The organism is Salsipaludibacter albus (genome assembly GCF_019798055.1).
GTDB classification, from domain to species: Bacteria; Actinomycetota; Nitriliruptoria; order Nitriliruptorales; family Nitriliruptoraceae; genus Salsipaludibacter; species Salsipaludibacter albus.
This window is the reverse complement of the sequence record NZ_JAHOPH010000023.1, coordinates 1-57,671: the sequence shown is the minus strand read 5'-3', so window position 1 is coordinate 57,671 and position 57,671 is coordinate 1. Positions and strand designations below refer to the sequence as shown.

The following is a 57,671-nucleotide window of genomic DNA, read 5'->3' as shown; positions in this document are numbered from 1 at the left end:
ACGCGCGCGTCATGGGCAAGGTCACGGCGGTCCTGCGTTCCGTGCGCTGATCGACCGTTGGCGCCAGCTGTCCAGCGGTGTCCGGCACGACCGGCGCACCGTGACCCGGGGACAGGCCGTGTTGCGCTCGGTCCGCTGAGGACGGGCGGGCCGGGGACTCAGCCGGCGGTGGCGGGTTCCTCCCATGGTTCCACCTCGTCGACGAACGGATCCTCGTCGAGGTAGTCACGCAGGGTGCGGGCATCGGCGACGTCCACCGTCGCGACCAGCCGGGTCCCGTCCGCGTCGTGCTCCTCGTCGTGGACGTCGCCTCGCTCGTGGACCAGTGACACCAGGTCACCACGCTCCCACGGCACGTGGGCGACCACGTCCATGCGGGTGCCGGGCAACCGCTCGGCGATCGCCTCGACCAGCTCGTCGACACCGTCACCGGTGCGCGCCGACACGACCACCGGGTCGTGGCCGACCTGGCCGGACAGGTGGCGGGCCAGCGACGCGACCTCGACCGGGTCCGCCACGTCGGCCTTGTTGAGCACGACCTGGGCCGGGACCTGGTCGGCGCCGATCTCCTCGAGCACCTCGTGGACCGCCTCGAGGTGCGTGAGCGCCTCCGGATGCGCGGCGTCGACCACCAGCAGCAACAGGTCGGCGTCGGCCGACTCCTCCAACGTCGAGGTGAACGCCTCGACGAGGTTGTGCGGCAGCTTGCGGACGAAGCCCACGGTGTCGGTCACCACGACCTCGCGCCCGTCCTCCATGTCGAGGCTGCGCACGGTCGGGTCCAGGGTCGCGAACAGCTGGTCGCGGACGGTGACACTCGACCCGGTCAAGGCATTCAGCAACGACGACTTGCCGGCGTTGGTGTAGCCCACCAGCGCGACGGTGTGGACCCGACGGTTGTCGCGGCTGCGGGACTTGGTGCTGCGGATCCGGTCGTAGTCGGCGAGGTCGCGGCGCAGCTTGGAGATGCGTCGGTTGATCCGCCGACGGTCGACCTCCAACTGGGTCTCACCGGGACCACGACCACCGATGCCGCCACCACCGGCGACCCGTCCACCGGCCTGGCGGGACAGGGCCTCACCCCAGCCACGCAGGCGCGGCAGCATGTAGTTGAGCTGGGCCATCTCGACCTGGGCCTTGCCCTCGCGCGAGGTCGCGTGCTGGGCGAAGATGTCGAGGATCACGATCGTGCGGTCGAGCACCTTCTGGCGGATGATCTCCTCCAGGTTGCGCTGCTGGGCCGGTGCGAGGTCGTCGTCGAACACGACCGCGTCGGCATCGACGGTCCGGACCAGGCTGGCGAGCTCCTCGGCCTTGCCACGACCGATCCAGGTGGCCGCCGACGGGGCGTCGCGCCGCTGCACGACCCGGTCGACGACCGTGGCGCCGGCCGTGTCCAGCAGGGCGGTGAGCTCGTCCAGGGACGCGCGGACGGCAGCGTCACTGGTCCCCGGACGTTGCAGCGCGACCACCACCGCCCGCTCGACGGGACGGATGATGTCGACGCCCTCGCGGGGTGCGCCCTCCTCGATGACCTCGCGGCGGGCACGCCGACCCTCGGCACGGGACATGTCGTCGGCGCCGGCCGGGTCGACCTCGGCGTCCGGCGAGTCGTGGGCGGCGTCGTCGAGGACGTCGCCCGGGATCTTGGCGGACCGGTCAGGGGTGTCGTCGGGGACGCGGTCGTCGCGGACTGCGTCGTCGGGCGCGGCCATGGGCCTCCAGGCACGGGCGTGGGTGCTGCGGACGCCCCATCGTAGCGCCGGGGGGTGTCGCGTCGACCCCCCGTGCAGGGTCGCTGCGGGTCAGCGAGCGAGTCGGTCGAGCAGTCCGAACAGGTGCGCCGGCGGGTGGGACTGCTCACTCCACGCATCGACCATCGGGCAGTGGTTGAGCTCGAGGCGGACCTCGCCAACCATGATCCGGTTGGCCCCGTCGAGCAGCGCCGTCACGGCGGCGTCACCCAACCGCGCACCCAGGACGCGGTCACGCATCGACGGCGACCCGCCACGCTGCATGTGCCCGAGGCTGGTCACCCGGTGGTCGAGGTCGACCTCGCTGTCCTCCGGGAAGATCTGGCTCGCGACGCCCCGGGCGCCACCCGGCTCGCCCTCGGCCACCACGACGAGGCAGAACCGCTTGCCCATGTCGAAGGAGTCCCGGACGCGCTCCCGCAGCGCGTCGATGTCGGTCTCCTGCTCCGGCACCAGCGACGCGGTGGCGCCGCCCGCGATCCCGGCGTAGGTCGCGATCCAGCCGGCGTGGCGTCCCATCACCTCGATGAAGAACAGCCGGTGGTGGCTCGAGGCCGTGTCGCGGATCCGGTCGATCGCCTCCAGGGCGGTGTTGACGGCGGTGTCGAAGCCGATCGTGAAGTCGGTGCCGGCGAGGTCGTTGTCGATCGTGCCCGGCACGCCCACGACCGGGATGTCACCCTCCTCGGCGAGCAGGTCGGCGCCCTGCAGCGAGCCGTCCCCCCCGACCACGACCAGCCCGTCGACCCCGGCCTCGTGCATCATCTTGACGGCGTCCTCACGCCCCTCGACCGACCGGAACGTCCGCGACCTCGCGGTGCCCAGGATCGTCCCGCCGATGTGGAGGATCCCCGAGACCGCGCGGGCGTCGATCGGCTCCATCCACCCGCGGTGCAGGCCCCGGTAGCCGTCCCGCACGCCGACCACCTCCAGTCCAGCCGCGTCGGCGGCCCGGACGACCCCGCGCAGCACGGCGTTCATCCCGGGGGCGTCGCCCCCGCTGGTGAGCACGGCGAGTCGCTGCATGCTGGGATCTCCATGGTCGGTCGGGTGCCAGGCTCGGCGCCGACGAGTGTGGCCGAAGGGCCCGACGGTTGCGCGCGCGGCCGCCGCGGGCCGGACGCGACCGGCTCAGTGTCCTGCCTGCGCACACCGGGGTGCGCCCACGCGACGTCGGCCCGCACGAGGGTCCTGGCGTGACGGACCGGCCGACGGACGGGCACCATGGGCCGTCCTCGCCGATCGGCCGCCCGTGGTCCCCGTCACCGTCTTCCTGGTGGTGCTCCTGCTCGTGGCGCTCCTGTCGCGCCGCCTGGTGGACGGTCCCCTGACGCCACCGACCATCATGGCCCTGGTCGGCCTGGCCCTGGCCGCGACCGGCTCGATCGACGTGCAGGTCGACACCGCCGGCTTCCGACTGGGCACCGAGGTGACCCTGTCGCTGGTCCTGTTCGCCGACGCGACCCGCATCCCCCTGCGTGCCCTGCGCAGCGTCGAGCGCCTGCCGGCCCGCCTGCTGGGGATCGGGCTCCCCCTGTCGATCGCCCTGCTCACCGCAACCGCCATGCTGGTGCTCGACCTGCAGCTGGGACCTGCCCTGCTCGTCGGCGGCGCACTGGCCGCGACCGACGCCGCCCTGGCCCGGGTCATCGTCACGTCCGAGGCCCTGCCGACGCGCATCCGCGAGACCGTCAACGTCGAATCGGGCCTCAACGACGGGCTGGCGACGCCCGTGGTGACCTTCGCCATCGCGTTGACCGCCGAGGAGGCGACGGGGTCGGCCAGCGCCGTGAACGAGGCACTGGTCGCGCTCGGGGTCGCAGTGGTGGTGGGCGTGGTCGTGGGACTGCTGGGTGGCTGGGCGCTGCGCTGGGCCGCGGGCCACCACCGCGTCGACACCGTGTTCGCGCAGCTGTTCGGGCTGGCTCTTGTGGGGCTCGTCATCGTCGTGTGCACGTCACTCGGCGCGATCACGTTCGTGGCAGCCTTCCTCGCCGGCTCGGCGTTCGGCCAGGCCTACGGCGACGACACCGCCCACGTCATGGAGTTCTCGGAGGACCTCGCCCGACTGTTCACCCTGGCCGCGTTCTTCGCCTTCGGCCTGGCGCTGCTGCCGGATGCGCTGGCCGCGGTCACCCTCGCCGAGGTGATCGTGGTGGTCGTCGCCCTGACCGTCGCGCGGATGCTGCCGGTCGGGATCGCCCTGGCGGGGTCGGGCCTGCGGCCGGCGTCGACCGCCCTGGTCGGATGGTTCGGCCCGCGCGGTCTCGCGACGGTGCTGTTCGCCCTGATCGCGCTGGAGGACCTGGACGGCGAACTGCCGGAGCGCGCGGTGAACGTCATGGTCCTGACCGTGCTCGCGAGCCTGGTGCTGCACGGCGCCAGCGCCCGCCCGCTGACCCGTCGCTACGCCCGCTGGCTGAGGGACGCCGGACCCGGCGCGGAGACGCCCGAGGACGAGGTCACGATGTCGCGCACGCGCTGGTGACGTCATGGATCGGACGGGGTGGCGCGTTCGCGGGCGGTGTCACGACAGGTGCGTGGCGACCCAGGCGGCGTCGAGGTCGACCGTGCCGACGACCTCCGCCGGGCCGGTCATGAGCAGGTGCCCACCGTCGTCGACCACGATCGACAGGTCGCCCCCGCCCACGCTGACCACCACGGGCCGGTCGTCGGCCAGGACCCCACCGGCGGTGGCGAGGGCGGCGACGGTGGCGCACGCCCCCGTGCCGCAGGCCATGGTCTCGCCGACCCCGCGTTCCCAGACCCGCAGGGCGACGTGGTGGTCGTCGAGGACCTGCACGACGTTGAGGTTGACGTCGTCGCGGAACGCCGCATGGCGCTCGACCCGTGGGCCGATGTCGGCCAGCGCGACGGCGGCCACGTCGTCGACCCGGGCGATCGCGTGCGGGTTGCCCATCGACCGGCCGGCGAAGACCAGGTCGGGGACGTCGGGGAGGCGGAACGTCTCGACGTCCCCTTCGATCGCGTCGAGGTCCAGGCCGATCGTGACCGGGTCGTTCGACGGCGGACCCATGTCGACGGTGACCCGCTCCACGGGGCCGTCGGGCTGGCTGCCGCGGTGCACGCGGACGTGGCGCAGCCCGTCCCGGGTGGCGACGGCCAGCGTGTCGCTGGCGGCGTCGACCATCCCGGTGTCGACGGCGAGCTTGGCGACCACCCGGACCCCGTTGCCGCACATCTCCACGACCCCGCCGTCGGCGTTGCGGTAGTCCATGGTGACGTCCGCACCCGCGACGTCGACGTCGCCGAGGTGGCCCGGGGGCGGCGGTCCTCCCAGCCGGATCACGCCATCGCCGCCGACCCCCGTGTGGCGGTCGCACAGCGCGGCCACGGCGGACGCGGGCAGGTCGACCAGGTCGTCGTCGGGGTCGAGCAGCACGACGAAGTCGTTGCCGGTCCCGTGCGCACGCAGAACCCGACCGGGACGCAGCAGCGCGTCGACCAGGTCGGGGTGCAGGGCAGTCATCGGGATGCCTCGGCTGGGTGGTCGGTCGGTGGCGGGACGGCCTCGGTCGCGGCAACGCCGGGACCGGTCAGGGGTGTTCCAGCACCCCGTGGACGGCCAGCAGCTCGGCACCGGAGGGGTGCCGGCTGGCGCGACACCGGGGGTCCTTGCGGAACCACGAGCGCTGCCGGCGAGCGTAGTTCCAGGTCCGCCGGCTGATCGCGTCGCCCAGCTCGTCGACGGCGAGTTCACCGTCGAGCACGGCGAGCGCCTCGGCCACGCCGATCCCCTGGACGGCGGTGGTCGACAGGCCATGGCGGTCGAGCGCCGCGACCTCGTCGACCAGGCCGGTCGCCACCATGCGCTCGGACCGGGTGGCGATCCGCTCGCGCAGCACCTCGGCGCTCGGCTCGAGGTAGTCCACCACCAGGTCGTAGCGACTGTCGTGGTCGTCCCAGGCGGTCCGGAACGACGAGCACGGCCGGTCGGTCAGCGCCATGACCTCCAGCGCGCGGACGCTGCGGCGGAGGTTGTCGGGCTCGATCCGCTCCGCGGCGTCCGGGTCGACCGCCGCCACGGCGTCGTGTGCCCCGCGCGGGTCGTCGGCCCAGCGTTCCTCCAGGCCGGCGCGGACGTCCGGGTCGGTCGGGGGGAACTCGAGGTCGTCCACGACGGCCCGGAAGTACAGGCCGGAGCCCCCGACCAGCACGGGGACCCGGTCACGGTCGTGGACCTCGGCGATCGCCCGGCGGGCCCATCCCTGGAACCGTGCCACCGACACCTCCTCGGACACGTCGAGGACGTCGACGAGGTGGTGCGGCACGGCGTCGCGGTCCGCGGTCGACGGCTTGGCCGAGGCGATGTCCAACCCGCGGTAGATCGTGAACGCGTCGACCGCCACGATCTCGACGTCACGTCCGCCGGTCACCACCAGGCCGTCGGCGTGTGCGGCAGCAGCCATCGCGGCCGCCGACTTCCCCGAGGCCGTCGGCCCCACGATCGCCCACACCCGCCTCCCCGGACGTCGAGTGTGCTCCTTGCGGCCACCGGTGGCCTCGAGCCGCACACTCGATGGGGGTTGCGCGGTCACGAGGTCGGGGCGGCCAGGGCGTTGGCCAGCAGGTTGGTCATCTCGGGCAGGGTGGTCAGGAGGGCAGGACGGGCAGGGCGATCCGGCCCCGGCGCTCGGCGGGCACCGACGGGTCGGCGTTGCGACCGGTCGGGAAGGCGTCGCCGATCGGCGGGGTCAGCACGGCGTCGGCACCCAGCTGCCAGCCGTCGCCACGCGCCAGCGCACGCCGGGTCGCGTCGCCGGCCGGGGTGGTCCGCACCGCCGTCGGCGTGCTGCCGATCGCGTAGTTGGTGGCTGCCTCGACGATCGTCACGTCGACCAGGTCGCCGGGCGCCACCTCGGCCTCGCCGGCCTGGTCGGACGAGCCGGCCACGTCGCGGGGAAAGTGGACGAGGTGGTTGCCACGGGTGCGCCCGGACAGGCGCGTGTCGTCGGTCTTGGAGGGGGACTCGACCAGCAGTTCCTGGGTGGTGCCGACCAGGCGGGCGTGGGCCTCGTGGGACAGGCGCCGGGTCAAGGCCTCGAGCCGCTGGTAGCGATCGGCGACGACCTCGGGGGCGACGAAGTCGTCGACCATCTCGGCCGCGGGGGTGCCCGGGCGTGGCGAGTACTGGAAGGTGAAGGACTGGTCGAAGCCGGACGCCTCGACGACCCGGAGGGTCTCGGCGAAGTCCTCCTCGGTCTCGCCCGGGAAGCCCACGATCAGGTCGGTGGTCAGCGCCGCGTCGGGCAGCAGCTCGCGGGTCCGGGCGACGAGGTCGAGGAAGCGCTCGGACCGGTAGGAACGACGCATGGCCCGCAGGACCCGGTCGGAGCCGGACTGCAACGGCAGGTGGAGGTGCTCGCAGACGTTGGGGGTCTCGGCCATGGCATGGAGGACGTCGGTCGTGAAGTCCCGGGGATGGGGCGAGGTGAACCGGACGCGTTCGAGGCCGTCGACCTCCCCCATCGCGCGCAGCAGGTCGGCGAACATCGGGCGGCTGTCGAGGTCACGTCCGTAGGAGTTGACGTTCTGGCCGAGCAGGGTGACCTCGACGACGCCGTCAGCGACCAGGGCCTGCACCTCGGCGAGGATGTCGCCCGCGGGCCGGGAGTTCTCCGGGCCCCGCAGCGACGGGACGATGCAGAACGTGCATGCGTTGTTGCAGCCGACCGAGATCGACACCCAGGCATGGTGGCGGACCTCGCGCTTGGCGGGCAGGGCGGACGGGAACGTCTCGAGTGCCTCGACCAGCTCGAGGACCGGCAGCTCGGACGAGTCCGCCTCGGCCAGCAGCGACGGCAGGTTGGCGAGGTTGTGCGTGCCGTACACCACGTCGACCCACGGGGCCCGCTCGGTGATGGTGCCGCCGTCCTTCTGGGCCAGGCACCCACCGACCACGATCGTGGTGCCGCGCTCGTCCTTGAGCGGCTTGAGGTGACCGAGGGTGCCGTACAGCTTGTTGTCGGCGTTCTCCCGGACGGCGCAGGTGTTGAGCAGCACCAGGTCGGCGTCGTCGACCTCGGGGGTGCGCCGGTAGCCCATCGTCTCGAGGATGCCCGCGGCACGTTCGGAGTCGTGCACGTTCATCTGGCACCCGAAGGTGCGGATGGCGTAGGTGCGCGGCATGGCGGGACCAACGAACGAGGACGGGCGGCGGCACCAGTGTGCCGGACGTGGCCTCTGCCCGCGCTCCGCCGTCCCCGGGCGGTCAGTCGGTGACGTGGGTGAAGCGGTCCCGGGTCTGGTGGTGCTCGGGACGGTCGGCCTCGTCAGGCGAGCCCTGCGAGGTGGCGACCAGCGCGACCGCGACCATGCCGATGATCCCGGCCGAGATCGCGCCGCCGTCGACCGCGAGGAACACACCGACGATCGCGGCCAGCAGGATGTAGCCGGCGTAGGCACGGACCCGGGAGTGCCCGACGAACAGGGCGGCCACGATCACGAGCCCGGGCACGCCCACCAGCAACCACGCCTGCAGCACGTCCATCGGTCGTCCTCACGTTGCATCTGGGCGGGTGGGAGTGCCGCCGATCCTAGCGCCGGTGGTGCGTCAGGCATCGGGCTCGAGCAGGATCGGCAGCTGGACCTCGAACCGGTCGAACAGGTCGAGGGCCGAGCTGACCATGCCCTGCGGACGGGCGTCCTGTGCCAGTCCTGCACCCCACGTCGCGGCGGCCTCACGCTGGTTGGGGGTGCCGTGGTGGCCCGAGTTGGTGAACGAGCAGTCCCCGACGTCGTAGGCCCCGACGATCGCCTCGGTGATGCGCTTGGTCTGGAAGGTGGCGCCGCGGGCGTGGGCGAGGTTGTAGGCCGCGAACGCGTCGGCCATCAACTCGGTGCGGCGCGTGGCCTCGGGGGCTGGCAGCGGGCTGTCGAACGCGCCGATCTCGAACTGGACGTGGTGGGCGAACTCGTGGGCGTGGACGAAGTCCGGGCCGTTGTCGCCGATGCCCAGCTCGTCGAGTGCGGTCAGCACGCCGTCGCCCATCACGATCTTGTCCGGGATGACGAGACCGGGCAGGATCTCGCCGCCCTCGATCGCGAAGGCGTTGAGGGTGAAGTAGGGGTGGTCGTAGCCGATGGTGGGCTCGGCCTCGATCTGGGCCTGGACGAAGTCGACGACTGCCTGGGCCGTGCCGGCGCCGACGCCGAACAGGGCCTGCACCGTCGGGACCATCTTGGCATCGTCGGCGATGTCGGCGCCGTGCATCCCGTGGAGCCGGACGTCGTCGGTCGGGACGTCCCAGAAGCGCTGGGCGTCCTTGTGGCGGGTGCGCTGCTCGCGGGTCTGCGAGCCGTCCACGCCGACGGTGTCGTCGGACGGATCGTCGTCGAACAGGGCGGTGTAGTAGGTCGGCCACGCCGACACCGCGTACTGCTCGATGGTGTTGAGCACGGCGAGGTTCGTGCGTGCCAGGAGGTCGTCGATCCAGTCGTAGAACTCGGTCGCCTCGCACTCGTAGTCGGCCGGGTCGATCGCGCGTTGCAGGGCATCACGCCAGGGCGTGTCGATGCCCAACGCCGCGTCCACCGCGGCGACCCGTTCGGCTGCGTCGGCCGGCACGTCGGGTCCGACGGTGTCGGACGGTGCGGCAGATGCGGCGCTGATGGATGTTGCGACCAGCAGGACGCTGGCCAGCATGGCGACGATGGTGCGCTTCATGGTCGATGTCTCCTCGCGGGCGACTCGTGGGCGCCCGACCCGGTGCCCCACGCGGACGTGACCGACCCTAGGACGTGATGCCGCTCGGCGCACGGGTCCCGCGACGGATCAGTGGCCGGCGACGCGGTCGTCCTCGCGGTCGTCGAACACGACCTGGCGCGCGACCTTGCGGGCCACGTGCTCGTTGTGGCCGCGGCGCGCCAGGTAGGCGACCAGGCGACGGAAGGCCTTCTCGGCGTCGAGGTCGCGGTAGGACCGGGCCTTGCGCTGGGCCACGTCGAAGGCGACGGCTTCCGGGTCACGGTCGCGCACCTCGCCCAGGGCCGTCTCGATCACGTCCTCGGGCAGTTCACGCGTGCGCAGGTCGGCCCGCAGCCGGCGCGGCGCATGCCCCTTCTCGCGACCCTCGGCAACCAGTGCGGCGGCATAGGCCCGGTCGTCGACCAGGCCCTGCTCGGCCGCGTCCTGCAGTGCGAGGGGGATCGCGGCGGCAGGCACGTCACGATCCCGCAGCTTGCGCTCCAGGCGGCCGGTCGATGCCGGCGTGCGCGCGGTGGATCGCTGGATGAACGCGACGGCACGGCTGACCTCGTCCATCAGCGGACCGGGTTCGCGCGGTTCCGCGGCGTCGGACTCCAGGTCCGTGTCCGTGCCGTCCGCACCCGGGACCTCGGACGCGGGGTCGTGGCCGTGGCCCGGGATGGTCGCCGGCGCCTCGGTGGCGAGCTGGGCAGCCTCGCGGGCGCTGGGTGGCGGACGGTCTGCGGGAGCGGGCGGGCCGTCGGAGGCATCGTCGCCGGAGCCGGGGTCGACCCGGATCGGCTGGGGCTCGATCCCGCGCTCGGCGAGCCACTGCTCGGCCGAGCGGAACGGGGTGGCCTCGTCGGCGACGTCGGCGTCGCTGCGGGACGTGAGGTCGTCGTGGCCCTGGCCGGTCACTCGTCATCACCCTCGTCGGAGTCGTCGGCGACGTCGTCCTCGGGGTCGTCGGACGGGATGATGCCGAGCTTCTGCTTGACGAGGCGCTCGATCTCCTCGGCGATGTCGACGTGCTCCTTGAGGAAGGAGCGGGCGTTCTCGCGTCCCTGGCCGAGCTGCTCGCCGTCGTAGGTGTACCAGGCACCCGCCTTGCGGATGAGGCCCTCCTCGACGCCGATGTCGATCAGCGAGCCCTCCTTGGAGATGCCCTCGCCGTACATGATGTCGAACTCCGCCTTGCGGAACGGCGGGGCGACCTTGTTCTTGACGACCTTGACCCGGACCTTGTTCCCGACGATGTCGGTGCCGTCCTTGAGCGACTCGATCCGACGCACGTCCAGGCGCACCGACGAGTAGAACTTCAGCGCCCGGCCACCCGGCGTGGTCTCCGGCGAGCCGAACATGACCCCGATCTTCTCGCGGATCTGGTTGATGAACACCGCGCAGGTCTGGGACTTGTTCAACGACCCGGCCAGCTTGCGCAGGGCCTGGGACATCAGGCGGGCCTGCAGGCCGACGTGGGTGTCACCCATCTCGCCCTCGATCTCGGCCCGAGGGGTCAGGGCCGCGACCGAGTCGATGACGAGGATGTCGACCGCGCTGGAGCGGATCAGCATGTCCGCGATCTCGAGCGCCTGCTCCCCGGTGTCGGGCTGGGAGACCAGCAGCTCGTCGATGTCGACGCCCAGCGCCCGGGCGTAGGACGGATCCAGGGCGTGCTCGGCGTCGATGAAGGCGGCGATGCCCCCGGCCTTCTGGGCCTCGGCGATCACGTGCAGGGCCACGGTGGTCTTGCCGGAGCTCTCCGGTCCGTAGATCTCGCACACCCGGCCGCGGGGCAACCCGCCGACCCCCAGGGCGACGTCCAGCGACAGTGCGCCGGTGGGGATCGCGGGGATCAGCGGACGGTCGTCGTCGCCCAACTTCATCACCGAGCCCTTGCCGAACTGCTTCTCGATCGAGGCCAGGGCGGCCTGGAGGGACTTCTGGCGGTCCATGTGGCTTCCTTGCGTGCGGGGCGACGGTGTTCAGGACGGGAGCGGGCGGGTGGGTCGAGCTCGTCGGTCAGCACCGTACGGTCTGGCTGCGACAGGCCGGTGGAGGCATTGCCGGCTTGGGGAAACGGAGCGGGCGGACGCTGGTGGCGAACGCCTGTTCGAGAAGCGTAGTCGAACAGGCGTTCGTCCCGCAACCACGTCGTCGTCCACAGGCCGAGCACGAACCGGCGATCCCCACGGATGGCTGGATAGCCTCGCCACGAACTCCACCGTCGGATGCCGCAATGCCACGATTCGTCTTCATCGACACCGAGGCCACTGGCCTGGACCATCGGCGTCACGAACTGACCGAGGTCGCCTGGATCGTGCGCTTCGAGGACGGGGTCGAGGAGACCCGCCAGTTCTTCCCCGAGCACACCCTGGACGGTGCCGAGCCCGCCGCGCTCGAGCTGACCCACTACCACGACCGGATCGGTCCGCGCCCCCGCACGCCGGCGACCGTGTGGCTGCGCCAGCTGCTGGCGGACGCGGCCGGTGGCCACCTGGTCGGCGCCGTGCCGGACTTCGACGCCCACCACCTCGAGCTGATGTGCCACAAGCTCGGGCTGGTGCCCAGCTGGGACCACCACCTCATCGACGTCGGCACGCTGGCCCTGCCGCTGATCGCGGACCAGCCGGAGGGACCACGCTCGCTGGCAAAGACCTGTCGTGCCCTGGGCGTGCCGCACGACGACAACCTCGCCCACGGCGCCCTCTACGACGCCCAGCAGGCCATGCGGGCGTTCGACGCGGTCTGGGACCGACTGGCCAAGCTCCGCGCCGACGGTGCGCCGCTGCCCGACGCCGTCCCGCGCACCGGGGGCAACGGGAACGGACCCCGGGTCGACCTCGTCGAGGTGACCGACCGCAACTGGCGGGACGTGGCCGACGTGGCGCCACGGTCCCACCAGCAGCAGTTCGTGTTCCCCAGTGCAGCGCGCTACCTGCTGCTTGCCGACCGCAGCGAGTGGCACTCGCTGGGGATCGTGTTCGAGGGCCACGTCGTCGGCCACGTGATGTACGCCACCGAGGCCATGGACGACCCCGCGGACGACGTCGACTGGATCGGCGGACTGGTCATCGACCGGCGACACCAGGGACGGGGGTTCGGGTCCGCCGCGGCCCGGGCGCTGCTGGACCGCCTGGTCGATCGCGAGGTCCGGCTCACGGTGCACCCGGACAACCACACCGCCCAGCGGATGTGGCGGTCGCTCGACTTCCACCCGACCGACGAACGCGACGACGAGGAGGTCGTGTGGGTCCGACCCGCACCCGGGCCCGACGACGGTGACGGGGCGGCCTGAGCCGGCCGGTCACACGCGCAGCGCCCAGCCGTCTCGCTGGACGTAGTGGGCCGGTCCGTCGCCGGTGTGGGAGGCGTACAGCCCCACCGTGTCGGGCCGCCACCCGACCGGGTCGTCCGGCGCGTCGTCCCAGGCGGCGCGGACGGCCCGGTGGAGACCTTGCGGCCCCGTGCCCCGGCGTGCCCGCGCCACGGTGAGGTGGGGACGCCACGGCCGCGCGAGCGCGTCCCGGGCACGCTCGGACAGGCGCTCGTCGAGGGCTGCCAGTCGTTCGGCCAGCGTTGTCTGCAGGGTGTCCAGCAGTGGCGGAACCTCGACCCGGAGCGCGACGGCCCGTCCCAGCCGGACCGGTGGCCCCAGCACGGCGTCGCCGACGCCGGCCGGTCCCGCGACCGGGCCGTGGAGGCCACCGACGACCACGTCGGCGACGGTCCGGCCGATGATCCCGGCGACCCGCCGGACCAGCTCGCGGTCGAGCCGGTCGAGCCAGGCCAGGGTGACGTGCCAGCCGTCCGGACGCGTCCACGTCGCGTCCACCCGGACGGGCAGGTCGCCGAGTCGCGCTCGCACCTCGGCGACGGTCGGACCGGGCACGTCGAGGGCGACGAACATCGTGTGCTGCTCGTCTGCCCCGGTGGTCACGACGACGCCAGGCGCCGCCGGATCGCGTCGATCGCGGCGCTGGCCAGCCGGTCGCGGACCGCGGACCGGTCCCCCGGCAGGTGGCGCGACCAGACCGCGCTGCCGTGTTCGTCGGCGACGGCCCACACGGCCGTTCCGACGGCCACCCCGTCCTGTTCGTCGGGGCCGGCCACGGCCGTGGTCGCCACGCCCAGGTCCGCCCCGAAGCGCGCGCGGACCGCGACGGCCAGCGCCTCGGTCACGGGCTCGGACACGGCGGGGTGTGCGTCCAGCAGCGCCGGATCGATCCCGGCCACCGTGGCCTTGGTCTCGGTCGCGTAGACCACTGCCCCGCCCCGCAGCACCGCCGACACGCCCGGGACGTCGGTCAGGCGGGTCAGCACCAGTCCCCCGGTCGCCGATTCCGCCACGGCGACCGTCCGCCCGGCAGCCTCGAGGGCCCGGACCACCGCGACCTCCAGCCCGTCGTGGTCCAACCCGACCACGGCCGTGCCGAGCACGCCGACCGCGGCATCGACCGCGGCGCCGGCCCGTGCGGCGACGTCGTCGCGATCGTGCCCGGCGGCGGTGAACCGGACCCGGATCCCACCCCTGGTCGCCAGGTAGGCCACCTCGACGTGGTCGGCCACGGCAGCGGCCTCGACGTCGGCCAGGGCCTCGGCCACGTCGGACTCGCCCAGGCCCGCGACGTGCACGACCCGGGTCAGCTCGCGCCGCCCACCGGACCGGGCGGCCACCGGGTCGGCCACGTGGCGATCGAACAGGGCGCGCAGCTCCCACGGCACGCCGGGCAGGACGTGCAGGTCGACCTCGTCGATCGACAAGGAGAAGCCCGGGGCCGTGCCGACCGGGGGCATCGCCACCGCGCCCTCGGGCAGGTCGGCCTGCACCCGGTTGCTGGGTGGCATGCGTCGGTCGAAGGACGCGAACCGGTCCTCGATCGCCTCGACCAGCTCCGGGCGGCGGGACAACGCGCGGCCGGTGACCTGCGCCACGGCCTCCCGGGTGCGGTCGTCGGACGTCGGGCCCAGTCCGCCACCGACCACGACCACGTCGGCCCGCGCCAGTGCGAGCTCGAGGCCGTCGACCAGTTCGTCGAGATCGTCGGACACGGCCACGGTCAGGCGGGGACGCACGCCCAGGCTCCGCAGGCGGCGGGCCAGCCAGGCGGCGTTCGTGTCGACCTGGTCGCCGCCCACGATCTCGGTGCCGACCGACACGATCGCGGCCCGTGGGGACGGGCCGGCCTCGGCCCGGCCGGGATCGGCAGGGCTCATGCCGGTGCATTCCCCGTGCGCAGCAACCGGTTGACGTGGCGGGCGTAGTCCAGGCCCGACACGATCGTGGCCACCACCGCGATCCACAGGCTGGCGGTGCGCACGCCCGGCGGGATCCCCGGCATCAGGAACAGCAGGACGGCCACGACCTGCAGCACGGTCTTGGTCTTGCCCCAGATCGAGGCGGGCAGCACCAGGTGGCGGCGGCGGACCAGCCCGACCCGCAGCGCGGTGACCGCGACCTCGCGGGCCACGATCACCCACACCGCCCACCAGGGCAGCTCGCCGACCGAGGCCAGCGACGCCAGCGACCCGATGATCAGCAGCTTGTCGGCGATCGGGTCGGCCAGCTGGCCCCAGGCCGTGACCCCGTGCCAGCGCCGCGCCACCCAGCCGTCGATCGAGTCGGTCAGCGCAGCGAACAGGAAGATGGCGAAGGCCCACCAGCGTGACTGCTCGTCGCCCAGCGCGAGCAGCCACAGGATCACCGGGACGAGCAGCACCCGCAGGAAGGTCACCGCGTTCGGCACGTTGATGATCGTCTGCGGTTCGCTCCGCAGTTCGTCGGCATCGAGCGGGTCGGGGGGCGGGACGACCTCGTCGAGGGCGTCGAGCGGGCCGTCGACACCATGGCGCTCGCCACGTCGCCGGGCGGCGCGGGGACGGGCGTCGTCGTCACGCCCCGGGGTCATCCGGTCGTCCCGGGGGTCGCGACGAGGTCCACCCCGACGCTGTCGACCACGCGTGCCGCGACCCGGTCGCCCACGGTGACGTCGGCCGGGGCGCCGGTCGTGTCCACCAGGACCACCTCGCCGTCCGCCTCGGGTGCCTCGCGGTGGCTGCGCCCGACGACCTCGCCGTCGTCGACCCGCTCCACGATCACGTCGACGTCGTCACCGATGCGGGCACGCGCCCGCCGGTCCGACGCCCGCTCGACCACGTCGGCGATCCGGTCGCGCCGCGACTGGGCGACCTCGCCCGGGACGTGGCGGTCCAGCTCGACCGCACCGGTGCCGTCCTCGTCGGAGTAGGTGAACAGGCCGACGAAGTCGAGCTCGTGACGATCCAGGAAGCCGGCCAGCTGGTCGACGTGTCCGTCGTCCTCCCCCGGGAAGCCGAGGATGAAGTTGCTGCGGATCGCGGCGTCCGGCGCGAGGTCGCGGATCCGCTCGACCAGGGCGCCGAACCGGTCCGGACTGCCCGAGCGGGCCATGCGGGTGAGCACGTCGGACGCGACGTGCTGCAGGGACAGGTCGAAGTAGTTGGCCACCTCGGGGATGCCCACGATCGCCTCGAGCAGGTCGGGGCGCAGCTCGGCGGGCTGGAGGTAGACGAGGCGGACCCGGTCGATGCCGTCGACGTCGGCCAACGACTGCAGCAGGTGGGGCGCCAGACTCCGGCCACCCGGATGTCCACGCCACTGGCCGAGGTCCTTGCCCCACGAGGTGGTGTTCTCCGACACCAGCACCAGTTCGCGGGTGCCCTGGTCGGCCAGCCACGACGCCTCGGCGACCAGCTCACCGATGCCGCGCGAGCGGAACCGGCCACGGAAGGACGGGATGGCGCAGAACGTGCACAGGCGGTCGCAGCCCGACGCGATCTTGAGGTAGGCCCAGGGGCCGTCCTGGCGACGCCGTGGGGGGAACAGCGGTCCTGACGCCGGGGCCTGGTCGGCGGTGGCCAGTCCGACGGTGGCCGCGGGAGGCACGGCCAGCGGGTCGATGACGCTGGCGCCGTCGGCCGGACCGGCGGCCTCGGGCACGGCCGCGAGCCAACTGGCGTCGCCGGCGGCGGCGTCGGCATCGGCCGTCCCGTCGTCGGGGGCCTCCACGGCCGTCGCGGCAGGTTCCGCCGCGTCGACGGACACCATCGGCAGGGACCGGCCGGGCAGGACCGAGGGGGCGGTCGACGGCTCGACACCCACGACCCGCTCGTGGTCACGGCCCTCCAGGATGTCGGCCACCAGCCCGGGCAGGGCGGGGTAGCCCGCGAAGCCGACGATCGCGTCGGCCTCGGGGAGCGACTCGGACAGCTCCTCGGGGTAGCGCTGGGCCATGCAGCCGATGACGACGACGCCGCGGGCGGGATCGTGGCCGGGCTCGACGGTGTCGGGGTCCTTCAGGTCGGCCGCCGCGAGGATCGTGTCGACGGACTCCTGCTTGGCCGGCTCGATGAAGGTGCAGGTGTTGACCAGCACGACGTCGGCGTCGGTCGCGTCGGAGGTGACGTCGTAGTCGGTGCCCAGCAGGCCGGCCAACTGGTCGCTGTCGACCTCGTTGCGGCCACAGCCCAGCGTGACGATCGCCACGCGGCGGCGGTCGTCGACCACCCGGGAGGCAGTGCGGTCGGGGGCGACGGGCGTCATGTGGACGACTCGGCACCGTCGGGCGTGTAGGTGACCTCGACGACCTGGCCGCTGGAGCCCGGGTTGCCCAGCCGGTCGCCGTTGAACTCGACGTCCACGCCACCGGCGTTGCCGTAGCGGGCGACGACCTCGTCGTCGGCCTCGATGTCGATCGTCTCGCCCGCCGTGATGACCGTGTCGGACCGGGGATGCGGCGCCCCGTCGACCTCCAGGGAGATCCAGCAGTCGGCCTCGAAGGCCAGGAACAGCACGACGCCGTCGGGCGTGGGCGACGGGGTCGGCGAGGGCGTGGGCGACGGGGTGGGCGACGGGGTCGGCGACGGCTCGGGCGCAGGCGCGGTGGCGGCCGCCGACGGCGCGGGCGTGGCACCCTCCGTGGCCGAGATCCCCGGTGTGGGCGTGGCGAGGTCGTCGGGGTTGATCGCGACCGGGGGCGTGCTGTCGCCGAGCGTGCCGATGAACGCGATGACCGCCAGCAGCAGGATGATCACCCCCGACACCACGATCCAGCGGGGCAGCGGCTCACGCGGCGACGCCGTCGAGCGCATCGTCGTCTCGGCGACCTCGTGGATGCCGGTGGCGTGCTGCTCACCGCTGAACTGGTTGTCGTAGGCCGCCACGATCCGGTCGGCGTCCAGGCCCACGTAGCGTGCGTAGTTGCGCAGGTGCCCGCGGGCGTACGGGGTCGCGCCCAGCGCCCCGAAGTTCTCCGACTCCATCGCGACCACGTGCGACCGGCGGATCTTGAGGGCCTCGGCCACCTGCACGAGATCCTCGCCCCTGGCCAGGCGGGCCGCCTGCAGGGTGTCACCAATGCCAATGGCCACGTCGTTGCCAACCGTTGCGAAGTTGCGCGCGGACACGCACGCGAGGACCGTCCTCGGGCCGCCAGCCTATGCCCACCGTGACGGGGCCGCAGCGCGCCCGACGTGCACCGGCAGGGGCGTGACCGCTAGCATCCACGACCATGAAGACCCCACTCTCGCCGTCCCGCCGCCGCACGTCACGAGTCGTGTCGGCGCTGCTCGCACTGGTCGCCGCGTGCTCGTTCGCGCTGGCCACCCCGGCCCTGGCCACCGAGGCCTCGGAGGGCGGCGAGCCACTCGACATCGCGACCGAGGTGCCCAACGAGGCCGGTGCGCCCGAGGGTGCCGTCGAGGCGGGGATCGAGTCCAGCAAGGTCACGATCTCCGACAACCCCCACGACCAGTTCGGACTGGTCCTGTTCGGGCTGATGGGGCTGGCCGCGCTGGCCATGGTCGCCAACGCCGTCAAGCAGCTCCGGGGGCAGCGCCCCGCCGCCGACGGCAAGATCCGCTGGCGCTGACCGGCGCGTCTCCGTCTGGATGACGTCGCCGGCGAGCGCTGCCCCCAGGGTCAGGCGCGGTTCCACGGCAGTCGGGCGCGACGCCGCCAGACGTAGTGCGCGACCACCGCGACGACGAACAGGGCGATGGCCCAGTTGAACCAGTTGGAGTACGTGCCGGCGTTCTCCCAGTTGCGCCCGATGGCCATGCCGATGCCCAGCCAGATCGCGTTCCAGATGCCGCTGCCCAGTGCCGTCAGCACGCCGAAGCGCAGCCTGCCCATCCCCTGGGTGCCGGCCGGCAGCGACACGAGGCTGCGGACCAGGGGGACGAACCGTCCCGTGAAGACGGCCGTGTTGCCGTGGCGGTCGAACCAGCTCGTGGCCCGGTCCAGGTCGTTCTCGTCGGTCAACGGCACGCGCAGCAGGACGTCGTGGGCCCGCTCGGGGCCCAGTCGTCGGCCGAGCTCGTAGTACACGTAGGCGCTCGCGGTGGACCCGATCGTGGCAGCGACCAGGGTGAGGACGAACGACAGCTCGCCGTTGGCGGCCAGGTAGCCGGCGAACGGGAGCACGACCTCGCTCGGCACGATCGGCACCACGTTGTCCAGCGCCAGCAGCAGGGCCACGCCGATCGGGCCCGACGCGGCCACCACGTCGACCACCCACCCGGTGAGACCCGTGAACTCGGCGGTCTGCGCCGCGGTGGCGATCATCGGTCCGGCAGTCGCGCGGACACCCAGCGCCACAGGCCGAACCCGACCAGCGCACCGACCACCACCAGCGCCAGGACGATCCACAGGGCCGCCTCGAGCAGCGTGCCCAGGATGCCGGCGGCCGCCGCCAGCACGATGACGAGGACGAGCAGGAGGAACGTGGACATGGGGCGCCGATTGTCGCGGGTACCACCGTCGACCAGGACGTCGACGCGGGGGTGCGTCCGAGGCTACGAGGGCCCCGGCTGGGCAGCCCGCCACCGACCGGGCCGTTCGGTGGGGTCGTCACCACGCTGAGCCACAGGCCGCCACGGCTGCGACACCGACGGCGTTCGACCCCGGCAGAGCCGGTGACGAACGCCACGGCCGCGCTCGTCACGACACGCGACACCCGGTTCGTCGTGCGCGTCGCTCGGTCGGCGGGACCGGCTTTCCCCTGGCTTACACCCTCCGTGCACGATCCGAAGCGGTCCGACACCAAGGATCGGGCCGACCCCTCGACTGGAGGCCCCCCGATGAGACCGATGAGAACGATCGACGCTCCCATCACTCCACAGCGATCACGCCGACCGATCGCCTTCGTTGCGCTGGTGCTCGCCACGCTGGCGGCGACCGTCACCACACCGTGGTCGGGTCCTGCGCCCGCGGCCGCCGCCGCCGGCGACCCGGTCATCGACTGGAACCGCCACGCCACCGACGCCCTGTTGACACGGGCCGGGCAACGACCCCCGGTCGCCGTCATCCACCTCGCCATGGTGCACGGGGCCGTGCACGACGCCGTGGTGGCGATCCGGGGTGGGTACGAGCCCTACCTGCTGGACCGGTCGGCGGGCGGCCCCGGCGACTCGGTGGACGCCGCCGTCGCCACGGCGGCCCACGACGTGCTCGTCTCCGTCGTGCCCGACCAGGCGTCGATCCTCGACCAGCTCGAGTCCGACGCCCTGGCGGCCCTGCCTGCCGGCCCGTCCCGTGACCGTGGCGTGGCGGTCGGTGCCGCCGCCGCGGCCGCGATGGTCGCCGACCGCAGCGACGACGGCCGCTACGGCCCGTTCCGGTTCCCGACGTCGACCGCGATCGGTGGGTGGCGTCCGGTCGAGCCCTCGTTCGGCAACGACCCCAACGCGTGGGTCGCCAGGGTCCGGCCGTTCCTCGTCGACAGCGCCGAGCAGTTCCGCTCCGGACCACCGCCGGCGCTGCACACCCCGACCTGGGCACGTGACTACGAGGAGGTCCGCCTGGTCGGTGGCACCGACAGCGACGTCAGGACCGCCGACCAGACCGAGGCGGCGCGCTACTGGGCCGAGAACCCGCCGGCGATCTGGAGTCGGGTCCTGCGCCAGGTCGCGACCGACCACGACCTGGAGGTGGGTGACGACGCGCTGCTGTTCGCCCGTGCCTACCTGTCTGCCGCGGACGCGATGATCACCGTGTGGGACTCCAAGGCGCACTGGCTGTTCTGGCGCCCGATCACCGCGATCGAGGAGGCGGGCGACGACGGCAACCGGTGGACCAGCCCGGAGCCGGGGTGGACCCCGCTGCTGCCGACACCGCCCTATCCCGAGCACCCGTCCGGTCACCTCGGACTGAGCGGCTCGATGATCGCCACCATGCGGGACTTCTTCCACACCGACGCGATCGGGTGGACGGACACCAACGGGTCCGGACGGACCCGCTCCTTCACCAGCCTGTCGTCGGCGCTCGACGAGGTGGTCAGCGCCCGCATCTGGTCCGGCATCCACTTCCGCACGGCCGACGAGGACTCCGCCCGCATCGGCAAGCAGGTGGTGCGCTGGGGTGCGAGCCACCACCTCCGGCCGCGCCCGAACGACCGGGGCTGATCACCCGGCCACCGGGGTCCGTGTCCGCGTGGCGCGGACCCCGCCACCGTGGTGGAGGTGGACTCAGCCGAGGTCGTCGGGGAACAGGCCCTTGGCGAGTGCCTCGTCGTAGGTCTCGGGATCCCACAGGACCTCGCGGGCCTTGGAGCCCTCGTTGGGACCGACGACGCCGAGCTCCTCGAGCTCGTCCATCAGCCGTCCGGCACGGGCGAAGCCGATCCGCAGCTTGCGCTGGAGCATCGACGTCGAGCCCAGCCCGGAGTTGACGACCTGCTCGGCGGCCTTGACGAGCAGGGCCTCGTCGGAGTCGTCGTCGGCGCCGTAGGACACGTCTGCCTTGGCCGCCTCCTTGCCCTCCTTGACGACGCCGTCGACGTAGTCGACCGACCGCTGCTGCTTGCAGAACTCGACGATCGGCTCGATCTCGCGCTCGGTCAGGAAGCAGCCCTGCAGTCGTGACGCCTTGCCCTGGCTGGCCGGTGCGAACAGCATGTCGCCCTTGCCGACCAGCTTCTCGGCGCCCTGGGCGTCCAGGATCGTGCGCGAGTCGGTGCCCGACGCCACCGCCAGGGCCAGCCGCGACGGGATGTTGGCCTTGATCAGGCCGGTGATGACGTCGACCGACGGGCGCTGGGTCGCGATCACCATGTGGATGCCGACCGCTCGGGCCATCTGGGCGATCCGGCAGATCGCGTCCTCGACGTCACGCGCGGCGACCATCATCAGGTCCGACAGCTCGTCGATGACCAGCAGGATGTAGGGCATCCGCTCGTGGGTCAGGGAGACCTCGCCGGTGGTCGGGTCGACCATGTCCTCGACCTCGCCCGCGTCGATGGCCTGGTTGTAGCCGTCGATGTTGCGGTGACCGGTCCGCGCCAGCGTCTCGTAGCGCATCTCCATCTCCTTGACGCACCACGAGACCGCGTCGGTCGCACGCTTCGGGTCGGTGACGACCGGCGACAGGAGGTGGGGGGCGCCGTTGTAGACGCCGAGCTCGACCCGCTTGGGGTCGACCAGGATCATCCGGACCTGGTCGGGCCGGGCCCGCATCAGGATCGAGCTGACCATGGCGTTGAGCAGCACCGACTTGCCGGAGCCGGTCGCGCCGGCGACCAGCAGGTGCGGCATCGTCGACAGGTCGGCCATCGCCGGGTTGCCGGCGATGTCCTGGCCCAGCGCGACGAACAGCGGGTGGGCGTTGGAGTCGGCCGTGTCGGAGCGCAGGATGTCGCCCAGCGTGATGAGGTCACGCTCACGGTTGGGGACCTCGACGCCGATCGCGGACTTGCCGGGGATCGGCGCGACGATCCGCACGTCGGGCGCGGCCAGGGCGTAGGCGATGTCGTCGCCCATGTTGGCGACCTTGTTGACCTTGACGCCCGGGCCGAGCTCGATCTCGAAGCGGGTGACGGTCGGGCCGCGCGACCAGCGGGCGACGGTCGCGTCGATGCCGAACTGGTCGAAGGTGGCCTGGAGGGCCTGGGTCTGGGCCTGGATGGTGCGCTCGGACTCGGCGCCCATCGAGCGGCCGCTGCCGAGGAGGTCGAGCGGCGGCAGCTGGTAGTCGGCCCAGTCCTCGACGGGACGGACCTTGGCGGCCTTGCGCTGCTTGGCGGGCAGGGGGTCGGGCGGCGAGGGGGTCTTGCCCGCCTCGCGGTCGGCGTCGGTCAGGTCGTCGGTGGCCACGGCGGCACCGCCGACGGCCGCCTCGGCCTGGGCCAGCGTGGCCCGCATGCGCTCGGCGGCCGCGTCGTCGGGCTCGGGCTCGTCGACCTTCACGGTGGTCGTGGTGGACGAGCCCGTCGTGGTCGTGCTGGCGCGCGAAGCCCCCGAAGCCTTCGATGCCTTGGCGGAGGATTCCTCGTCGACCTCCTCGCGCAGCACTGCTGGCAGCTCGGCGAAGAAGTCCGAGACGGCGTGCACGACCGTGCCCAGCGAGGTTCCGGTGGCGACGAGCAGGCCGAGCCCGGCCAGCGGGATCAGGACGGCCTGGGCGCCGATCGTGGACAGGCCGGCCTCGAGCGGCGTGGCCAGCAACCAGCCGACCAGGCCGCCACCGGTCCACAGCGCCTTGATGCCGTCGGACGGGTGCGGGTGGCCGGCGAACAGGTTCCAGCTGGCGAGCACGGCCGTCGTGGTGATGGTCAGCCCCAGCAGCCACCGGGCCCACTTCTCCATCGGGCGGTCCATGACGACGGCGACGCCGAGCACGAGCATCCCCAGTGGCACCAGGCCGGCCAGGCCGCCGACCAACCCACGCCAGATCGCCTCGAAGAAGTCGCCCACCGGGCCCGACGCGTCGGCATAGATCGCCAGGCCCGAGACGACCCCCACGATGATCAGCAGGAAGCCGTAGATGTCGGTGGTGCGATCACCGACGTGCTCGCCCATGACCGCCCACAGGCCACGGCCGGACCCACCACCCGAGCCGCGCGACCCCTTCTTCCTCGACGACGTCTTCTTCTTTGCCTTCGAGGAGGGCCTCTTCTTCTTCTTCGTGGAACGGGTCCGGCTCGGCGACGTGCGAGTCGAGCGTGACGACCGGGTCGTCGTGGAGGACTTGGCCACGGTGACGTCTTTCGGGTCGTCGGGTGCGGATGGGTGCGGGGTCGTGAGCCAGGTCGGTGGGACCGCCGTCGCGGTCCACGAATCGTGCGCCACATCGACCACAGTAGCGATCAGTACAGCACAATCCCGGTCGAGGTCACAACCTCAACTTGAGGTGCAGACTAGCACCTTTCGCGCCACCGCCCACCACCAACCGCACCGAATGCGTGTGACCGGAAGCCCCCGAGATCGCCCGAACCGGCCGGAAACCGCTCGGCCCACCTCGCCGCCGTGACCGATCAGCGCGGACTGTTGCGCTGATCCATCACGCTCGGGCAGGAGTGCCTGGAGGGCTTGGAGGGCTTGGAGGGCCTGGGGGCGACGGTCAGGCCTCGAGGACGATCGGCATGATGAAGGGGCGGCGGCCGACCTCGTGGCGCCAGAAGCGACCGAGAGCCTGGATGACGTGGCGACGGACCGCGTCGAGGTCCCGCCAGCGCGCGTCGGGCATGTCGGCCAACTCGGCGTGCACTGCCTTGATGGCGTCGTCGAGCACGTGGGCCGACTCGTCCTCGTAGACCACGCCGTGCTGCTGGACCAGGACGTCGCCGACCAGCTCGCCGGCACTGGTGTCGACGGTCACGACCGCCACGACGACCCCGTCCTCGGCCAGGCGTCGCCGGTGACGCAGGACCGCGGGCCCGACGTCGGGCAGCAGGCCGTCGATGTAGACCTGCCCCGACGGCACGCGGTCGCCCCGGGTCACGACGCCGTCGCGCAGCACGACCGTGTCGCCGTCGCTGCACACCATCGCCTGCTCCGGCGGGCACCCGGACGCGATCGCGACGTCGCGGTGCGCGGCCATGTGGCGGAACTCGCCGTGGACGGGCACGACGTACTCGGGCTCGACGATGTTGTGGAACAGGACCAGGTCGTCACGCATCGCGTGGCCCGACACGTGCACGTCGGCCAGTCCCTTGTGGACCACTCGCGCGCCCCGGCGTGCCAGCCCGTTGATCGAGCGGAACACGGCGTGCTCGTTGCCGGGGATCAGCGACGAGGCGAGGATCACCAGGTCGCCCTCGCCCACATCGACGCGCCGGTGGTCGCCGGCCGCCATCAGCGACAGGGCCGAATACGGCTCGCCCTGGCTGCCGGTCGAGATCACGATGACCTCGTCCCGCGGGTAGCGGTCGACGTCCTTGAGCTCGATCTCGTTGTCGGCGTCGACCCGCAGGTAGCCGAGCTCCCGGGCGATCGCCATGTTCTTGACCATGGAACGGCCGACGAAGACGTGTCGTCGGCCGACCTCGGCGGCGGCGTCCAGCACCTGCTGGATGCGGTGGACGTGGCTGGCGAAGCTGGCCACGACGACCAGTCCCTCGGCGCCGCGGATCTCCTCCAGCAGGGTCGCACCGACGGTGCGCTCGGTCGGGACGTGGCCCGGCAGGTGGGCGTTGGTCGAGTCCGCCAGGAGCAGGTCGACGCCGACGTCACCGAGCCGCGCGAAGTGCGCGAGGTCGGTCGGCAGGTCGTCGATCGGGGTCTGGTCGAGCTTGAAGTCCCCCGTGTGGACGATCGTGCCGTGGTCGGTCGTGATCGCGAAGGCACAGCCGTCGGGGATCGAGTGGCTGACCTGCACCACCTCGACCTGGAACGGACCGTGGTCGACGATGTCGGTGGGCGCCACCTCGACCATCTCCGGGTCGTCCAGGTCATCCCACTCCGACAGGATCGCCTCGACGAACGCCAGCGTCAGGCGGGTGCCGTAGACCGTGACGTCGGGGAAGTCCCGCAGGAAGTAGGGCAGGGCGCCGATGTGGTCGAGGTGGCCGTGGGTCAGGAAGACCGCAGTGACGTTCTCGTCCTCGAGCACCTGCCAGTCGGGGGTGATCAGGTCCACCCCGAGATGTTCGGGGTTGGGGAAGAACACCCCGACGTCGATCACCACCGTCTCGCCCTCGCAGGTCAGGGTGGCCATGTTGCGGCCGATCTCGCCCAGCCCCCCGAGGAAGGTGACGGTGACGCCACCCCGGTCGAGTCCGTTCGCGTCAGTGGTCATCAGTGGAATCCGGTTCGTAGGGAAGGATGCCCGCGTGGTGCAGGGCGTTGCGGACCTGGGCGACGACCGGTTCCGGTGCGTCGACCAGCGGCCCGCGGACCGGGCCGCCCGGCAGCCCGAGCAGTTCCATCCCGGCCTTGAGCGGGGCGGGGGACGGCGAGGCGAACAGGGCCGTGTGCATGGGCATCAGCCGCAGGTGGATCTCGCGCGCGGTGTCCAGGTCACCGGTCGTGACCGCGGTGCACATGCGGGCGAGGTCGTCGCCGACCAGGTGCGCGGACACCGACACCAGCCCGGCGGCCCCAAGCGCCAGCATCGGCAGGTTCAACTCGTCGGCGCCACAGTACACCTCGAAGCCGCCGGGGTGGCCGGCGGTCAGGCGCAGCACGTCGGCGGTCTTGCCCAGCCGTCCCGCCGCGTCCTTGACGCCGACGACGTTGTCGACGAACGACAGCTCGACCAGGGTCTCCAGCGGGATCTCGACGGCGGTCCGGTGTGGCACGTCGTAGAGCAACACGGGCAGGTCGGTCGCGCTGGCAATGGCCGTGAAGTGGGCCATCATGCCGGCGTGGTCCGGCTTGTTGTAGTAGGGGGCGACCGCGAGGATCGCGTCCGCGCCGGCCTCGGTCGCCGCCTCGGTCGCCGCGACCGATCGCGCCGTGGCATTGGTCCCGGTGCCGACCATCAGTGCGGCCCGGTTGCCGACGGCGTCCCGGACGGCAGCGAGCAACTCGATCCGTTCGCCCTCCTCCAGGGTCGGCGACTCGCCCGTCGTGCCGGCCAGCACGATCGTGTCGGTGCCGTGGGCGAGCAGGTGGTTGGCGACGGTGCCCGCCCCCTCGAGGTCGAGGCTCCCGTCGTCGTGGAACGGCGTGACCATGGCCGTCCCGACACGTCCGAACACTGGCATGGTCGTGCGACTCCACGTCGTGGGGGAATGGGCGTTCCTGCCCAGCCTAGAGCCTGCCCCTCCGGCGGGTCCCGTCGCCCCACGGTCACCCGGACGACGGTCGCCCGGACCAGCAGGGCCACCGAGCCCGGGGCGATCCGCCGGTCGGGGAGAACTCGCCGGGACCTGTGGCCCCCCGGACGGCACCGTCCGACCCTGTCCGCCCATGGCCTCCCCGGGCGACGCTGCCAGCAACGACCAGATCCCCACGCGTTCCGGACCCAGGACACCGACATGGCACCCCGCTGGCTGCAGGACTTCCGCGACGGCACCGCCGACCAGGCCGACCTGCTGGGTGGCAAGGGTGCCAACCTCGCCGAGATGACCCGGATGGGACTGCCGGTGCCCCCGGGGTTCACCGTCACCACCGACGCGTGCCGCGCCTACATGGCGGGCGACGGGGCCCTGCCCCACGGCCTGGTCGCCGAGCTCGACGAGGCGGTGGTCCGCCTCGAGGACACGCGGGGCAAGCAGTTCGGGGATGCGTCGGACCCGCTGCTCGTGTCGGTGCGGTCCGGTGCGCGCTTCTCGATGCCGGGCATGATGGACACCGTGCTCGACCTCGGGCTGAACCACGAGACCGTGAAGGGCCTGGCCGAGGCCAGCGGCGACGCCCACCTCGCCTACGACAGCTGGCGGCGCTTCGTCGAGATGTTCGCCAAGGTCGTGCTCGACGTCGACGCCGCGATCATGGACGACGTGCGCTCGACCCACCTCGAGTGGGCGGGCGTCGCCGATCCGTCGGAACTGGACACCGACGCGGCCCACGACCTGGTCGTGGCCTACCGCAGCGCCGTCGAGGGAGCCATCGGCCGGCACTTCCCGGACGACCCGCGTGAGCAGTTGCAGGCCGCAGTTGCCGCCGTGTTCCGGTCGTGGAACGGCCGGCGCGCGCGGGACTACCGCCGGATGGAGGGCATCCCCGACGACCTCGGCACGGCCGTCAACGTGCAGTCGATGGTGTTCGGCAACCTCGGCGACGACTCCGGCACGGGGGTCGTGTTCACCCGCGACCCCGCCACCGGCGAGGCCACGCCGTACGGCGACTTCCTGCTGGCCGCACAGGGCGAGGACGTCGTCGCCGGGATCCGCAACTCCGAGCCGTTCGGCGCCCTGGCGGACCACTTCCCCGACTGCCACGCCGAGCTGCTCGACGTGCTGGACCGGCTCGAGGAGCGCTACCACGACATGTGCGACGTCGAGTTCACCGTCGAGCAGGGCCGCCTGTGGGTGCTCCAGACCCGCGTGGGCAAGCGCAGTGCACCGGCCGCCGTGCGGATCGCGGTCGAACTGGTCGACGAGGGACTGCTGGAGCCGGCCGAGGCGGTCGCCCGGGTCCAGCCGACCCAGCTGGAGCGTCTGCTCCACCCCGGCTTCGACGCCGAGGCCGCGTTCGACGTCCTGACCACGGGCCTGGGCGCGTCGCCGGGCGCGGCCAGTGGACACGTCGCGTTCACCGCCGACGAGGCCGAGGCGCGGGCGGCGGACGGTGAATCCGTGATCCTGGTGCGCCCGGAGACCTCGCCCGAGGACCTGCACGGCCTGATCTCGGCGGTGGGGGTCCTGACGAGCCGGGGCGGACTGGTCAGCCACGCGGCGGTCGTCGCCCGCGGGATCGGCACGCCAGCGGTGTGCGGGGCGGACGAGCTGGTCATCGACCTCGACGCGCAACGCATGTCGGTCAACGGCACGGTCGTGGAGGACGGGGACCTGGTGTCGATCGACGGGACGACCGGTGAGGTGGTGCTGGGCGAGGTTCCCGTGGTCGTCCCCGAGCCGACCCCGGAGCTCGCTCGGCTGCTGGACTGGGCCGACGACCTGCGCCGCCTGGGCGTACGGGCCAACGCCGACACCCCCGAGGACGCGCGGCGGGCACGGGCCTTCGGTGCCGAGGGCATCGGGCTCTGCCGGACCGAGCACATGTTCCTGGGCGATCGCCTGCCGATCGTGCAGAGGATGATCCTCGAGGACGGCGACGGGCACTGGGCCGCGCTGGACGAGCTGCACGACCTCCAGCGGGCGGACTTCGAGGCGATGCTGGAGGCCATGGACGGCCTGCCGGTCACGGTCCGACTGCTCGACCCGCCGCTGCACGAGTTCCTCCCCGACCTCACCGAGCTGCGGATCGCCGAGGCGACCGACGGCCTGGACGACGCGGGCCAGGAGGTCCTGGCCGCGACCGAGCACTGGGACGAGCACAACCCGATGCTGGGGATCCGGGGCGTCCGCCTGTCGGCGCTCGAGCCCGGGCTGTACCGGATGCAGGTCCGGGCGCTGATGGAGGCGGCGATGGCCCGGGTGGCGGCGGGCGGCACCCCGCGGCCACACGTGATGATCCCGTTGACGGTCAGCGGACCCGAGCTGGCGGCAGCCGTGGCCGAGGCGTGGGACGTGATCGAGGAGGTCGTGGACGGGACCGAGCTGGACGTCCGGGTCGGAACGATGGTCGAGACGCCGCGCGCGGCGCTGCGGGCCGCCGAACTGGCCCCCCACGCCGACTTCTGCTCGTTCGGCACGAACGACCTCACCCAGATGACCTTCGGGTTCTCACGCGACGACGTCGAGGCCCGACTGATGCCGGTCTACCTCCAGCGCGGACTGCTGCCGGCCGACCCGTTCGCAACGATCGACGTCGACGGCGTTGGACGGCTGGTGGAACTGGCGATCGAGGAGGGACGGGCGGCAGCCCCGGACCTGGAGTTCGGCGTCTGTGGCGAGCACGGTGGGGACCCCGCCAGCGTGGCCTTCTTCGACCGGGCCGGGCTCGACTACGTGTCGTGCTCGCCGTTCCGACTGCCGGTCGCACGCCTGGCCGCGGCCCACGCCGCGCTGGCCGCCGGGGACGCCGCCACGGTGCCCGCGATCAGCAGGGAGGCCTGAGGACGAACGATCCCGGTCCGAGTCGGGGGACGACGGGCCGGACCTCGTCCGCCGGATCCGAGCGATCCGGCGGACGAGGTATCGTCGCGCCGACCCACCACCGATCGGACCCGTCCCGTGCTGCTGCTCGCCCATGCCGGCGCCGGTGCGACATGGCAGGCCCTCCTGGTCCTGGCGTCGTTCGGCCTGGTGGCCGTGTTCCTCCTGGCGGTGTTCGGCGTCCTGACCCTGGACGAGCCGGGCGACCTGGTCCTGCCCCTGGCCGGCAGCGCCGTGCTCGCATCGCTGTCGGGTGCCACGTCGGACTTCCTGTCGGACTGGGTCGGCTGGTGGTTCCCGCTGGGCGTGGCCGCCCTGGTGGCCGTGGTGCTGGCCGCGACCACGCGCCTGGAGTTGTCGCCGACCTCGCCACTGGCGATCGCGACGGTGGTCCTGGGCCTCGTGGCGTCGTTCACGCTCCACACCGCGATCGAGGACGCCTGGCACCCGACCGGTTCGGGCATCGGTGCACGCTGGGAGGACGCGACCCTCGAACTGGTCTCCCCGACCGACGGCGACACCGTGCCGATCGGTCCGCTGGACGTGGTCGTGCGCATCGAGGGTGGCTCGATCGGGCAGGGTCCCAACGACCTGCGCACCGGCGATCCGGAGGAGGCCGGCATCGTCCAGGTGTTCGTGGACGGGAGCCTGGTCACGGGCGCCGACGGAGCACCCCTGCGGCAGGTGGAGAACTGCACCACGGGGTGCACGGAGGCGACCTACCCCATCGAGCTGGACCGCGGCGTCCACGTCGTCAGCCTGGAGTTCCTGACCAGCTCGGGCGAGTCGTTCGACACCCGCGTCGGACAGGCCCCCACGATCCAGATCGCGACCGTCGAGGCCGAGTAGGGCGGCGCGATCGCCCCAGGCGTCACTCCCACGGGACGTACCCGGGGTCGAGGAAGCCCATCCCGCCGGCACACCGGTCGGCGAGCACCGGCGAGTCGACGCAGTACCACTCCCCCGGAACCAGGTCGTCGACCGGGACGTCCAGGACGAGGGCGCCCGTCGTGTCCACGTCACGCTCCCCGAGATCGGCCACCAGTTCGAAGACCGACCCGCCGTCGGACTGGTCGGGCACCACTCGGGTGTCCCGGTAGACCCCGAAGGCGGCCGGTCCCGACGGGAAGCCGGACACGGCGAACCGGCGCCACGCGACGTCGTCGGCAGGCACCGCCTCCAGACTGGGCACCGTCCCGGGCGACACCCACACCGACCCTGACGCGACAAGACCGTCCTGCCCGGCCACGAACACGTACTCGCCGCCGGGCGCGTCCGGGCGGATCCACCAGTCGAGCGAGCCCTCCGTGACGGTGTCGTGGGCGACCCCGAACCCGACCACGTCGTCGGGGCCGCCCAGCAGGTCGACCGGACGCCCGGCGCCGGTGAGGAACACGCCCAGGGTCCGCACCGTCCCGTCGGGGAGCGCGATGGCCAGGGTGATCTCGAGGTCGAGGTCGAATCCCACCAGGCAGACGGGCTCGACCGATCCCAGCACGGCATCGACGCGCTGCTCGGGCAGGCCCACGTACGGCAGTGACGTGAGGGGCTGGTCCCAGAGGCTGTCGTCACAGTCGCCGGGCGCCCCCGCGCCGATGAAGGCCGTGAACTGCTCGGCCAGCACCTGCACCCCCGGCGCGGCGGCGGGCGACGACGGGGCGGTGGAGGTGGACCGTGTGACGGGGCTCGGGCCGCTCGACGAGGCCGTCTCGACCACCGGCGAGGTCGACCGGGTCGACGACGTGGTGTCGTCCGCGGTGGTGGTGCCGCACGCTGCCAGGCCAATCACCATGGCAGCCACGACCAGCCCTGCGATCCGGTGGTTCATGGCGCCCGGACGACCTTGGCTTCGCACGAGTCGTTGTCGATCGTGGCGGCCGTGTCGATGCACCAGGTGCCCGGTCCGAGGTCGCCGACGTCCAGCTCGAGCACGCCGGCGCCGTCGTCATCCGCGACCACGGTGCCGAACGGACGCTCCAGGGTCGCCGTGACGTGGTCGCTGGGGTACTCCTCGCCCGGGGCGGTCGTCGGCTCGGGCAGGTGGTACAGACCGACGGGCGTCTCCCCGGGCGGGAACCCCGACACCAGGAACCGGAGGGTGTCGTCGGGGGCGTCCGTGCGCCGCAAGGTGGGGGCGGCGGCCGGTGCGGACACCAGATCGACGGTCGCGACCGCCTCGCCCTGGGTCGCGGTCAGCCGCCAGTCCCCGCGCGGGGTCCCGGGGCGGACGAGGATCGGGAGGTGGCCGGCCCCGTCGTAGGTGTCCACCGCGGCCCGGAGGGGTCCGGGACTGTCACGCAGGTCCACCGGACCGGCACCGCCCGAGAAGACGACCTCGACGGTGCGACCACCGCCCGGCCATTCGACCTCCAGCTGGATCTGCTCGGGGAGGTCGAAGCCCACGAAGCACACGTCGACGGCCTCACCGATCGAGAGCTGACTGGCTTCGAGCAACCCGACGTGGGGCGTCGCTTCGACCCCGATCGTGCAGTCCGACGGCCCACCGATCGCGCCAACGAACGCACTGAACTGTGCGGCCAACACCGGCTCGTCGGACGACTGCGAGGCGCTGGGCGAGGGGCTGGGGGCGTTCGGCGGCGGCGTCGTCGGGGACGGCGAGTCGTCCGTGGTCGGCGAACTGTTGGGCGTGGCGGTGGCCGGTGGCTCGTCGCTCGCGTGGGCCGTGGGCGAGGCCGTCCCAGTCGACCCGGTGTCGCCGATCCGGGCACAGCCGACGAGCAGCACCACCATGCCGGCCAGCAGCCGGCGGGTGGTCGAAGCCACGTCAGGTCGTCGTGAGCACGCCACCAGCACACACCTCCCCGGTCACGCTGGTCACGACGCACCACGCCCCCGGCCCATGGGACCCCAGGTCGACCTCGAGGAACGCGGCCCCGGACGCGTCGACCTCGAGCGGGTCCAACTCGTCCACCAGGGTCATCGTCGCCTCCCCGACTTCCCCGGGGGCCAGTCCGGACGGGAGCTCGACGCGGTAGAGGCCGACCGCGCTCGCACCAGATGGGAACCCCGACGCCCGGAACAGCGCACGGCCGGCATCGGGGGCATGTTCGAGTCGCAGGACCGTGTCGGCAGCCGGCCCCGCGGTCATCCGGGCTGTGGCAACGACGTCACCCTGGGCGGCCGTCACCACCCACCCACCTGGCCCGACTCCCGGCGGCAGGTCCCAGCGCAGCGTGGCCCACTGGACGTCGCCGGTCGACCGGGAGCGCGCCGCCGGCTGCGTCCCCTCGGTCGACGGGACGACCAGGGTGCGCGCTCGTCGTGGGTCCGCGTTCGACTCGACCGTGCGCAGGTCCACGGGGCCGTCCAGCGCAGCGAGGTCGAGGGTCACCGTCCGTTCGCCGTCGGGCCACTGCACGGCCAGGGCGATCGGCGCGTCCGCCGCGAATCCCCCGAGGCACAGCGTCGCGCCCACCCCGATCGACACGTGTTCGTCGCCGGAGACCGTGCCGACGTGCGGCAGCTCGTCAGGCAGTTCGGCGGCGAAGTCCGAGCAGTCGGGGAACTGCATGTGCGGGACACCACCCAGGAAGGCCGTGAACTGGCCGGCGAGCACCGACGTGTCGTCCGCCGGCGCGACCTCGTCGCGCTGGTCCGTCGCCGGAACATCGTCCTGGATCGGCTCGGAGGTCGCCGGCCCGGTCCCGGGCCTCTCGTCGTCGCCCAGCTCGTCGGTCCCGGGCACCGGGGGGTCGTTGGGGGTCGGGGTCGGCGCTGCCCGCAGCCAGCCGCAGCCGGCGAGCACCAGGCACAGGACCGTGGCCACGGCGAGCACGGCCCGGGTGGTCACGACTTCCACCCCGTGGTCCCGGGCTCGTCCGGATCACAGACCACGAACTCGACCACGGGGGAGATCACGCACCAGTGGGCGAACTCCGTGCCGGCGGCCGGGACCTCCACGGACTCCCCGTCGCCGATGAGACCCAGGTCCTCGACCAGTTCGAACGACTTGCCCCGGTACCCGTCGGTCGCGGTCAGCTCGGCCGTGTCCGGCTTCCGGTACAGCCCGACCGGCACGGGCTCGCCCGTCCAGCCCTGCAACGTGACGACGCGGATCCCCTCGGACTCCGGACCGACCTGCAGTGGCGACGGTGCGACGACCCGCACGACCGCGGACACCTCGACCTCGCCCTGCCGGGCCACGAAGGTGTACTCGCCACGCGCGTCGGCGGGGACCTCCCAGTCCAACTCGACCGTGTTCGTCTCGTCGTCCGGGTCGACGTCGTCATCGAGATCGTCGACGTCGTCATCGAGATCGTCCTCGTCATCATCATCGAGGTCGTCGTCCTGCGTCGTCGAGTCGTCGTCCTGCGAGGGGCTGGGCGTGGGCTCGGAGGGCAGGGTCGGTGGCTCGCCCAGGACGACCGGTGGACTGGGCGACTCCTGCCACATCGCCGTCTGGACGGTCGCGGTCGATCCGGCGGTCCCGAGGACCTGCAGCACACCGACGTCACCGTCACCCTCGGTCGCATCGACCTCGATGACCTCGTCCTGCCCGTCGGGTGTGGTCACCGTCAGCGCGACGGTCCCGTCGAAGCCCAGGAGGCAGATCGTCTCGGTCCGGCCGGGAAGGGTGATGTCGCGATGGTCCGACAGACCCACGTAGCGACCGTCGGGTGGCTTCACGCCCCACCACTGGTCGGAGCGGTACGGGTCACAGGTCGGGCCACTGCCGTCGGCGCCCACGAAGGCGGTGAACTGGCCGGCGAGGACCAGCGTGTCGTCCTCGGTGGGGGCGGATGTCGGGGTGGTGGTCTCGGGGTTGGCGGTCGTCGTCGCCGTGGGCGTCGGACCCGCGGTCGGTCCGGCGGTCGGCGACGGGGACGGCGCGGTGGTCGTCGTCGCGGTGGTGGTCTCGACCGGGGCGGGGCCACCACCGCAGCCGGCCACCACCATGGCGACGGCGAGCAGAGCAGGCACGACCCGTGCGTGCGACATGGTCCCTCCGTTGCGCGACCACCCACGGGAGGACCGTGGCGGGCGGGGTGATACGGCCACGGGGTGACGTCGACTCAGTTGCATCCCCACACCTCCGTGCTTCGGTCGATCGCGGCCATCTGCGCATCGGTGGCGCCGTCGCGCGCCTCGTCGAGGCTGCGGCACGCGGCACCGTCCTGGCCGAGCTCGTGCTCGGCCTCGGCACGCTGCTGGAGGAAGTGGGACTCGCGGTCGGCGCCGGCCGGACGCAGGTCCAGTGCGGCGTCCGCATGCCGGGCCACGACCTCCCAGTCCTCCGGGTCCCCCGACGCCACCGCATCGCTCCTGGCGAGCAGGGCGAGGAACGAGTGGCTCTCCGCGGTCGTGTCGACGAGGGACTCGGGATGGTTCTCGTGGTCGGCCACGACCCGCTCGAATCCCACGCGGGCCTGGTCGAACTCGTCCGCGAGCTCGGCCACCGATCGACAGGTGCGCAGCCGGGCCAGCCCGAACGTCGCCGAGGTCGCCGCGAGCGCGTCCTCCTCGTCGGTCCGCGCCGCCACGTCCTCGTAGAGCCCTGCCGCCTCGTCGAGCCCATCGACGTCGACGGTCCCCGGATCGCAGGAACCACCCCCGACCGCGTCCTGGAAGGCCAGCTCTGCAAGTCCGAGCACCGCGTTCGGGTCATCGGGGTCACGTTCGCGGGCCTCGCGGTAGGCCGCCCTGGCGGCGGCGAAGTCGCCCAGCCGTCCGTGGACGTTGCCCTCGAGCAGGAACACCACGGTCGGGTCCAGCGGGAAGTCGTCGGGATCGATGTCGTCGACGACGGCCAGGGCCTGCTCCCACTCCCCTGCGGAGTAGTGGCCCAGTGCGAACACCAGCTGGGCCAGCCCGCGGGTCGACGCCTCCACCTCCCGACGGAACGCCCGCCGGTCGAAGTCGTCGAGGATCCGGGCCTCGATCGGGTCGAGCTCGTGGGACCCGACCAGCTCCGGGGCGCGGCCGAGGTCGGCGTCGGTGATCTCCAGCCACGACCGGAACGTGACGTCGTCGCCGCTGCCGGTGACGGTCCCGTGCACCAGCATGTTCGCGTTGAGCTGCCCCGCCAGGTCCGCGGCGTTGGTGTCCCGGTCGAGCTCCGTGGCTCCCCGCACCGGTGGGATCCCCGCGGGTCCGGAACAGTCGACCTGGAAGTCCCCCCGGTCGAAGGCAGGCGTGTCGTCGCAGACCTCGTCGGTCAACTGCCTGGCGACGGACTCGTCGAGGGTGGCCAGGTCGGGGTCCACGTCGCGTCCGAGCCCGAAGTCGGCGACGGCGAGGTTGAAGTCCCCGGTCAGGACCGGCAGCGGGGGTCCGACGATCATCTCGCGGATCTGGTCACCGGCCGTGATGTAGGTGAGCAGGGTCGGGATCACCACGACCAGCAGGGTCGCGATCCACTTGTGGGCCCGGAACCACGCGACCACGGGATGGGGTGGGGGCCCGTCGTCCACGTCGGGCGGGGCAGGCGGCGGCACCAGCCGGTCCTGGCCCGGTGCGAGGTACACGACCGGGATGCCGAAGTGGCCGGCGCTGCCCGCGGCCCGGTCCTCGACCAACCGACGCACGTCCGTGACCGCGGCGTCGACGCTGCGACCGTCGAGCAGGGCCTGGTGGAGGTCGCCACCGACCGCGGCGGCGAAGGCGTCGTCGACCGCCTCCTGCATCCCCACGATCGCCGGCACGCCACGCTCGAGCAGGGCGCGGGCGAACCCGGGCTGCACGACCCGGGCGGACAGGCCGTCGGCGTCCAGGGACGCGCAGGCGTTGAGCACGACCAGGCGTGGTGGGACGTCGGCGACCAGGCGGGCGAGCGCGTCCGGGGACACCAGTCCGTCGTCGTTGCCGTCCTCGGCCAGCACCAGCGCGGGGTGGTCGGAGCCCTCGGGCACGCCGGCGTGGCAGGACAGGTGCAGGACGTCGTAGGGCCGGCCGGACTCGGTCGCCTCGCGGACCGCGTCGGCGAGGTCGCGACGGGTCGCGTTCTCGAGCACGGTCGGTGCGACCGCGACGCCGCGCTCGACGGCCTCGTCGTGGACCCGGCGGATGGCTGCGAGCTCGACCCCCAGGTCCGGCAACGGTGCGGAGGGCGGGGACACCCCCACGACCAAGGTGCGCACGGGACCGTCCGCCTCGAGGCTGCGCCCGGCCGGCACCGGGACGGCGTCGGGCGGGTCGAACCACCGCACGATCGACCCGCTGCGCCCGAGGAACTCGCCACGGCTGGGGTCCGCGAGCAGCTCCCATGGCAACGACGCCAGGGCCGCGTCGGCGGTGCGGATCCGCAGCCGGACGAAGGCGCCCCCCGCCCCGGCGTCGTGGTAGACGAGCAGGGCACGCGGATCGGCGAAGACGGTCTCGAAGAGCTCGGTCCCGAGCGTGAAGCCCTCGGCGACCGGTGCCCCGCCTGCCGCGAGCAGGTTCCAGCCGGCCAGCACGTCGTTGCCCGGCCAGCGCATCGTGGTGGTGACGCTTGCGGCCGGGGTGCGCACGGTGACCGGCGCCACGCCGGCGTCCAGCGGTCCCAGTTCGAGGGACACCTCCGACACCGTCCGGCGTGGCGCTGCGACCTGCGCGATGGTCGCTCCCATGTCCGGTCGCTCCCCGGGCCCGTCGCCATGACGGGCCGACGACCACGATAGTGCCATCCCCCGCCACCTCCGGGGAGGCATCGGGACGCCGTCGCGATACGTCCAACCGCGCCGGTTGTCGACCGATCGTGTGCTCCTCGCGTGCGTCGACGCACGCGATCGGCACACGATGCACCACATGGGCGCGGCGCGGGACGCTCCGGCTAGCCGCGCCGGCGCTCGGCGGCCTTCTCGGACTCGAGACGCTCGAGCTCGGCCGCGCCGTGGTCGACGTGGGACATGGCGTCGGCGGCCGTGGCGTGACCGGCGCGGTCGCGGATCAGCTCGTGCATCCGCTGGACGATCCGGCGGTAGGCGGGGTGGCCCTGGGGCGTGGAGCGCAGTTCGAGCATCTGCATCGCCGCGCGGGCGTTGAGCTGCATCGTGTAGCGGATCCGGTAGCCGAAGCAGACGGCGTACTGGGCCTGGACGGGATGGTCGGGCAGGAGCCGCTCGTACAGGTCCGCAGACCGCTCCATCGCCCGGTCGTAGTCCTCGGCGACACCGGCGTCGACCAGCTCCGGCGGGGTCGCGTGGCCATGCCGGGTGGTCAGGTCCTGCCACTCGATCGTGAGCATCCGGTGACGCTGCAGGTCGCGGAACCCGCCGTAGTCGCCGAGCACGTCGAAGCGGTACCAGAGCCGCTCGAGCGCCCGTCCCGGCTTGTGACGCCGGTTGCGCCGCTCACCGACGAAGGCAGCGACGACCCGGTCCCGGTCGTCCGGCGACATCCCGGCGACCGTTGCCGCGACGGCGTTCTCGGACCGGTCGGCGTGGGGATGGAGGATGGCCGTGACCAGGGCCTGCTCGGCCACCACCGGGTCCCGTGGCGACCAGTCGACCAGCATGACCTCCTCGGTCTCGGTGGCGTGGTCGCCAGCGTCCCGACGTGGCACGAACTCCGCGGCCAACGCCCGGACGTCGTCACGGGTTGTGGCGAGGTAGTCCGACCAGGCCACGCCGCGGTCCTCGCGGTCGACCCGGGTCAGGAACGCCGGGATCAGCTGGCGCAGCTCGGTCAGGAGCCGCTCGCCCACGTGGCGGGCCTCGGCCAGCTCCGAGGCCTGCAGGCGCAGCAGCAGCATCTCGTAGGACTGCCCCGAGGCGAACATGCCGACGTTGGAGGTGGTGGCCGCCGGCAACAGGCCACGCAGCAGGTCCAGCGCCTTGGCCTTGGTGGCGTTGCGGTAGACGAAGTCGGACGTCGCCTCGTCCTGCGGCCAGGTCGACCGGACCCAGTCCAGGACGGTCGGGATCGACTGGGCGTAGGTCGCGAAAATGGCGTCGAGCGTGTCGACGTAGTGCTGGGCGTGGGGCCCGGCCATGACATCGGGGTCGCGGTAGTAGCGCCACCGCCCGTCGATCCGCGTGTCGTAGGGGATGTAGCGGGTGGACTGCTCCAGGTAGGCGGCCAGCCGGCCCCACTCCACCTGCTTGGTCAGCAGGTTCGAGATCTCCTCGATGGCGACGTGTGCGCCACCCAGCTGGGCGACCGAGTCGTCGCCGTACTGGCTGAAGACGCGCTGGTAGAGACCTTCGGCCTGGGCGACCCCGACCTCGTCGCCGGCCCCGTCCAGTTCGGCGGCCTCGCCGTCGTCGGCCAGGAGCTCGGCGAACTCATCGACGAACAGCCGGCGGATCGACTTGCGCGACCGGGAGTAGCGTGCGAACAGGGCGCCCTTGACGACCTCCGGGAGGTCGACCAGGCCGGCGACGTGGTCGTCGGTGCTGGTGAAGTGGCGGGCCAGCAGGGCCAGCTCGTCGGCGGTGAAGTCGTCCTGCGGCGGCGGGACTGGTCGGGTGTCGAGCGGTTCGGACACGGTCTGCCTCGGACACGGTCGGGACGTGGCGGCACGCAACGGGCGCGGTCGCCGCGAGGCTAGTGCGGGACCGGCGGCCCACCTCCGTCCGGGACGTCGGTCAGGTCGGCGTGATCGCGAAGCGGATCGTCTGGACGCGGATCAGGCCATCGTCGGCGAACACGAAGGAGTCGACGCCGTCGTCGACCCGCCCGCCGTCGGACTCGGCCGTCCAGGTCACGAACGCGACGTCGTCCTCGACCAGGACGGTGCCGGGCGACAGCACGGCGTTCGGCAGGGCCGAGAAGATGCCGACGAACGCCTCCTGCACGGCCGCACGACCGTGCAGCACGCCGTCGGGGGTGAACATCATGGCGTCGTCGGTGTAGTCCGCCGCGACCCGTTCCGGGTCTGCCGCGGCGATGGCGGCGAAGTGGTCCTGCAGGGTCTGGTCGGGTGCACGCCCCATGGCGCCCCTCCTGTGCCCGGTGGCGGACGTGGCCGCCACGTTTCGGCCTGCGACGCCGGCCGGCCCCGCACCCTGCCGACCCTAGGTCTCGACCACCTCCGTGGCGACCCTCGTTTCCGTGCCAGGTTCCGCGAGACCTCCCGGCGGCGTTCACGGAATCTCCACGACCGCGACCCACGCTGGCCGACGTCGGCCGGAGAGCCCGCCCGATCCCACGAAAGGCACCACCGTGCGCACCGGTGCACGCATCGCCCTCGCGCTCCTGCTGGTCACGCTCGCCGGCGCCATCGCGTTCGTCGCCTACCAGGCCGGCATCGACGCCGGCGTGGCGACGGCCGACGGCACCGAGGTCGTCCGGGTCGTCGGGCGTGGCTGGCAGGGTGGCCCCGGGTTCTTCCCGGGCTTCCTGTTCTTCCCCCTCTTCGTCGTCGGCTTCTTCGTGCTCGCCCGGTTCCTGTTCCGCCCCTGGGGTGGTCCGGGCCGGGGTTGGTACGGACCGCCCGGCCCGCATCGCGGGGACTGGGAGGACCGCGCCGCCGACTGGCACCGCCGCCAGCACGACCAGCCGTCGACCGACGCCCGGGCCGACGACCCGACCTCGTCCGCCGGACCGGGCGACGACCGGGCGGGCTCCTGGCCCGACTCCCCCTCCTGACACTCCACGAAGGATCACCCATGAAGCCCCTCCACCGCATCGCCATCGTCCTGGGCGTCGCCCAGGTCGCCGTCCTGGCCGCCGCCGCCCGCCACCGTCCGCCGCACGACCGGCCACACCGGTCCCACGGCTGCGGCCATGCCGGCCACGCCGGCCATGCCGGCCACGGCCCACACCACCATCGCCACGGGCACCACCGCGACGACACCCCCGCCGACGCGACCTCGACCGACGATGCCTGAACGTCCCGCAACCGGTCGCGACCTGCCACCATGACAGCCATGACCACGCCGACCTCGTCCTCGACCACCACGCATGGCCACGTGCTGGTGGTCGAGGACGACCCCCGCATCGCCGCGGTCGCCCGCGACTACCTGGCCGATGCGGGATTCAGCGTCGACGTCGTGGACACTGGTGCCGCGGCGCTGTCGACGGTCGCACGACGGGTCCCGGACCTGGTCGTGCTGGACCTCGGACTGCCCGACCTCGACGGCCTGGACGTCGCCCGGGACCTGCGTCGTGGCACGGCCGTCCCGATCGTGATGCTGACGGCCCGCACCGACGAGCTGGACCGCATCCTCGGCCTGGAGGTCGGGGCGGACGACTACGTCGTGAAGCCGTTCTCGCCACGCGAGCTGGTCGCCCGTGTCCGGGCCGTCCTGCGACGGGTCGAGCTCGACCGCCGGCCCGACGACCGACCGCTGCGGGTCGGTCCGGTGCTGCTGGACCCGGCGACCCGACAGGTCACCGTGGACGACGAGCCGGTCGACCTCACGGCGACCGAGTTCGACCTGGTCGCGGTCCTCCTGTCCCAGCCCGGCCGCGTGTTCACCCGGTCCCAACTGCTGGACGCGGTCCATGGCGCGTCGTTCGACTCCTACGAGCGGGCGGTCGACGCCCACGTCAAGAACATCCGGCGCAAGCTCGAGTCCACACCGGACAGCCCGCGACTGCTGCAGACCGTGCACGGCGTGGGCTACCGGTTCGTCGATGGGTGAGCGCGGCGACCACGGGCAGGATCCGTGGACCAGCGAGGACCCGGGCCCGCGACGGGATTCGGACCAGCACGGTGCATGGTCACATCGCGGTCCACCCTGGGCAGGTCGCGGGCCCCCCTGGGTGCAGCACGGTCCGCCGCCGTGGTGGTCCCAGGGCGGCCACCCCGGCGCCGGTCGGCACGGCCCTCCCCCGCACGTCCGTCGTCGGTTCCTGCGTGGTTTCGTCGGCGCGGCGATCCTGTTCCTCGTCGTCGCGCTGGGCGCAGTCGTCGGCGTCGTCGCGATCACGTCGCGCCTGCTCGGCGACGGCCCGACCGGAGCCGCGGTCGCCGGGGCAATCGGCCTGCTGGTGCTCGTCGTCGTCGTGCTGGTCGCGACCGGGATCGCCCTGGCCCGTCGGTTCGCCGCGCCCCTGGCCGACGTGATGGACGCGGCCGAACGCGTCCGAGGTGGCGACACGACGATCCGGGTCCATCCCCGGGGGCCACGAGAGGTCCGCCGTCTCGCAGCCACCTTCAACGAGATGGTCGAGCGTCTCGACACCGACGAGCGGCGCCGCCGGGCCCTGCTGGCCGACCTCGCCCACGAACTGCGCACGCCGATGTCGGTGGTGCGTGGCAATGTCGAGGGGATGCTCGACGGGGTCTACGAGGCCGAGCCTGCGCGCCTGCGGACGGTCGTCGACGAGGTCGCCGTGCTGGAACGACTGCTCGACGACCTCGCCACCCTGTCCACCGCCGAGGCCGGCGCACTGCACATGGAGGTCGAGGAGGTCGCACCGTCCGCGATCGTGGACGCCGCCGTCCGGGCCGTCGGTGACCGCGCCCACCAGGCGGGTGTCACGGTGGCAACCGACATGGCCGGGGCACCGGGCCGTGTCGAGGTCGACCCGATGCGCATCGAGCAGGTCCTGGTCAACCTCCTCACCAATGCCGTCCGCCACACCCCACGCGGCGGCGAGGTGGTCGTGTCGGCGACGGACGAGGCCGGACTCCGGCTGGTCGTGGCCGACACCGGCAGCGGGATCGACCCCGACGACCTGCCCCACGTCTTCGACCGGTTCGTCCGGTCGGCGGACTCCGGTGGGTCGGGCCTGGGCCTGGCGATCGCGCGCCGGCTGGTCGAGGCCCATTCCGGCACGATCGCGGCCCGGCCCCGCGATGGTGGCGGGACCGAGGTCGTCGTGGTCCTCCCGGACGCCACCGCGTGACCGCCTCGAGCCGACGGCGGCGGGCCGTCCGTGGCCCCAGCCTCGCCTCCAGGCATGAACGACTGGCACCCCGGGGAGCCCGGGATGCCAGCCATGGAGATCGATCGGACGTGGCGGACGGTCACGACCCGTCTGAGGCGGATCAAGGCACCAGGCCACGCGCAACCAGGGCAGCCGTGTCGGCAGCCTCCCGGTCGAACGCGTCGCGCGGCACGAGTCCGCGTGCGACGAGCGCGGCCGTGGCAGCGGCGTCGGGGTCGAGGCCACGTCGCAGCAACTCGGCCTTCTCGCTGGCCAGGTCCGAGGCGCCCTCCGACCGTCGAATCGGGGACGACCCGGCGACGAGTGCCTGCTTCTCGACCATCAGGAGCTGTTCCTCCGCGGTGTTGCCGAGGACGACGCGGGCCGCGGGCTGCCGGGCCAGGAGCAGGGCCACGGCCAGCGCGACCACGACGAAGACGGCCACGGAACGCCAGGTCCGGGGGGCGATCGGTGGTCGGCGAACCCGACCCGTCCCGGCAGGGCGGTCGGAGACCGGGGGTCGGAAACGGATGACGGCGGTCCGGCGTTGCCGGGCGCCGGCGTCGAACAACAGTGGGGTGTTCACGAGCGTGCCTCTCGGTCATGTCGCGGGACCTTTCCCGCGGCTCGAACCACGACGGTGTCGCGACGACCGGTCACGGGCTTGGAGGAGAGGTGGAGATCGCGTGGAGACGACCGACACGACGACGCCGGCACCCCGAGGACGCACGGGATGCCGGCGCGGGAGCCGGGCAACGGTCCCCGTCGTCACCCGGCGAGCAGCAGTTCCTTCTCGTCCTGCTCGGTGAGCGGCGACGTGGCCGTGGGTTCGGCCGGCCCGGTCCAACGACCCGCGATCTCGATCTTCTCGTCCTGCAGCACGGCGTCGCCGGACGACACCGTCCCGACCGCGACCGAGCCAGCGGCCAGCAGCTGGTCCTTCTCGTCCTGCAGCGTGACGTCGTCCTGGCCCTGCGACAGGGCGTCGACGGCATCCGCGGCGAGCATCGCGTCCTTCTCACCGCTGATCGCGGCCGCCTCGTCGCTGGCGCTCGTGACCGCCCCCGACCCCGTGTCGCGCTCCCCGATCAGCCAGCCGAGCATGATCGCCAGTGCGACGGCGAACAGGAACGCGACGAGCCGCCAGGCATCGCCCAGCCCGCCCTCGGTCCAGTCCTGCCGCTGCTCCCGTCGTGCCCCGCGCGTGCCCGGGCCCGGGGTGTCGGTCGTCCGTGGTTGCGTCGTGACCTGTCCCATGGTTCGTCTCCCGTCCTGGCCGCGGCGACCTGCCGCGACGTGACGAGGACGACCATGCCGGACGGACGAAACCTGGCCGTAAGTGGGTCGGCGACGAGCGCAAGCCAGCCGTAAGTCGAGACGAGATCCGGCGCATGAAGGATTGGATCCAGCGACTTCAGGCCGGACACGTCTCCAGGTCGAGGTACTCCCGGCACTCCTCGAGCGTCCAGCCACGCACCAGTCGCTCCTCGGCGATGCCGGTGAGGCGATCGGACTCCAGCGTGAAGACACGCACGCCGGCACCGGAGTCCGACAGCGCCAGCATGGTCCCGTCGGGGCTGAATCGCAGCCGGCAGAAGCCGGTCAGCCCGTCGGCGACGAGTCGCTGCCGTTCGTGGCCCGAGGCGGTGTCCCACAGCCGAGCGGTCCCGTCGCCACTGCAAGTGGCCACGGTCGCCTCGTCCGGGCTCCAGACCGCCTCCTGCACCCAGTCGGTGTGGCCCTCCATGGTCAGGAGGAGGCGGTCGTCCGGGACGCGCTCACCAGTGGCACTTCCGGCCCCCACGCCGGAGACGTCCCACACCTCCGCCCGGGTGCCGGGTCGCTGGGTCGCCAGCAGCAATCGGGTCCCGGACGTGTCCCAGTCGACGGTCGCCACCGTGCTGTCCCCCGCGTCGATCACCCCGAGGAGGCGCTCGGCCTGCCAGTCCCAGACGTACACCCCCGCCTCTGCCGTCTCGACGTCGGCGGTGTCGTAGGCCGCGACGGCCAGCAGGCGTCCGTCCGGGCTGAAGTCGAGGTCCTCGACCCACAGGCTCTGCCCCCAGCCCAGCACGGCCCGCTGCGTCCCGTCCCGGTCGACGACCCAGACCCGCCGGTCGTCGCCCTCCGGCAGGTCACGCGTGAAGGCTGCATGTGCCACGAGCGAGCCGTCGGGGCTGGTGGTTGCGGTGGCCCAGCCGCCACGGCCGACGCGGGTGGCCTCCCACGTCGACGTGTCCCAGATCGCCACGTCGTCGAGCCCGGCCGTCACGACCGTCTCGCCATCGGACGACACGTCGAGGTTGGCGATCCGCGCGAGGTCCGGTGTCCAGTCACCCAGATCGTGGGCCGAGGGCACCACGGTCTGCCGCTGCCAGGTGTCGGTGGACCACACCACGAGGTCCACCTCGTCGACCGGCGCGGCGAGCCATGACCCGTCCGGCGCCCAGTCGATGCCCATCTGCCAGTTGGGCGTGCCCGGCAGCCACGCCACCTCGACACCCGCGTCCGGCGCCAGGTCCCAGGACCGCAGACCCTCCCCACACGCTGAGTACTCCCAGAGGTCGACGGCCGGCGTGAAGGCGAACACGGAGCAGTCCATCGATCGTGCATGCAACTCCAGCGGCCGGCCAGGCTGGACCACCGACCCGTCCTCGACGACGGTCCACACGCGCACCGGGTCGGACCCGAAGGCGATCCGCGTCGTGTCCTCGCTCCAGGCGAGCGGGCTCCAAGACACGTCGAGCAGGCCGGTGTCGATCGTGAGCACGGACTCGAACGAGGCGGCGTCGAGGACGTGCAGTTGCCCGTCGGCCACGACGGCCAGCCAGGCACCATCGGGGCTGAACGCCAGCTCGGTGGGTTCCGTGTAGGTCAGCGGCGCGCGGACGTCCTCCCAAGTGGCCGTGTCGATCACGCGGATGCTCTCGGCCATGGCGTCCAGGTGCGCCAGGACTTGTCCGTCGGGATGGAACACCGCATGCGGGCTCACGTCCGTGGGGATCTCCTCGCTGGTCGGCTCGAGCGTCGCCAGGCGCTCGCCGGACTCGACGTCCCAGATCGCCACAGGGCTGCCACCGACGTTTCCGAGCGTCCCGGCGAGCATCCGACCATCGGGGGCGAACGCGAACCAGTCGTGGATGGCCGCGTCGCAGGGCAACCGGCGCAGGAGCTGTCCCGAGCCGAGGTCCCACAGGAAGACGCCCTCGCCGTCGAGGGGTCCGACCGCCAGCGTCGACGAGTCCGGACTGAAGGCCGCGATCGAGGCGGGCCCGGTTCCGGTGTGCCCGTCGAGGCGGTGCAGGACCTCGCCCGTCGACGTGCGACGGACCCGAACCGGCCACGTCCCGTCGGCGGCCGGCTCCGGCACGGCCTCGGCGAACAGCTCGCCGGAGGCATCGACCGCCAGGACCCGGCCCGTGTCTCGCGTCCACGACACCAGGCGGTTCGCGGCGATGCCACGGCGCAGGGCCTGGTCCACGGAGTCCTGGGCGGCGCCTCCCAGCGATCCCAGCCGGCGCTGTGCCTCCAAACCGAGCAGCATGGCCAGCTGTGGCGCCTGCGTGGCCACCTGGTTCGCCGTGGCCGCGAGCTCTGCCGCCCCCGCCCGGCGTGTCTCCCGCGCGGCGTTCCACCACAGGGCACCGGCAACGAGCGCAACGGCCACGACCACGGCGACCAGTGCCTGCAGGCGTCGGACCGAGCGCCGCTCCAGCCGCCGCTCGTGGTCGATGCGGCCCCGTTCCACGGCGAGGTCGTGGTCGCGTGCCGCGAGTGACGCGGTCACGAATTCGTGCTCGCTCGGCGACAGGTGCAGGTCGACCTCGCCCCGCCCGTCGGCGAGCAGCAGGTCGTGGGCCTCGTCCAGCGGCAGGCCGGCCAGCAGCCAGTCCTCGTGGCGGTCGTGGGCGTCCCAGTCGTGGGCCGCCACCGTCAGGCGGCGATGGTCGAGCAGCCAGCCGCGAGCCTCGTCGACCCAGGCACGCAGGCGCGGCCAGGCATCGATCAACGCGTCGTGGGCCAGCTCGATGGTCCTGCCCGACGCGGCATCGTGGGACGCCGCGAGCAGGCGGGCGTCCACCAGTCGCTGGACCACGGCCTCGACCGCCTCGCGATCGTCGGTGGGTCCCACCAGCTCGGCCTCGGCGACCGGGCGCTTGGCGTCGCCCCCGTCCTCACCCGGCTGCACCCCGCGCAGCAGCACCCGCCGCGCGACGGCCCGTTCGTCGCGGTCGAGCCCCGCATGGACCGCTTCCGCTCGATTGGCCAGGGCGCCCGCCACGCCACCGAGATCCTCGTACGCGCCCCGGGTCAGGACGTGGTCGACGCGATGCTCCCACAACTCGAAGAGCAGGTGTTGCAACAGGGGGAGCGAGCCGGGTTCGGACGCCACGTCGGCCACGATCCGTCCGAGCAGGCCCGGCTCGAGGCTGGCGCCGGACCGTTGCGCCGGACCGGCGATCGCCGCCTCGACCTGTTCACCGTCCATGGGCGGCACCACGAACTGCGAGTGCGACAGCAGGTCGGCCAGGCCCTCCACCTCGGCAGCCCGGTCGTAGAAGTCCGCCCGCAGCGTGACCACCACCGACACGCGTCGATCGAGACGAGCCGTGGCGGCCTCCAGGAGGGCGACGAAGGCCGTGGTGCGGGCGCGGTCCCCGAGGGTGAAGAGCTCCTCCAGCTGATCGACCACCACCAGCAGCCGCGCGCTGGGAGGGTGGTCCGCGAGGAGTTGGTCCGCCACCCGGTGCAACCCGTTGTGGTCGGCCCGGAGCTGGTCCGCGAGCCCGCCGACGTCCGTGGCGTCGGCCACCGTCGCGAGCTCGGCCGCGAGACCCTTCAGCGGGTCGCTGCCCGGCACCATGACAACGGTCACCCACGTGTCGGCGTCCGGGATGGCGCCGCGGTCGAGCGCGGGCAGCAACCCCGCCCGGACCAGCGACGACTTCCCGACGCCGGACGGACCCACCACGGCGACGATCCCGTGCCGGACCAGTCGTTGGACCAGCGCCTGGACCTCGCCGTCCCGGCCGAAGAAGCGGTCGGCGTCGCGGGCGGTGAAGGCGCGCAGCCCCACGTAGGGGGGACGCTGGACGACCGGAGCCACGACCGAGGACGGACCGGGGGGCACTTCCACCGGCTCAACGGGGTCCGGGACCGCGCGCAAGATGTCGGCATGCAGCCGCTGGGTCTCCTCGGCAGGGTCCACACCGAGCTCGTCGGCGAGTTCACGACGGCACGCTTCGTAGGCCGCCAGTGCTCGGCCGGGGTTCCCGCCGGCCGCCTCGGCCTCCATCAGCATGCGCCATGCATCCTCCCGGAGCGGGTCGAGATCGGTCGCCTCGGTCAGCACCGACCTGGCCTGCTCGTGCGCACCGGCACGGCTGCGGGCGACGCCCAGCACCACCAGCGCGTCCAGGTGCTGGCCGGCTGTCCGGTCGCGCAGTCGCTCGATCCGGGGTGACTCGACGGCCGGCAGGACGGGTCGGGACAGGACGGCACGAGCCGCGCCGGCCGCGGCCGCGGCTCGGTCGACGTGGCCACCATCGAGACAGTCCCGAGCGTGTGCCACGGCATCGACGGCGTCCTCGAGGTCGACGCGGACCGGGTCGAGCGCGACGAGGTAGCGACCGTGTTCGCCCACGATCGCGTCCCGGTCCAGCCCGACGTCCACGAGCAGTCCGCGGAACTGGCTGACCAGTCCACGCACGGCCACCCGCCACCGAGCGGGTGGCGTCCCGGGCCACAGTTCGTCCGCCAGCAGGTCGACCGACACGGGACCGGCCCGTTCGAGCACCAGGAGTGCCGTGACCAGTCGCAGCTGGCGCGCCCGGAAGGCGCGATCACCGACGCGACGGTCGCCACGTCGCAGCGTGACGGCTCCCGCCAGCGTCACCTCGAGGTCCGTCATGCCCCGTGTCCGATCCCTCGTCGACCGACCCTAGGTGCATCGAGGGCACATGGGAAGCCCCGGCGCCACCGTGGTGATCGTGTGTGGTGGCGAGCATGTCGGCGCCGGATAAGCCACCGGTAAGCCACCCTGGCAGGTGCGCCGTGTCAGGCCGGGCAGGTGTCGGTGCGCAGGTACTGCTGGCACTCCTCCAGGGTCCACGACCGAACGAGACGGGATCGGGCAATGTCGACCACCTCGTCGTGGTCCATCGTCCAGACGAAGACCGAGCTCGTCGGTGCGCCGTCGGAGACCGCGACATGACGCCCGTCGGGGCTCACCCGCACGCGGCAGTAACCCGTGATGTCGTCGTGCAGTCGCAGCAGCTCGTCGCCGGTCCGCGCGTCCCACACCTGCACCTGGCCGCCCCCGAGCCGCTCCCCGAAGGCACAGGTCGCGACGCGACTCCCGTCCGGGAGCCAGTCGACGTCGTTGACGAACTCCGTGTCGTCGAGGATCTCCAGATCCCAGTCCCCGACGTGGCGGTCCCACACGCCGAGGCCGAGGCCGGCAACGGCGATGTGCCGGCCGTCCGGCGAGAAGTCGACGGACATCGGCGAAGCCTCGATGGCCTCCAGCAGGTCTCCCGTCCGCCAGTCCCACAGGTTCACGGCGCGCAGCGTCGAACTGCCAAGTGCCTGGGTCGCCGGGGCCATCGTGCTGGCCAGCGTCGTCCCGTCCGGGCTGAATCGCAGGTTCTCGACCATGACGTCCTGTCGCTGCGGCATGCGCGACACCACCTCGCCGTCGGCGTCGACGACCACGATCGCGTCGGATGCGTTGTCGACCGTCGCGACGTGGCTGCCGTCCGGGCTCACCGTCGACGGTTCCCAGCCCCCGCCGGTCTCGATCCGGTGCCGCTCGTCGAGGTCGTCTGCATCCCACACGGCCACGTCGTCGAACCCTGCCGTGGTCAGCGTGCTCCCGTCGTCACTGACGTCGACATACAGGACAGCGGGCCACTCAGGCTCCTCCTCGGGTGTGTCCTCGGCGTCCGGGTCGAACGCTCCCGGCTGGTGTGCCTGCACCACCTCCCCCAGGGACCAGTCAGACACCTCCCACGATGCGATGGTGCCTTCACCGGCACTCACGACCAGTGACCGGCCGTCGGGGGTCCAGTCGAGGCCCGACGTCCATCCGTCCGCGGGGAGCGTGGTCACCTCCCCCCGGCCCGGGCGGGACACCTCGAACGTCGCCACGTCCTCGTGGTCCGTGGACACGACCACGTCGGGATCGTCGGTGAACCTCACCCAGCGGCCCGTGGCACTGCCCGTCAGTCGGATCGGCTCGGCGTCCCGGTCGACCATGTCCCAGACCAACCCCCGACCGCTGGCCAGTCGCGTGGAGTCGACGTTCCATGACAGGAACTCGTCGTCTCGACTGTTGCCCAGCAGGCCATGCACGACCTCACCGGTGGAGGAATCGACCACCACGGAGCCGGTCCACCCGGTGAGCGCGAGCAGGGCGCCGTCCGGGCTCCACGCCGCTTCCCGCGCGTCGACGTCGAGCTCGAGGACCGTCTCCCAGGTCGACGTGTCGAGCACCCGCACCGCCGCGGCCCCTCGTGCGGCAGCGATCGAGGGGTAGGTCACGGCGATCCGGGACCCGTCCGGAGAGAACCACGCCCCGCCAGCGGAGACCGTGACCGTGCCGGGCGCGTCCTCGTTCGACTCCGTCGGCACGAGTTCGATGTCGGCGACGACGTGGTGCACCTGCAACGGGTCGAGCGACAGCACTTCGACGTCCGCGTCCTCCTCGGTGCGAGCCCAGGTGATCGCGAGCAGGTCCAGGTCGGGTGAGAAGGACTGTGGCGTCGGGAGCGTGCCGGGCCGCTCGAGAGTTTCCGAGGGTCGGGCCGTGGCAGTGTCCCACAAGGTCAGGCGCCCGGCCCGGTCCCCGACGGCCACGACGGAGCCATCGGTCGAAAACTCGCCGTCCCAGACCGGTCCGGTGCCGCCGTGTCCCGACAGCGTGTCTCGCACGTCGCCGGTCGCCGCGTCGCGGAGGTCGACCGACCAGCCGTCGCCGTCAGGTTCCTCACGCATGGTCGCCAACAGGTCCGCCGACGGGCTGTAGGACATGACGGGGCCCGTGCCGGCCACGAACCCCAACATGCGACTCCTGGTGATGGCACGGTGCAGGCTGTCCTCCACGGACACCGCCAGCGCATCCCCCGGCCTGACCCGATCTGCGGCCTCGAGCGCGAGCAGCAGGCTGCGCTGCGGGTCACTGGACACGTTGTCGTTCGCCGCGGTCACCAGCTCGCGCACGACTGCCACCCGGCTGTCACTGCGCGCGTCCCACCACAGGGCGACGGCGGTGAGGGCCGTGACGGCGACGACGGCCAGGAGGGCCTGGAGACGTCGCAACGACCGTCGTTCGAGGTCGCGTCTGCGCTGCTGACGCTCGGCCTCCCAGGTCCGGACGAGGTCGCGGGCGTCCAGCGAGGCCTGGACGAGTTCGTGCTCGGCGGGCGACAGGTGCAGGTCGACGTCGCCACGGCCGTCGGCCAGGACGAGTGCGTGTGCCTCGTCCAGTGGCGTCCCGCCCAGGAGCCAGTCGTCCTGGCGGTCGTGGGTGACCCACTCCTGGGCGGCGAAGGTCAGCCGGCGGTGGTCCAGCAGCCAGCCACGCGCCTCGTCGACCCAGCCGCGCAACCGGGGCCATGCGGCGATCAGTGCCTCGTGCGCCAGCTCGAACGTGCGACCCTCCCCGGGGGTCTCCTGCCCCGCGGTCAGCAGCCGGGCGTCGACCAGCCGGTGGACGACCCCGTCGACCTGCTCGGGGTCGTCCCCGGGCCCGTACAGCTCGTCCTCGGGAACCGGTCGACGCGCGTCACCACCTTCCTCGCCGGGTTGCACGGCCCGGAGCAGGATCCGGCGCGCGACGGCTCGTTCCTCCCGCTCGAGACCGAGGTGGACCTGCTCGGCGCGGTGGGCCAGCGCTCCGGTGACCCCGCCCAGGTCGTCGTAGGCACCCCTGGTCAGCACCCGGTCGACCCGGTGCTCCCACAGCTCGTACAGCAGGTGCTGCAGCAGCGGCAGTGACCCGGGCTCACCGGCCACGTCGGCGACGATCCGACCGAGCAGGCCCGGCTCCAGGCTCACCCCGACGTGCCGGGCCGGGCCGACGATGGCGGCCTCGACCTGGTCACCCTCGAGTGGCGGCACGACGAACTGCGAGTGCGACAGCAGGTCGGCCATCCCGGCCACGTCGGCCGCGCGGTCGTAGAAGTCGGCCCGCAGTGTCACGACCACCACGACCCGGCGGTCCAGACGCGCCGTCGCTGCCGTCAGCAACCCCACGAACGCCTCCGCCCGGTCGGCGGTCCCGAGCGTGAACAGTTCCTCGAACTGGTCCACCACCAGCAGCACCCGCGCCGTCGACGGCGCATCGGCGAGCACCAGTCCCGCGGCGTCGTGGAGACCGTCCTCGCTGCCGACCACGGCCTCTCGGACCACGCCCTCGTCGACCCCGGGGCGGGCCTCGGCCAGCTCCGCCCACAACGCCTTTGCAGGGGCGGCCGTGGGCGTCATCACGACCGGCAGCCACGTGTCGGCGTCCGGGATGGCCCCGCGGTCCAGGGCCGGCAACAGCCCGGCCCGCACCAGCGAGGACTTGCCGACGCCGGACGGCCCCACGACCGCCACGATGCCGTGCCGCGCCAGCCGGTCGACCAACGCCTGCACCTCGGCGTCCCGACCGAAGAACCGATCTGCCTCCGCCGTCGTGAAGGACCGCAACCCGACGTAGGGCACCAGGTCGCGACTGGCGATGGCCACCGAGTGGTCCGTCTTCGGTGGTCGAGCGAACGGCAGGACGTCGGGGTCAGGCACGCCCTGCAGGAGCTCGGCATGGAGGCGCTGGGTCTCCTCGGCCGGGTCGACGCCCAGCTCGTCGGCCAGTCGACGACGACAGTCCTCGTAGGCCGCCAGCGCCCGGGCGACGTTGCCGGCCGCGGCCTCGGCCCGCATCAGGGCGCGCCACGCGTCCTCGCGCAGCGGGTCGATCCCGATCGCCTCGGCCAGGACGCGACGGGCGTCGGCCGGCGCCCCGAGACGGCGCCGGCACTCCCCCAGCAGGACGAGGGACTCCAGGTGGTCACGTGCGACCCGGTCCCGCAGCCGATCGAGCCACTCGGACTCGACCCCGGACAGCACCGGCCGCGACAGGACCGAGCGCGCCGAGCCGGCCAGCAGGGACGCCCGCTCGATCGCGCCGGCGTCGACGGCCCGGCGCCCGTCGGCCACGTCGTGCGCCGCCGTCTCCAGGTCGACGCGCACCTCTCCCAGGTCGAGCACGTAGCGGCCCTGGTCACCCACGACGCTGTCGGACCCCATGCCCAGGTCGACCAGGCGACGGCGGAACTGGCTGACCAGTCCGCGGACGGCGACCCTCCACTGGGTCGGTGGCTGGTCGGGCCACAACTGGTCGGCGAGGAGGTCCATCGACACCGGCCCGTCCCGCTCGAGCACCAGCATCGCCGTCACCAGCCGCAGCTGGCGTGCCCCGAAGGCGCGCTCGCCGACACGCCGGTCACCACGCCGCAGCGACACCGCTCCGGCGAGCGTGACATCCAGGTCTGGCATCCCCATGCTCCCAGTCCCCGTCCATGACCCTAGATGACGCGTCGTCGGACGTGAAGTCCCCACGCGCGACCCGGGTCGTTTCCTGTCGCTGCGTGGTCCGTCCAGGACGATGCACCAGCCCCATAAGTCCGGCGTAAGGCCCCGCCGAGGAGCGCAACGGATCGGGCGCCGGCCCATGGATGGACCGGCGCCCGATCGAACGTCGGCGGGCTCATCCGCCGGAACGCCGGAGCTGGTTGGCGGCCTCGGCAGCCGCAGCCCCGTCGCCCCCATCGGACTGGGCCGCAGAGGCCTGTGCGTCCGCACGGACCTTGGCGTTCGCGCCGTCTGCCGCAGCGGCACCGGAGGCAACGGCGCCCTGTCGGAGCGCGGCCTTCTCCTGTGCCAGCACGTTCGCGGCGTCCGCGGCAGAGTCCACGCTGACGACCGACACGCCGGCCCGGTCGCGTGCAAGGGCGTTGGCGGCGTCGGCCGCCGAGTCGACGTCCAGGACGACCCCTCCGCTGCCGACCACCAGCGCAGCCTTCTCCTGCGCCAGCACGTTGGCGGCGTCAGCCGCCGAGTCGACCTCGACGGCACCGGCCCCGGCTCCGGCGGCCAACAGCGCCGCCTTCTCCCGTGCCAGCTCGGCCGCTGCCTCCCGGTTGCCGTCGACGGCCACGGCCGCCTCCTGCACGGCCACCCCGTCGTCCACGACCCGGTCGACGACCGCGTAGAGCCCGGCCCCGACCACGGCGCCCGCGGCGACGGCCAGCACGAGCTTGCCGACCCCCCGGACACCTCCACGTTGATCGAGTGCGGCTCCCCCGGCCGCACCCACGGATGCTTGCTGTCCCATGGTTCTCTCCTGTGCCCCCTGCGACACGGTGTCGCTCCATCGGCACGGATCGCAACGTGCACGACGGGGGAAAGCGGACCGAAAGTCCCCGGCCCGAGCGGGTAAGGGCAGCGAAAGTTCGCCTCGACGTCACGCTGGCGGGATCGTGCGCCAGAGGCCCCGGAACGCACATTCCCGGTCGTGCCCCACCGTTCGATCACCCGCTGTTCGACGCCGGGTCGTTCACCGGGCACTTCGTACCGTCGTGAGGGCACGACATCCCGTTCGCCACAGTTTGGAGCTTCCATGAAGGCCATCGTCTACGACGGTCCCCACTCCGTGAAGGTCGACGAGGTCGACGACGCGAGGATCGAAGGACCCCAGGACGCCGTGATCCGCATCACGACCACCAACATCTGCGGTTCCGACCTGCACATGTACGAGGGGCGGACCGATGTCGAGGAGGGCACGGTCTTCGGCCACGAGAACATGGGCATCGTCGAGGCCGTCGGTGACGCCGTCGAGCGCATCGAGGTCGGCGACCGTGTCTCGGTGCCGTTCAACGTCGCCTGCGGCACGTGCCGCAACTGCAACGCGGGCTGGACCTCCTTCTGCCAACGCGTCAACCCCAACGAGGGCATGGTCGGCAGCGCGTACGGCTACGCGATGATGGGTCCCTGGCGCGGTGGCCAGGCCGAGTACATGCGGGTCCCCTGGGCCGACTTCAACCTGCTGCGCCTGCCGGAGGGCACCGACAAGGAGGACGACTACACGATGTTGTCCGACATCTTCCCCACGGGCTACCACGGCACCGAGATGGCCGGGGTGGGGCCGGGTGACTCCGTCGTCGTGTACGGCGCGGGCCCCGTCGGACTGATGGCCGCCCACTCGGCCTTCCTGCGTGGCGCCAGCCGCGTGTGGGTCGCCGACAAGGAACAGGACCGACTGGACCTCGCTGCGCAGATCGACGCCGAGCCGATCGACATCGCCGACGTCGACCCGGTCGAGTTCGTGCTGGACGCGACCTCCGGTGTCGGTGCGGACTGCGGGGTCGAGGCAGTCGGCTACCAGGCCCACGACCACACCGGCGAGGAGCACCCCGAGCTGGTGCTCGACAACCTCGTGAACTCGGTCAAGGTCCCCGGCGGCATCGGGGTCGTCGGGGTGTACGTCCCGGAGGACCCGGGTGCCAACGGGGAGCTGGCCCAGGAGGGCCGGATCCCGTTCCAGTTCGGCCAGTTCTTCACCAAGGGTCAGGCGATGGGCACCGGGCAGGCCCCGGTCAAGCGCTACAACCGCCAGCTGCGTGACCTGATCACCGCCGGTCGCGCAAACCCCTCGTGGATCGTGTCGCACCGGGTCGGCCTGGACGAGGCGCCGGACGCCTACGAGCGCTTCGACACCCGCGAGAACGGCTGGACCAAGGTCCTGCTGGACCCGGCCGCCTAGCCCCTCGACGGCGTGACCGGCCCCGGAGCGAACGACGCCCGGGGCCGGTGGCGATCGGTCAGCGTCCGGGCGGGGCGGCGGCGTCGTCCACCCGGAGGACGGTGCCGGTCAGCGTGACGATCCACGCGGTCCCGCCGACGACCTCGAGCGACGTGGGCAGGTCCAACGGCCCGACCACGTCCACGAACTGGCCGTCGCGCACCACCATCAGGGACCCCGTTGCGGGCAGCGGCGGGAACCCCGGCGTGGTCCCCGGGACGAACTCGCCCTGCGCCAGGCCGAACAGGTCGTGCCCGCGGCCGAACTCGACGTCGACGAGCAGGGGCGCCCCTCGAGCCACCTCCCGCATCGCGCCGTCGTGGTGGCCGACATCCACGACGCGTCCGTCCGCGGGATCGTGCGGCACCGGACCGGCCAGGGCCACCAGGACGTCGTTGCCACGTGCCTCCAGCCCGGTCGGCACCACGTTGTCGAGTTGCAGGAATCCGTCGACGTCACCCTCGGCCGAGATGGACAGCAGGCGGTTGAGGTGGCCGTCGGTGACCAGGAACCCGCCCCGCCAGGTCTCCAGCGCGAAGTGGACCCCGGAGGCGACCATGACGTCCAGGTCGTCGGGCGGCGGGTTGGCCTGCGCGTGGGCGCCCAGGTCCGCGAGCACGGTCCATTCGTCGACAGCCTCCATGCGGTAGAGCCCGACACGGGTGTCGCTGGACTCGTCGACGTCCACGCCGACCAGCGTGACCAGGGCGTGGGCGACCCCGTCCAGGAACGCGACGTCGACCACTCCGCCGATCCCCGCCACGGCAGTGGGCAGGCCCGTGGCCCACGTCTCGGCTGCGCCGGTTTCGCGATCGATCCGAGTGATGGCCCCGACCGCCCCTTCGACGACGTACAGGGCGCCGTCCGGACCGATCGTGCTGCCCGAGGCCCCCTGCAGGCCCGTCACCACGGTCGTGACGGTCGGTGTCCTCTCGGCCGGCCCGGCGGTCGCCGTCACGGGCACGAGCAGCGACACGAGGGCGACGACGATGGCCAGTGTTCGAATCGGCCCGTGGGCGCGTCGGTGGTCGGGTGGCTCTGGAGATCTTGGCGGTGTCATCCTGCGTCCTCTCGATCGGGTGCATGTGGCTCTGCACCCTTCCGAGGGGGCGTAAGCGGACCATAAGGCCGGTCGATCAGGGCGCGGTGGCCTCGTCCGCAGCGTCCAGGGCGATGTCGACGGCGCCCAGCATGAAGGTGAGTTCGTCGCGCTCGGCGACCAGCGGGGGCGCCAGCTGCAGGCGGTTGTGGTGGATGAACGGCCACATGCCCGCCTCGTGGCACGCGGCTGCCACCGCGCGCATCGGTGCGGCGGCGTCCCCGGCGGCGGCGAAGGGCACGAGCGGCTCTCGCGTCTCGGCGTCGCGGACCAGTTCGAGTGCCCAGAAGAAGCCGAGGCCCCGCACCTCCCCGACCGACGGGTGCCGGGCGGCCAGTTCGCGCAGCTGCTCGCCCAGCCAGGTCCCCTCGGTGCGCACGTGGTCGAGGATGCCGTCGCGCTCGAACACCTCCATGGACGCGACCGCCACGGCACAGCCCAGCGGGTGGCCCGAGTAGGTCAGCCCGCCGTGGAAGGAGACGTCGGCGAACGACGCGGCGATGGCGGGCGACATGACCACGCCACCGAGCGGCACGTAGCCCGAGTTCACGCCCTTGGCGAAGGTGACCAGGTCCGGCACGACGTCCCAGTGGTCGACCGCGAACCACTCCCCCACTCGGCCGAACCCGACCATGACCTCGTCGCAGGCAAGCATGATCCCGTGCCGGTCACACAGGTCGCGCACCCCCGCCAGGTAGCCGTCCGGCGGGACGAGCACACCGTTGGTGCCCACGATCGTCTCGAGGAAGATGCACGCGATCGTGTCCGGCCCCTCGAACATCACCACCTCCTCGAGGTGGGCCAACGCCCGTTCGCACTCCTGGGCGACGTCGGTGGCATGGAACGACGACCGGTACGGATGCGGACCGAGGAAGTGCACGAACCCGTCGGCTCCGGGCTCGTTGCGCCAGCGACGCGGATCGCCCGTCATCGCGATGGCCCCACCCGTCGCGCCGTGGTAGGAGCGATAGGCCGACAGCACCTTGTGGCGGCCGGTGTGGCCCCGGGCCAGCCGGATCGCGTTCTCGTTGGCGTCGGCCCCACCGTTGGTGAAGAACACCCGGTCGAGGTCACCGGGCGCACGCTCGGCGATCATCTGCGCGGCCCGTCCACGGACGTCGTTGGCGAAGCCGGGTGCCACGGTGGGCAGGCGGCCGGCCTGCTCGCGGATCGCGGCGACCAGGTCGGGATGGCGGTGGCCGAGGTTGAGGTTGACCAGCTGCGACGACCCGTCGAACCAGCGCCTGCCGGTGTCGTCGACGAACCAGCAGCCCTGCGCCTCCATGATCGGCAGCGGGTCGATCGCATCCTGGGCGGACCACGAGTGGAACACGTGGGCCCGGTCCAGCGCGCGCACGTCGACGTCGGCCATCGCCGCGCCCAGGTCGGCTCGGTCGGTGGTGGTGCTCATCGCGTCCTCCTGGTCAGGGGTGTTCCTGTCGAGCGTGATCGCTTCATGCGGACTGTTGCGCTCGTCGGTCACAGTCGCGGGGGTGGCGGTCGAGCGTGATGGTCTGGCGCCAACTGTTGCGTTGATCGGTCACGGTCGACGGGGTGTCGGATGGGCGGGGTCGGCTGGGGGGTGGGT

The 57,671-nt window shown here is 72.5% G+C and carries 44 protein-coding genes and 1 pseudogene (1 of these 45 running past the window's edge); 12 read left to right on the top strand and 33 right to left on the bottom strand.

All coding sequences use genetic code 11. From position 1 onward, the window contains the following. Positions 1-50: the 3' portion of a transcriptional repressor LexA gene (lexA, locus tag KR546_RS13610; protein ID WP_238445268.1), read on the top strand. It extends 592 nt beyond the left edge of the window; 50 of the gene's 642 nt are visible here — the last part of the coding sequence; the start codon falls outside the window, past its left edge; it ends in the stop codon at positions 48-50. A 108-nt stretch (positions 51-158) separates the two neighbouring features. Here the strand turns inward: lexA and hflX are convergent, their stop codons facing one another. Together hflX and KR546_RS13600 are read right to left on the bottom strand one after the other, a co-directional pair. Then, the gene (gene hflX / locus KR546_RS13605) at positions 159-1,715 is read right to left on the bottom strand and encodes a GTPase HflX (RefSeq protein ID WP_238445267.1); all 1,557 of its coding nucleotides are present in this window, start codon (positions 1,713-1,715) and stop codon (positions 159-161) included. Positions 1,716-1,805: 90 nt separating this feature from the next. Further along, entirely contained in the window at positions 1,806-2,780 is a 975-nt protein-coding gene (locus tag KR546_RS13600) for an ATP-dependent 6-phosphofructokinase (RefSeq protein ID WP_238445266.1), read from the bottom strand. Between the two features lie 226 nt (positions 2,781-3,006). Between KR546_RS13600 and KR546_RS13595 the strand changes: the two genes are divergently transcribed. After that, positions 3,007-4,242 carry a cation:proton antiporter domain-containing protein gene (locus KR546_RS13595; RefSeq protein ID WP_238445265.1) on the top strand — a complete coding sequence of 412 codons (1,236 nt, stop codon included), beginning with the start codon at positions 3,007-3,009 and terminating at the stop codon, positions 4,240-4,242. A 39-nt stretch (positions 4,243-4,281) separates the two neighbouring features. Here KR546_RS13595 and dapF read toward each other — a convergent pair whose 3' ends face one another. The 7 genes from dapF to recA form a co-directional block, all read right to left on the bottom strand. After that, positions 4,282-5,244: a diaminopimelate epimerase gene (dapF, locus tag KR546_RS13590; protein WP_238445264.1), complete on the bottom strand. Its 963-nt coding sequence runs from the start codon at positions 5,242-5,244 to the stop codon at positions 4,282-4,284. A gap of 67 nt (positions 5,245-5,311) precedes the next feature. Next, positions 5,312-6,220 carry a tRNA (adenosine(37)-N6)-dimethylallyltransferase MiaA gene (gene miaA / locus KR546_RS13585; protein WP_338019157.1) on the bottom strand — a complete coding sequence of 303 codons (909 nt, stop codon included), beginning with the start codon at positions 6,218-6,220 and terminating at the stop codon, positions 5,312-5,314. 148 nt (positions 6,221-6,368) lie between these two features. Further along, positions 6,369-7,904, bottom strand: coding sequence for a tRNA (N6-isopentenyl adenosine(37)-C2)-methylthiotransferase MiaB (gene miaB / locus KR546_RS13580; RefSeq protein ID WP_238445262.1), 1,536 nt, complete (start codon positions 7,902-7,904; stop codon positions 6,369-6,371). An 82-nt stretch (positions 7,905-7,986) separates the two neighbouring features. Further along, a complete protein-coding gene (locus KR546_RS13575; protein WP_238445261.1) occupies positions 7,987-8,265 on the bottom strand; it encodes a hypothetical protein in 279 nt (92 codons plus the stop codon). Positions 8,266-8,328: 63 nt separating this feature from the next. Next, positions 8,329-9,441: a neutral zinc metallopeptidase gene (locus KR546_RS13570; protein ID WP_238445260.1), complete on the bottom strand. Its 1,113-nt coding sequence runs from the start codon at positions 9,439-9,441 to the stop codon at positions 8,329-8,331. Between the two features lie 108 nt (positions 9,442-9,549). Then, positions 9,550-10,380 carry a regulatory protein RecX gene (locus tag KR546_RS19760; protein WP_238445259.1) on the bottom strand — a complete coding sequence of 277 codons (831 nt, stop codon included), beginning with the start codon at positions 10,378-10,380 and terminating at the stop codon, positions 9,550-9,552. Continuing rightward, positions 10,377-11,417, bottom strand: coding sequence for a recombinase RecA (gene recA, locus KR546_RS13560; RefSeq protein ID WP_238445258.1), 1,041 nt, complete (start codon positions 11,415-11,417; stop codon positions 10,377-10,379). The genes KR546_RS19760 and recA overlap by 4 nt, the downstream gene beginning before the upstream one ends. A 284-nt stretch (positions 11,418-11,701) precedes the next feature. On the opposite strand from recA, the gene KR546_RS13555 reads away from it, so the two are divergent. Continuing rightward, the gene (locus KR546_RS13555) at positions 11,702-12,760 is read left to right on the top strand and encodes a GNAT family N-acetyltransferase (protein WP_238445257.1); all 1,059 of its coding nucleotides are present in this window, start codon (positions 11,702-11,704) and stop codon (positions 12,758-12,760) included. A 9-nt stretch (positions 12,761-12,769) separates the two neighbouring features. Here KR546_RS13555 and KR546_RS13550 read toward each other — a convergent pair whose 3' ends face one another. The 5 genes and pseudogenes from KR546_RS13550 to KR546_RS13530 form a co-directional block, all read right to left on the bottom strand. Beyond that, on the bottom strand, positions 12,770-13,402 hold the full coding sequence (locus KR546_RS13550) for a 2'-5' RNA ligase family protein (RefSeq protein WP_238445256.1): 633 nt from the start codon (positions 13,400-13,402) through the stop codon (positions 12,770-12,772). After that, on the bottom strand, positions 13,399-14,679 hold the full coding sequence (locus KR546_RS13545) for a CinA family nicotinamide mononucleotide deamidase-related protein (RefSeq protein WP_238445255.1): 1,281 nt from the start codon (positions 14,677-14,679) through the stop codon (positions 13,399-13,401). The genes KR546_RS13550 and KR546_RS13545 overlap by 4 nt, the downstream gene beginning before the upstream one ends. 44 nt (positions 14,680-14,723) lie before the next feature. Beyond that, a pseudogene (gene pgsA / locus KR546_RS13540) lies at positions 14,724-15,371 on the bottom strand (CDP-diacylglycerol--glycerol-3-phosphate 3-phosphatidyltransferase); the annotation flags it as partial. Further along, entirely contained in the window at positions 15,368-17,044 is a 1,677-nt protein-coding gene (gene rimO / locus KR546_RS13535; protein ID WP_238445253.1) for a 30S ribosomal protein S12 methylthiotransferase RimO, read from the bottom strand. The pseudogene pgsA and the gene rimO, both read right to left, overlap by 4 nt. After that, on the bottom strand, positions 17,041-17,907 hold the full coding sequence (locus KR546_RS13530; RefSeq protein WP_238445252.1) for a RodZ domain-containing protein: 867 nt from the start codon (positions 17,905-17,907) through the stop codon (positions 17,041-17,043). Before KR546_RS13530 ends, rimO begins: the two co-directional genes overlap by 4 nt. 104 nt (positions 17,908-18,011) lie before the next feature. Between KR546_RS13530 and KR546_RS13525 the strand changes: the two genes are divergently transcribed. After that, the gene (locus KR546_RS13525) at positions 18,012-18,371 is read left to right on the top strand and encodes a hypothetical protein (protein ID WP_238445251.1); all 360 of its coding nucleotides are present in this window, start codon (positions 18,012-18,014) and stop codon (positions 18,369-18,371) included. A 50-nt stretch (positions 18,372-18,421) separates the two neighbouring features. On the opposite strand, the gene KR546_RS13520 is transcribed toward KR546_RS13525, so the two are convergent. Both KR546_RS13520 and KR546_RS13515 read right to left on the bottom strand, forming a co-directional pair. Further along, positions 18,422-19,066, bottom strand: a complete 645-nt coding sequence (locus KR546_RS13520; protein ID WP_238445250.1) for a DedA family protein — start codon at positions 19,064-19,066, stop codon at positions 18,422-18,424. After that, positions 19,063-19,233, bottom strand: coding sequence for a hypothetical protein (locus KR546_RS13515; protein WP_238445249.1), 171 nt, complete (start codon positions 19,231-19,233; stop codon positions 19,063-19,065). Before KR546_RS13515 ends, KR546_RS13520 begins: the two co-directional genes overlap by 4 nt. Positions 19,234-19,590: 357 nt before the next feature. Here KR546_RS13515 and KR546_RS13510 point away from each other — a divergent pair, with 357 nt between their 5' ends. After that, positions 19,591-20,904, top strand: a complete 1,314-nt coding sequence (locus KR546_RS13510; protein ID WP_238445248.1) for a vanadium-dependent haloperoxidase — start codon at positions 19,591-19,593, stop codon at positions 20,902-20,904. Between the two features lie 63 nt (positions 20,905-20,967). On the opposite strand, the gene KR546_RS13505 is transcribed toward KR546_RS13510, so the two are convergent. The 3 genes from KR546_RS13505 to dapA form a co-directional block, all read right to left on the bottom strand. Then, positions 20,968-23,472, bottom strand: a complete 2,505-nt coding sequence (locus KR546_RS13505) for an FtsK/SpoIIIE family DNA translocase (RefSeq protein ID WP_238445247.1) — start codon at positions 23,470-23,472, stop codon at positions 20,968-20,970. A 364-nt stretch (positions 23,473-23,836) separates the two neighbouring features. Further along, positions 23,837-25,513, bottom strand: coding sequence for a ribonuclease J (locus KR546_RS13500; protein WP_238445246.1), 1,677 nt, complete (start codon positions 25,511-25,513; stop codon positions 23,837-23,839). Then, a complete protein-coding gene (gene dapA, locus KR546_RS13495; protein ID WP_238445245.1) occupies positions 25,503-26,423 on the bottom strand; it encodes a 4-hydroxy-tetrahydrodipicolinate synthase in 921 nt (306 codons plus the stop codon). Before dapA ends, KR546_RS13500 begins: the two co-directional genes overlap by 11 nt. Before the next feature lie 273 nt (positions 26,424-26,696). Here dapA and ppdK point away from each other — a divergent pair, with 273 nt between their 5' ends. Both ppdK and KR546_RS13485 read left to right on the top strand, forming a co-directional pair. Further along, the gene (gene ppdK / locus KR546_RS13490) at positions 26,697-29,342 is read left to right on the top strand and encodes a pyruvate, phosphate dikinase (protein WP_238445244.1); all 2,646 of its coding nucleotides are present in this window, start codon (positions 26,697-26,699) and stop codon (positions 29,340-29,342) included. 117 nt (positions 29,343-29,459) lie between these two features. Further along, complete coding sequence (locus tag KR546_RS13485) at positions 29,460-30,230, top strand: hypothetical protein (RefSeq protein ID WP_238445243.1); 771 nt, start codon at positions 29,460-29,462, stop codon at positions 30,228-30,230. 22 nt (positions 30,231-30,252) lie between these two features. Here KR546_RS13485 and KR546_RS13480 read toward each other — a convergent pair whose 3' ends face one another. The 7 genes from KR546_RS13480 to KR546_RS13450 all read right to left on the bottom strand — a co-directional run bounded on the left by KR546_RS13480 (position 30,253) and on the right by KR546_RS13450 (position 39,256). After that, a complete protein-coding gene (locus KR546_RS13480) occupies positions 30,253-31,209 on the bottom strand; it encodes a hypothetical protein (RefSeq protein ID WP_238445242.1) in 957 nt (318 codons plus the stop codon). After that, positions 31,206-32,165 carry a hypothetical protein gene (locus KR546_RS13475; RefSeq protein WP_238445241.1) on the bottom strand — a complete coding sequence of 320 codons (960 nt, stop codon included), beginning with the start codon at positions 32,163-32,165 and terminating at the stop codon, positions 31,206-31,208. Before KR546_RS13475 ends, KR546_RS13480 begins: the two co-directional genes overlap by 4 nt. 1 nt (position 32,166) lies before the next feature. Beyond that, the gene (locus tag KR546_RS13470; RefSeq protein WP_238445240.1) at positions 32,167-33,192 is read right to left on the bottom strand and encodes a hypothetical protein; all 1,026 of its coding nucleotides are present in this window, start codon (positions 33,190-33,192) and stop codon (positions 32,167-32,169) included. After that, positions 33,189-34,340 carry a hypothetical protein gene (locus tag KR546_RS13465; protein ID WP_238445239.1) on the bottom strand — a complete coding sequence of 384 codons (1,152 nt, stop codon included), beginning with the start codon at positions 34,338-34,340 and terminating at the stop codon, positions 33,189-33,191. The genes KR546_RS13470 and KR546_RS13465 overlap by 4 nt, the downstream gene beginning before the upstream one ends. Before the next feature lie 74 nt (positions 34,341-34,414). Continuing rightward, on the bottom strand, positions 34,415-36,949 hold the full coding sequence (locus KR546_RS13460) for a CHAT domain-containing protein (protein WP_238445238.1): 2,535 nt from the start codon (positions 36,947-36,949) through the stop codon (positions 34,415-34,417). 203 nt (positions 36,950-37,152) lie between these two features. Then, on the bottom strand, positions 37,153-38,808 hold the full coding sequence (locus KR546_RS13455) for an FAD-dependent thymidylate synthase (RefSeq protein ID WP_238445237.1): 1,656 nt from the start codon (positions 38,806-38,808) through the stop codon (positions 37,153-37,155). Between the two features lie 100 nt (positions 38,809-38,908). Further along, complete coding sequence (locus KR546_RS13450; RefSeq protein WP_238445236.1) at positions 38,909-39,256, bottom strand: nuclear transport factor 2 family protein; 348 nt, start codon at positions 39,254-39,256, stop codon at positions 38,909-38,911. Positions 39,257-39,485: 229 nt separating this feature from the next. Between KR546_RS13450 and KR546_RS13445 the strand changes: the two genes are divergently transcribed. The 4 genes from KR546_RS13445 to KR546_RS13430 all read left to right on the top strand — a co-directional run bounded on the left by KR546_RS13445 (position 39,486) and on the right by KR546_RS13430 (position 42,119). Continuing rightward, positions 39,486-39,911 carry a hypothetical protein gene (locus KR546_RS13445; protein ID WP_238445235.1) on the top strand — a complete coding sequence of 142 codons (426 nt, stop codon included), beginning with the start codon at positions 39,486-39,488 and terminating at the stop codon, positions 39,909-39,911. 20 nt (positions 39,912-39,931) lie between these two features. Continuing rightward, positions 39,932-40,153, top strand: a complete 222-nt coding sequence (locus tag KR546_RS13440; protein WP_238445234.1) for a hypothetical protein — start codon at positions 39,932-39,934, stop codon at positions 40,151-40,153. Between the two features lie 39 nt (positions 40,154-40,192). Further along, entirely contained in the window at positions 40,193-40,909 is a 717-nt protein-coding gene (locus tag KR546_RS13435) for a response regulator transcription factor (RefSeq protein ID WP_238445233.1), read from the top strand. A 121-nt stretch (positions 40,910-41,030) separates the two neighbouring features. Then, positions 41,031-42,119 carry a sensor histidine kinase gene (locus KR546_RS13430; RefSeq protein WP_238445232.1) on the top strand — a complete coding sequence of 363 codons (1,089 nt, stop codon included), beginning with the start codon at positions 41,031-41,033 and terminating at the stop codon, positions 42,117-42,119. Between the two features lie 142 nt (positions 42,120-42,261). Here KR546_RS13430 and KR546_RS13425 read toward each other — a convergent pair whose 3' ends face one another. The 5 genes from KR546_RS13425 to KR546_RS13405 all read right to left on the bottom strand — a co-directional run bounded on the left by KR546_RS13425 (position 42,262) and on the right by KR546_RS13405 (position 53,517). Further along, positions 42,262-42,726, bottom strand: a complete 465-nt coding sequence (locus KR546_RS13425) for a hypothetical protein (RefSeq protein WP_238445231.1) — start codon at positions 42,724-42,726, stop codon at positions 42,262-42,264. 182 nt (positions 42,727-42,908) lie between these two features. Then, a complete protein-coding gene (locus tag KR546_RS13420; protein WP_238445230.1) occupies positions 42,909-43,397 on the bottom strand; it encodes a hypothetical protein in 489 nt (162 codons plus the stop codon). 157 nt (positions 43,398-43,554) lie between these two features. After that, a complete protein-coding gene (locus KR546_RS13415) occupies positions 43,555-48,051 on the bottom strand; it encodes an nSTAND1 domain-containing NTPase (RefSeq protein WP_238445229.1) in 4,497 nt (1,498 codons plus the stop codon). A 146-nt stretch (positions 48,052-48,197) separates the two neighbouring features. After that, positions 48,198-52,679 (bottom strand): nSTAND1 domain-containing NTPase, encoded by a 4,482-nt coding sequence (locus KR546_RS13410; RefSeq protein WP_238445228.1) that lies wholly within the window; start codon positions 52,677-52,679, stop codon positions 48,198-48,200. Between the two features lie 211 nt (positions 52,680-52,890). Continuing rightward, on the bottom strand, positions 52,891-53,517 hold the full coding sequence (locus tag KR546_RS13405) for a hypothetical protein (protein ID WP_238445227.1): 627 nt from the start codon (positions 53,515-53,517) through the stop codon (positions 52,891-52,893). 285 nt (positions 53,518-53,802) lie between these two features. Here KR546_RS13405 and KR546_RS13400 point away from each other — a divergent pair, with 285 nt between their 5' ends. Next, positions 53,803-54,945: a glutathione-independent formaldehyde dehydrogenase gene (locus KR546_RS13400; protein WP_238445226.1), complete on the top strand. Its 1,143-nt coding sequence runs from the start codon at positions 53,803-53,805 to the stop codon at positions 54,943-54,945. 58 nt (positions 54,946-55,003) lie between these two features. On the opposite strand, the gene KR546_RS13395 is transcribed toward KR546_RS13400, so the two are convergent. Together KR546_RS13395 and KR546_RS13390 are read right to left on the bottom strand one after the other, a co-directional pair. Further along, complete coding sequence (locus KR546_RS13395) at positions 55,004-56,044, bottom strand: ScyD/ScyE family protein (protein ID WP_238445225.1); 1,041 nt, start codon at positions 56,042-56,044, stop codon at positions 55,004-55,006. Between the two features lie 76 nt (positions 56,045-56,120). Then, positions 56,121-57,494: an aspartate aminotransferase family protein gene (locus KR546_RS13390; protein WP_238445224.1), complete on the bottom strand. Its 1,374-nt coding sequence runs from the start codon at positions 57,492-57,494 to the stop codon at positions 56,121-56,123. Positions 57,495-57,671: the final 177 nt, after the last annotated feature.

Bases quoted from the DNA above. Each gene is read 5' to 3' on its own strand.
- hflX (WP_238445267.1), bottom strand. From the start codon at position 1,715: ATGGCCGCGCCCGACGACGCAGTCCGCGACGACCGCGTCCCCGACGAC.
- KR546_RS13600 (WP_238445266.1), bottom strand. From the start codon at position 2,780: ATGCAGCGACTCGCCGTGCTCACCAGCGGGGGCGACGCCCCCGGGATG.
- dapF (WP_238445264.1), bottom strand. From the start codon at position 5,244: ATGACTGCCCTGCACCCCGACCTGGTCGACGCGCTGCTGCGTCCCGGT.
- miaB (WP_238445262.1), bottom strand. From the start codon at position 7,904: ATGCCGCGCACCTACGCCATCCGCACCTTCGGGTGCCAGATGAACGTG.
- KR546_RS13575 (WP_238445261.1), bottom strand. From the start codon at position 8,265: ATGGACGTGCTGCAGGCGTGGTTGCTGGTGGGCGTGCCCGGGCTCGTG.
- KR546_RS13570 (WP_238445260.1), bottom strand. From the start codon at position 9,441: ATGAAGCGCACCATCGTCGCCATGCTGGCCAGCGTCCTGCTGGTCGCA.
- recA (WP_238445258.1), bottom strand. From the start codon at position 11,417: ATGGACCGCCAGAAGTCCCTCCAGGCCGCCCTGGCCTCGATCGAGAAG.
- KR546_RS13555 (WP_238445257.1), top strand. From the start codon at position 11,702: ATGCCACGATTCGTCTTCATCGACACCGAGGCCACTGGCCTGGACCAT.
- KR546_RS13545 (WP_238445255.1), bottom strand. From the start codon at position 14,679: ATGAGCCCTGCCGATCCCGGCCGGGCCGAGGCCGGCCCGTCCCCACGG.
- rimO (WP_238445253.1), bottom strand. From the start codon at position 17,044: ATGACGCCCGTCGCCCCCGACCGCACTGCCTCCCGGGTGGTCGACGAC.
- KR546_RS13525 (WP_238445251.1), top strand. From the start codon at position 18,012: ATGAAGACCCCACTCTCGCCGTCCCGCCGCCGCACGTCACGAGTCGTG.
- KR546_RS13520 (WP_238445250.1), bottom strand. From the start codon at position 19,066: ATGATCGCCACCGCGGCGCAGACCGCCGAGTTCACGGGTCTCACCGGG.
- KR546_RS13515 (WP_238445249.1), bottom strand. From the start codon at position 19,233: ATGTCCACGTTCCTCCTGCTCGTCCTCGTCATCGTGCTGGCGGCGGCC.
- KR546_RS13510 (WP_238445248.1), top strand. From the start codon at position 19,591: ATGAGAACGATCGACGCTCCCATCACTCCACAGCGATCACGCCGACCG.
- KR546_RS13500 (WP_238445246.1), bottom strand. From the start codon at position 25,513: ATGACCACTGACGCGAACGGACTCGACCGGGGTGGCGTCACCGTCACC.
- dapA (WP_238445245.1), bottom strand. From the start codon at position 26,423: ATGCCAGTGTTCGGACGTGTCGGGACGGCCATGGTCACGCCGTTCCAC.
- ppdK (WP_238445244.1), top strand. From the start codon at position 26,697: ATGGCACCCCGCTGGCTGCAGGACTTCCGCGACGGCACCGCCGACCAG.
- KR546_RS13480 (WP_238445242.1), bottom strand. From the start codon at position 31,209: ATGAACCACCGGATCGCAGGGCTGGTCGTGGCTGCCATGGTGATTGGC.
- KR546_RS13465 (WP_238445239.1), bottom strand. From the start codon at position 34,340: ATGTCGCACGCACGGGTCGTGCCTGCTCTGCTCGCCGTCGCCATGGTG.
- KR546_RS13460 (WP_238445238.1), bottom strand. From the start codon at position 36,949: ATGGGAGCGACCATCGCGCAGGTCGCAGCGCCACGCCGGACGGTGTCG.
- KR546_RS13450 (WP_238445236.1), bottom strand. From the start codon at position 39,256: ATGGGGCGTGCACCCGACCAGACCCTGCAGGACCACTTCGCCGCCATC.
- KR546_RS13440 (WP_238445234.1), top strand. From the start codon at position 39,932: ATGAAGCCCCTCCACCGCATCGCCATCGTCCTGGGCGTCGCCCAGGTC.
- KR546_RS13435 (WP_238445233.1), top strand. From the start codon at position 40,193: ATGACCACGCCGACCTCGTCCTCGACCACCACGCATGGCCACGTGCTG.
- KR546_RS13420 (WP_238445230.1), bottom strand. From the start codon at position 43,397: ATGGGACAGGTCACGACGCAACCACGGACGACCGACACCCCGGGCCCG.
- KR546_RS13415 (WP_238445229.1), bottom strand. From the start codon at position 48,051: ATGACGGACCTCGAGGTGACGCTGGCGGGAGCCGTCACGCTGCGACGT.
- KR546_RS13410 (WP_238445228.1), bottom strand. From the start codon at position 52,679: ATGCCAGACCTGGATGTCACGCTCGCCGGAGCGGTGTCGCTGCGGCGT.
- KR546_RS13405 (WP_238445227.1), bottom strand. From the start codon at position 53,517: ATGGGACAGCAAGCATCCGTGGGTGCGGCCGGGGGAGCCGCACTCGAT.
- KR546_RS13400 (WP_238445226.1), top strand. From the start codon at position 53,803: ATGAAGGCCATCGTCTACGACGGTCCCCACTCCGTGAAGGTCGACGAG.
- KR546_RS13395 (WP_238445225.1), bottom strand. From the start codon at position 56,044: ATGACACCGCCAAGATCTCCAGAGCCACCCGACCACCGACGCGCCCAC.
- KR546_RS13390 (WP_238445224.1), bottom strand. From the start codon at position 57,494: ATGAGCACCACCACCGACCGAGCCGACCTGGGCGCGGCGATGGCCGAC.